The organism is Rhizobium sp. R635 (assembly GCF_002211285.1).
Classification (GTDB): domain Bacteria; phylum Pseudomonadota; class Alphaproteobacteria; order Rhizobiales; family Rhizobiaceae; genus Rhizobium.
This window is the reverse complement of the sequence record NZ_LOKX01000004.1, coordinates 1-54,950: the sequence shown is the minus strand read 5'-3', so window position 1 is coordinate 54,950 and position 54,950 is coordinate 1. Positions and strand designations below refer to the sequence as shown.

Genomic DNA, 54,950 nt, shown 5'->3' with positions numbered 1-54,950 from the left:
CATGCCGGCGCAGCCGAGCACGATCGCCTCGGCGCCGTCTTTCGCAAGCGCCCGCTCGATCTCGGCCCGAAGCTTGCCGATCGCGCCCGAGGCCGCATCTTCGAGCTCCAGCACCGGAATGTCGGAGGCGCGCACCTTGGCGCGCTCGCCCATGCCGTAGCGGCGCACCAGATTGTCGATCAGCACCCGTGACCGCTCCAGCGTGGTCACCACGGTGAAGCGCTGCGCCAGAAAGCCCGCGGTGACGACAGCGGATTCGCAAAGCCCGAGGATCGGCACATCGGCGAAGCTGCGCGCCGCTTCGAGCCCGGTATCGTCGAAGCAGGCGATGACGGCTGCGTCATAGCCCTCGCCCTGCCGCTCCCTGAGCTCGGAAAGCAGGCCGGGGATCGCCAGCGCGCCATCGTAATGCCCCTCGATGGAGACAGGCCCCATGCGCGAAGTGGCGGCGATGATCTCCGTGCCTGATGCGGCCACTGCGCGCGCGGCGATCGCGGCCTTCTCGGTCATGGAGGCCGTGGTGTTCGGATTGACGATGAGGATGCGCATGTCAGCCTGTCTTTGCCTGTCTCCGGCTGAGCATGGTCATGATGCCGAGCGCGATGAGAATGATGGTGAAGGAAAACAGTGTCGTCACGGTGCCGAGGGCATAGAGCACCGGCGTCGTGACGTTGGTGGTCATGCCGTAGATTTCGAGCGGCAGCGTATTGTAAGTGCCTGAGGTCATCAACGTGCGGGCGAATTCGTCATAGGAGAGCGTGAAGCCGAACAGGCCGACGCCGATCAGGCTCGGCGCGATCATCGGCAGCACGACATGGCGGAACGTCTGCCAGGACGTGGCGCCGAGATCGCGCGCCGCTTCTTCATAGGCCGGCGAAAAACGGTTGAAGACGGCAAACATGATCAGCACCCCGAAAGGCAGCGTCCAGGTCAGATGCGCCCCGAAGGCCGAGGAATACCAGGCGGGCTTCAACCCTCCCTCCTGGAAGACGACGCCGATGCCGAGCGAGACGATGATCGACGGCACGACAAGGCTTGCGACGGTGGCGTAGAACAGCACCGTCGAGCCACGGAAACGGCGGCGGAAGGCAAGGCCGGCAAGCAGCGACACGACGACGGTCACCACCATCACCATCAGCCCGAGGGTGAAGGAGCGACGGAACGAGGCGCCGAAATCGCCGACCGCCTGCTTCTCGAACAGGTTGAAGAACCAGTGCGTGGAAACGCCGTTCATCGGAAAGGTCAGGCCGCCGTCCGGTCCCTGGAAGGAGAGGATCAGGATCGCCGAGAGCGGGCCGTAGAGGAAGAGCACGAAGACGATGAAGAAGATCACCAGCAGATAGAATTCGAGGCCGCGTTTTTCGTGGTTCATCTCAAAGCTCCTTGCGGATGTCGACGACGCGCAGGATGGCGGCGACCATCAGCAGAACCACCGCAAGCAGCACCACGGCATTGGCGGCGGCCGCCGGATATTGCAGCAGCGACATCTGGTTCTTCATCATCAGCGCCACCGAGGCGCTCTGGCCGCCGGACATCACCTGCACGGTGGAGAAATCGGCCATCACGAGTGTGACGACGAAGATCGTGCCGATCGCCATGCCGGGTTTGGCGAGCGGAATGACGACGTTCCACAGCACCTGCCAGCCGGAAGCGCCGGCATCGCGCGCCGCCTCGAACAGCGAGCGGTCGATGCGCATCAGCGTGTTGAAGATCGGCGTCACCATGAACAGCGTATAGAGATGCACCATGGCGAGCACGACGGCGAAATCGGAATAGAGCAGCCATTCGATCGGCTGCGGGATCACGCCCATCTCGATTAGCGTCGAATTGACGAGGCCGTTGCGCCCGAGCACCGGGATCCACGAGATCATACGGATGATGTTCGACGTCATGAACGGCACGGTGCAGACGAGAAAGAGGATCATCTGCGTCGAGGTCTTGCGGATATGGAAAGCCAGGAAATAGGCGACCCAGAAACCGATGACGAGCGTGAGCCCCCAGACGATGGCGGTGAATTTCAGCGTGTTGAGATAGGTCTTCCACGTCACCCACGAACCGAGCGTATCGGTGTAGTTCATGGTGAGGAAATCGGGATAGAGGCCGGCGAAGTCGTAATCCCAGAAGCTGACGACTGATATCATCGCGATCGGCAGCAGGAAGAAGAAACCCAGGATGGCGATCAGCGGCGTCGCCTGGAGGTAGGAGATGGCGGATGGGGAAAGCCTCAGTCCACGCCTGCCGCGCACGCCCTGGCCGTCCTCCTCTGTTTCCGCCGCAATGGTCGCCATATCCGGTTCTCCGTTCTGATTACATCAAACGGAACGAAGGTGCCTGCCGCCCCCTCATCCGCCTGCCGGCACCTTTGCCTGGGTCGAGCCACTGGTCTCGACCCGTCCTTCGGACCCCCGCTGGGGAGAAGAGATTCGCGGCAGCGCCTCGGCCACCGCGACCTTGCTTTCAGATAGGGAAGGCTCAAAAGACCCTTCCCAACCCTCCCCACAAGGGGGAGGGAGTTTTGTGCCGCATCGCCTCCGGACTCCCTCCCCCTTGTGGGGAGGGTTGGGGAGGGGAAAGCGGCAAGCGCTTACGCCGCGATGAACTCGTTCCAGCGGCGGACCATGTAGCGGTCCTCGTCCATGACTGAGTTCCAGCAGGCGACCGCGCCCATGCGGGCTTCGAAGGAGCCGCCGTCGCGCACGGCGCCGGCCTTTTCCATGACCTTGCCTTCCGGAGAGAGGATATCGCCCTGCGCCGGCTTGCCCTCGATCCAGTAGCCCCATTCGTCTGCGGTCATGAAACCCTTGGCGGTCTCCATGCAGGCGGAATAGTAGCCCTGGCGGTTGAGGTAGCCGCCGACCCAGCCTGACGTGTACCAGTTGATGTATTCATAGGCCGCATCGAGCTGAGCGCCCTTGAGGTGCGAGGCAAGGCCGAGGCCGCCGCCCCATGCGCGGTAGCCTTCCTTGAGCGGCTGGTACTTGCAGGCGATGCCCTTGGAGCGGACGGCGGCAACGGCGGGCGACCACATCGACTGGATGACGACTTCGCCCGACGCCATCAGGTTGACCGACTCATCGAAGCTCTTCCAGAAGGCGCGGAACTGGCCGTCGCCCTTGGCCTTGATCAGGAATTCGATCGTCTTGTCGATCTCTTCCTTGGTCATGTTGCCCTTGTCGGCATATTTGATGTTGCCCATGGCTTCCATGATCATCGCCGCATCCATGATGCCGATCGACGGGATGTTGAGGATCGAGGTCTTGCCCTTGAACTTCGGGTCCATGATGTCGGCCCAGCTCGTAATGTCGCGGCCGACGAGATCCGGGCGGATGCCGAGCGTATCGGCATTGTAGATCGTGGGAACCATCGTCATCCACTGCGTCGGTTCCTTGGCGAATTTCTTGGCGTCCTGCGCCTCGACGAAGCCGACCGTGTGCGGCGCGGTGCCCTGGGCGATGACGCTCTCCGGCTTCATCTTGCCGTCGATGAACAGCGGCACGATCTTGTCGTAATATTTCAGCTTCTTGACGTCCATCGGCTGCAATACGCCTGTCGGAAACACCTTCTTGGCGATCCAGTATTCGATGTCGGCGATATCATAGCTGTCGGGCTGGGTGACGGCGCGCTGGGCGGCCGCGTCGGAATCGGTCGCCGTCATCTCCAGCGTGATGCCGAGATCGGCTTTGCACTTCTCGGCGATGGCGTTGATGTTGGAAACGCCGGTGCCGAACTGGCGAAGCGTGATGTTCGTCTGCGCCCAGATGGTGGGAAAGCCGGTGATGGCGCCGGAGCCGGCAATGGCGCCGACGGCGGCGGCACCCGTCTTCAGGAGCGCGCGGCGGGAAAGACCCTTCTCCGCCTTGGTCGATGTTATCTCAGTCATGTCAGTTCCCCTTTTCTTGATGTGGAAGTTCATGGTCTTGGTGGTTCATGCGGAGGCGCGGCCGAGAAGCACCGCATCCTCGAGCGCCCAGCTGAGCGAGACGGCGTCGCCGACGGCGACCGGCCGGGCGAAATAATCGCCGTCATCATCAATGACGGTGAAGTCGTCGCTGCCGGCGCCGAAAACGGTGATCTTCACGGAGGAGCCGCGATATTCGACGTTGGAGACGATGCCGTTGAAGCCAAGCGTCCATTCGGTCGCCACCTGCAGGCGCACGCGATCGGTGCGGATGCCGATATCGACGGGCTCGCCGACCTCCCTGCCCGTCCCGCGCACGGAAAAGCTCTGGCCTTCGGGCACGGTCATGACGATCACGCCGTTCTCGCTTGATGTCACCCGGCCGGAGAGCACGTTATGGTCGCCCATGAAGCGCGCGACGAAGGCGGTTGCCGGCTTCTCGAAAACCTCGCGCGGGGCGGCCGCCTGCTCGATCCGGCCGTCATTCATGATGACCATGACGTCGGCGAGCGCCATCGCCTCTTCCTGGCTGTGGGTGACGTGGACGAAGGTGATGCCGAGCGACTTCTGAAGCTTCTTCAATTCGGCGCGCATGCGGATCTTCAGGAACGGGTCGAGCGCCGACAGCGGCTCGTCGAGCAGCAGTGCCTCGGGATCGGTGATCAAGGCGCGCGCCAGCGCCACGCGCTGCTGCTGACCGCCGGAAAGCTGGGCCGGGCGCCTGTTGGCATAGGCATCCATCTGCATCAGCTTCAGCATTTCAAGCGCCTTGGCCCGCCGCTCCGCCTTGTCGACGCCTTTCATCTTCAGGCTGAAGGCGACGTTGTCGATCAGGTCGAGATGCGGGAACAGCGCATAGGACTGGAACATCATCGCCGTGCCGCGCTTGGCCGGCGGATAGTCTGTAACGACCACGTTGCCGAGGCGGATATCGCCCGAGGAGATGCTCTCATGGCCGGCGATCATGCGCAGCGTCGAGGTCTTGCCGCAGCCGGAGGGACCGAGGAAGCAGCAATAGGAGCCGGCCGGAATCTTCAAGCTGATCCCATGGACCGCCGTCGTCGCCCCGTAGACCTTCGAAACGGATACTATATCGATCTCTGCCGCTTTCGACATCATGCCTTCCCCTGTTCGGCAGGAAAGATGCATCTGCCGTGCCAAACAGTGTTAGACACCTCAAGCCATTATGAATAAAGGATTTTCTCGGGTATGAGCCTGTAAGCGCAAAACAGGAGCAGAACATCGTCTGCACATGATTTAGGCTATCGTCCTCAATTTATGCAAAAGATCGTATACAATTTCATCGCCGCTTCGAGCACAAATTCCGTTTAACTTTTGCCGCGAAGCCGGATATGGTTTGCCCGTCATCAGGGAATGAAATTCATGAAATCCGCCGCCAAGGCCGTGCAGGCCGAAGAACCCGCCGAAACCGGCGCGCAACAGATCCGTGACGCCATTCGCGAGGCGATCGTCGAGCGCAGGCTTTCTCCCGGCACCAAGCTTTCGGAAAGCGATGTCGGCAATCTCTTCAAGGTCAGCCGCACGCTCGCCCGCGCCGCCCTGCAGGCGCTCTCCTACGAAGGCCTCGTCAGCGTCGAGAAGAACCGCGGCGCCTTCGTCGCCTACCCCTCGCCCGAAGAAGCCCGCCAGATCTTTGCCGCCCGCCGTCTGGTCGAGCCCGGCATCTTGCGCGAGGCGGCGGCGCGGATCACGCCGGCCGATATCAGGCAGCTGAAACAGCTCCTGCTGGAGGAAGGCCGCCTGATGAGCGAACGCGGCCAGACGGCGCGCCGCGCCGAGATCAAGGCGTCGGGCGATTTCCATCTGATGCTGGCGGAAATCTCGGGCAATGCGATCATGCAGCGCTTCATGGAGGAGCTCGTCGCCCGCTCGTCGCTGGTGATCGCGCTCTACGGCCAGTCGACCGCGTCGAGCTGCGGCCATTCCGAACATGGCGACATCATTTCAGCGATCGAAAGCAACGACCTCGACCGCGCCTGTCAGTTGATGCTGCACCACATCGCCCATATCGAGACCGATCTCGATCTGCGCGAGCGCAAGAGCCTCGGCCTCAAGGAAGCCTTCGAACTCTAACCAAGCCGGCCTACCAAGGCGTCTGCTTCGGCAGCGTCTCGAAGGCCTCGAAAATCTCCTCCGCCGTGCGCGGCTCGCTGGAGCGCAGCTTCACGGTGCCGTCGCGGCCGATCAGGATCAGCCCGAAGTCACCGGAGGGCGGTCCCTGCAGCCGCTCGCGAATGTCGTCGGCGTCGAGTTCCCAGCCATCGTCGAACAGCGCGAAAGCGCCGCCGCCGGCAATGATGAACACCTCGATATCCTCTTCGATGAGGCGCATATGCGCCTTGCGCAGCCACTCGTCCTGAATGACGGCGCGGTCGTCCTGGGCATCGGCAAAGATGAGCAGCACCCGCTTGCTGTCGCGAAACGGCTCCAGCGATTGCGGAAGCTCAGGCTCGCGCCGCGGCGTGCCGATGATTTCGTGAACAATGGATTTCAGCATGATATTCATTCCTCGCCCGGCACTGACGGCGGGCCTGCCGAAATAACGGCTGGGAATGGGTGAGGTTCCGCAGAAGGCGGAAAAGGATCGCAGCTTCGCGCCGCGATCCCTTCCTGTGTCAGTCGCGGTTCTGTTCTTCGGCTGCGTGAGCCGAAACGGCAACGAGATCCGCCGTACCGTTGGCAAGGAGGCGCTTGCGCACCAGCACGCGCATGACACGTGCAGCCGTCGAGAAGGTCATCTGATCGAGCGGGCCTTCGCCCTCCCACGGCTTGGTCAGCCGTTCGGTGACGGCGCCGACGATATTCATCGGCACGATGTCGGTGCATTCGCGCATGGCTTCGAAAACGAAGCTGATTGGGATGACCCGTCCCTCGTAGGTCACGATCGGCTCGGTCAATTCGCTGTCCCATTCCTCGAAGGCATAGAGCGCTTCGCGAAACAACTGCTGGAGGTTGAACGGCGCGTGGCCGTCATGAAGTGGCGGCAGGGCATTCATCATGTCTGTCTCCTCTTGATGGGTTGAAGCCAAAGTCCTCCGGTATCGGTCGCGCCAACGCGGGGAATGGAGCGTTTTGCTGCCCCCTGCGAACCGAATAACACTATTGATTCTATAGAGTAACACGCAGGGGTAAAGCCCATTTCTGGGCCGCGGCGGAAGCCAATTTCATAACGGTCTGATATTATTACATGTTTTAGTCGAAAATTTCTGAAAAACTACCGGCCTTAAAAAACTATGCCACAGCCGGATAGACGCTTCGGAATGGCACGATAAGGGCGAAAAACCCTGAAAATTCACGGAACTTTTGGCGCTGAAATTTGTTTTGTTCTCACAACAGCCAAACTAACCGGGGTTACCACCAATGACGCAAATCCGTGAACCGGAGCGCCGAAGCAGAATCCTGCGCGGCCGTCCCTACAGCCTTGATGAATTCGCTTCCAAATACGGCCTGCAAAACGACCAGGCCGAAAGCCTGTTCACCCGCTTCGGCCCCTCCTCGATCGAGCTCGATCTGCTGATGGCCGCCAAGCGCCGTGCACCGGCTCGCCATGACATTGCCGAATAACCCCGTTGACGAATGGAATGGATAAATGAGCAGCAGACGCCACGAATGGATCAGCAAGAGAGCCTACGCGATCTGGGAAGAACAGGGCCGCCCCGATGGTCGCGATGATGAACACTGGCGTCAGGCGGTTGCCGAACGCGAAGCGCTGGAACGCACCCAGGCTTCCATCGACGGCCGCGAGGTGCTGGTGAAGTTCCGTCCCAAGCCGCCGCGGCCGGAACTGCCGCGCCAGGACTGGATCAACCCTTCGACCAAGGTCGGCTGAACCCATCCGCGCCGGCTCAGTTCAGGCTGAGCCGGAAGCGGGCCTGAAACCCTCCCCGCCGCCCAGCGCAATGTTCTGTGCCTGGTGCCACAGGCTCATCTTTCGAAACATCAAGTCCTTCGCCCCTTCGGGTTTGAAGGAAAGGAAGCTCGCCTCCGGCATCCGGTTGGCCGGCTTGTCGCGCAATGGCAATCAGCTGAACCGCCATGACCGGATAGCATCCGATCCATCAGGTGCCGCAATGGCACAATGTAAGCCTTTGCACAAATTTGAGTGCTTCAGGCGGGAACACTTCGTCAAGCATGACGGCACAATTCCGTGGAGTAATAGAGCGCTTTTCAACAGCCGGAACCCGGCGTTGCCGCTCGACTTTCGCGTCGCAAAATCGCAAATGAAAAAGATGGAAACGTTTTCACATAGCGGCAGGAGATTCGCGTCACCGCCATGGCGCCGGCTTCGATATCCGGCCGATCCTGCTTGTATCGGGGAAAGCCTGATGCCCGCCGGCACGGGCAGGCCCTGTCAAAAAGCGCTGGTTTCCTCGCAAAGCGCCCGGTGGACCGCGGTCCAGAACAGCGCCAGCGGGGTATCGCCGTTGCGTTCGGCAACGAGGGCGCGGATCAGCGCTTCGGAGCCTGCCATGTCCTGCCAGCTGGATTTCAGGCCCTTGGCGGCCTGTTGGCATTCGGCAATTTCGAACGGTCTCTTGCTGTCCATATGAGGCCTCCACATGCAAGGCGCTAACAGACAGGCCCCGGATTGTCATTCCCCGCATATGTGGGGATGCCTTGTATTTGTGACAGTGCTCACGGTAGGATTGAGGGAATTGGGGCAGTTGAAATGATCGAGAATACTTACAGCGACAAGTTCGAGTCCGCCTTCGAACAGATAAAGGCCGCGGCCAATGTGGATGCGGCCATCCGCATTCTGCAGGCGGAATATGCTCTCGATTTCGTCACCTACCATCTTGCCCAGACGATCGCGAGCAAGATCGATTCCCCCTTCGTGCGCACCACCTATCCGGATGCCTGGGTCTCCCGCTACCTCCTCAACAGCTATGTGAAGGTCGATCCGATCGTCAAGCAGGGCTTCGAGCGTCAGCTGCCCTTCGACTGGAGCGAAGTCGAGCCGACGCCGGAGGCCTACGCCATGCTGGTCGACGCCCAGAAGCACGGCATCGGCGGCAACGGCTACTCCATCCCCGTCGCCGACAAGGCGCAGCGCCGCGCCCTCCTGTCGTTGAACGCCCGCATCCCGGTCGAGGAATGGAACGAGCTGGTCCGCCGCTACCGTAATGAATGGATCGAAATCGCCCACCTGATCCACCGCAAGGCCGTCTACGAGCTGCATGGCGAGAACGATCCGGTGCCGGCCCTGTCGCCGCGCGAGATCGAGTGCCTGCACTGGACGGCCCTCGGCAAGGATTACAAGGATATCTCGGTCATCCTGGGCATATCAGAGCATACCACGCGCGATTACCTGAAGACCGCCCGCTTCAAACTCGGCTGCGCCACGATTTCGGCCGCCGCCTCGCGGGCCGTGCAGCTGCGCATCATCAATCCCTAGGATCAAAGATCTAGCAAAATCAAAACCGAAGCGCCGCGGTCCTTGTCGCGCCCGGCTGCATGTGTCCTGATCCGATTCATCATACTTTTGGGCTAATCCCCCCATCTGAGGGGGCTCATCTGAGGGAATTTCCGATCCTCGCATCCTGAACCATTCTGCTCTCCACGGACTTGCAAACGCTGGAGGGCAAAATGTTCGTTATCATTCAGGCACATGAGTATCAGAAGTATGCCGCCGTACTCGACCAGATGTTTCGCCTGCGCAAGGAGGTCTTCGCCGATACGCTCGGTTGGGACGTTCCCGTGATCGGCCCCTACGAACGCGACAGCTACGATTCCCTCTCCCCCGCCTATCTCGTCTGGTGCAACGACAGCCGCACCCGCCTCTATGGCGGCATGCGCCTGATGCCGACGACCGGCCCGACCCTGCTCTACGACGTCTTCCGCGAGACGTTCCCGGCCGCTGCCGATCTCATCGCCCCCGGCATCTGGGAAGGCACGCGCATGTGCATCGACGAGGAGGCGATCGCCAGGGACTTCCCGAAAATCGATGCCGCCCGCGCCTTCTCGATGATGCTGCTCGCACTGTGCGAATGCGCACTCGATCACGGCATCCACACGATGATTTCCAACTACGAACCCTACCTCAAGCGCGTCTACAAGCGCGCCGGGGCCGAAGTGGAAGAACTCGGCCGCGCCGATGGATACGGCAAGTATCCCGTCTGCTGCGGCGCCTTCGAAGTCTCGGACCGCGTGCTGCGCAAGATGCGCGCCGCCCTCGGCCTGACCCTCCCCCTTTATGTCAGACACGTTCCGGCCCGCTCGGTCGTAACCCAATTCCTGGAGATGGCAGCATGAACCGCATCATTGAAACCGCAACGCAGAAAGATATCGGCGCGCTGGAGCGCCACGTCCTCGCCTCGCGAGACATCGCCACCCAGATGGGAGATTCCTTCCTCTCCTATCTCCTCTCGATGGCCCTCTTCACGATCTACGAGAAGAAGGCCCGTTATGAAAACGAGGCGCTGAAGAGCGGCTCGGCTGAAGATGCGGTCCTCCCCCGCCGCGCCTGAAGACGAGCATGCCTCCCGGCCGCCCCGCGCGCAGCCCGAAACCGGCAACAGGTTTCCATGGGCTGCGCGCCGCGGTCACGCCATCAGGGAATCGATCGTCGTGATCAGCGTATCGTGCATATAGGGCTTCGGCAGGAAGGCCGTATTGGCCGGCAACGCCATCGGATCGAGCCGCACCATGCCAGACGTGATGATGATGCCGATGTTCGGCCGCATCGCTCTCACGCGCTTGGCAAGCTGGAGGCCGTCCATGGAGCCCGCCATATTGACGTCGGTGAAGAGAATATCGACATCCTGCCTCCCCTTCAGCACCACCATCGCCTCGTCGGCATTCGCCGCCTCCAACGCCACATGGCCGACATCCTCCAGCACATCGAGGATATTGAACCGGATTATCGGCTCATCCTCGACGATGAGCACCACGGCACTGTTCGAAGCCATCGGCGACCGCCCCCTTCATCGACTACATCTCGATAATTGTAGCCCGCGCGAGAAGCTTCCAGTGCCCCGCCCACGAAATATGCATCGTCCACAGATGCTTGCGCTCTCCGCTTGTGGCTCCCTGCAATTTGCGTTAGAGCGAAACCCATGCTGCGGGAACCATTGCCCCGGCATCACGGTGTCTATCGCTGACGCCAAGGGCCTGTAGCTCAATGGTTAGAGCCGGCGGCTCATAACCGCTTGGTTGGGGGTTCGAGTCCCTCCGGGCCCACCATTTCATTCTGTCCCCACACGTCTCAACGCTTCGTAGACGCTTTGGCCTATACAGAAAGGAAAGTAGCCAGTCTTTTTGTTTCTCCCGAGACCGCCTAGTTTTGCCTTTGTTCAATAATCCACGCTGTCCACTTTACGGAAGTATGTTTCCACTTCTGCAATGCTACCGCGTCTGGTTATGGGGATGATGCCCGACTCAAGCAGACCCCACGCTGATGCGGTCTGATACAGGAGATCATGGGCGATGCGACATATCACGCCACTTTTGGGCGCGAAATTCATGAAAGATCCAACCATCACCCCTTCCCCGTCATCCGGCCGGGGAACGAGGGCTGGAGACTCGAATTCGCCCTTTCGCTGGATGCCATCTTAACAAAACATGAATGGGACTTGCGAAATCTTGTCGCAGTTCCTACATCGTCACCGGTTTATCCAGGATAAGCCAAAACAAGGCGGCCCGGCAGGTGGTTGGACACCTCCGGGCCTGACAACCACCTCGCGGCGGCTTGTTTGTGATCACGAGGCAGTAATTGGGTACTACCCGATCCTTTGTCAAGCGATTTCTTACATCTCCGTCGCCGATCGAAATAGGAATGATCGGAAATGGCAAAGCTTATCAATAAGGTGGTGGCGAAGGTCACCAAGGTGGCGAAGGCTGTAAAAAATACCTTCGACGCTTTCGCGAACTTCAAAACCGAGACCACAGAAGTCGCTCTCCCAGTAGACTTTGAGCAGGACACCGTCTGGGCCACCCAAGCTCAAATGGCTAAAATGTTTGACGTTACGAAACAGAACATCAGCCTGCATCTCCAAAACCTTTTTACATCGGGTGAATTGGACGAGTCCGTAGTTGCCAAAGAATCTTTGACAACCGGTTTGGACGGCGCGTCCGACCACATAATCTATAACCTCGACGCCATCCTTGCGGTGGGTTTCCAAGTGAACTCGAAAAAAGCGATTGCATTTCGAAAATGGGCATCCGAGGTGCTGAAGGGGTATATCCAAGACGGATACGCCCTCAACGGTAAGAAACTCGCCAGCGACCCAGCGGCGCTGATGAAACTGGCTCAAGAAGTTCGGGCGATCCGCACTTCGGAAAAGAGCCTCTATGCACAGGTAAAGGAAACCTTTGTCCAATGTGCGATTGACTACGACAAGGACGATCCAGCAGCGCGAACATTCTTCTCAACCAGTCAGAATGTCTTCCATTTCGCGGCGTCTGAACAGACTGCTGCGCAGATTATTCTCGAACGCGCAGATGCGAGCAAACCGAATATGGGAATGACGGCGATGGGCAACCGGACCCCCACCTCTCAAGACATCACAGTAGCAAAGAACTATTGCACTGAGACCGAATTGAAGAAGATGCAGATCGTCGGAGAGTCATGGCTGCTTTACGCCGAGGGTATGGCCCTACAGGGGAAGCAAGTCTCAATGGATCGCCTTCTTAACAAATTGACCGACTTAGTAGCGATCAACGAGTTCCCTGTTTTTCCTGGCTACAAACAGGGCGGGCCGTCTCGCGCTGATGCCGATAAACACGCGAAGGAGCAATACGAGCTTTTCAGGCAAAACGAGAAAAAACAATTGAAGAAGTCGGCATAAAATTTCGCGGGGCTTCGGCCCCGCTTAAGCCGCCCCACGAAATCCACCATAAGCGGCGCGAATGCAGGCTCTACTACTTAGACGACTTCTCGCCGGTAACATATTTCTTTCCGAGCCCAGTTATCCCTGCACCGAGCCCGCCCGAAAAAAGAAACGACTGCAGCGAATTTAGTTGATCATCTGTCAGCCACAAATCCGGCTTCACCTTATGAGCGACCAGAACAAGAAACATTATCAGTGCGGCCAAAGCGATGATCCAGAGTGCGCACACAACCACCCGCGAAACGTGAGTGTCCATGCCGTCCTCGCGGACCAGCCGATTGATTTTGTTTAGTTGCTCTCGACTGGAGAGATCGAGCCCAGATGCGAGGCCCATGGCCTCGCCTAACGATTTGGCATCCTCTGGTATCTCGGGAGGTCCCGAGCCAGGGAATTCGATCTTATCAACCATTCGTCCTGCTCATCTCCTGGAAGCGCTGGTTGTAATGCGTAGAGATGAGATCATTCGGAATAATTCCGTTCCTGCCCCTAGATTCCCAAGTAATTGACCAAGGAGTATTGGGCATATGAGTAAGACCCGAGAGTTGCGTCCCAGACAAGTGCTTATAGCGCTCGTAGACCGCGTGAATAAGCTCTCGAGCGCGACCAGAGAGAACCTGAGGGTCTGCATCACCCGGGATCGGAGTGGCTATCGGTGAAGCTCGATATCCGCGCACGGCGTAATAGAGCGTAGGGCTAACCGGCCCATATTGCCATGCTTGAACAGGTTCATTAATCAGGGGTTCCTGCAGAAAGACGAATGCCCAGCCGTGAGCAATGTAGACGAGCTTAATTAACTGGAGGGGTGTAAGTGCACGACCTCCATCTCGCTGCGCCTCTTCAATCATGGCATTTGCAACTTTGATCGGGCTATAGGCCACAAAAATCCTCCAAACCGATCCGTCGTTTCAACCGATGGACGGGACGAGTAACGGAATACCGAATCCCATCGGATTCCGCGGATAGTGCGTTATTTCAACGAAATCTACAATGGGAGGGTTGACAAGTCGAACAGGCGACCTGCAATCGCCTTCGCCGAACGTTGCGACGATCCAGTCAGACAAGATAGCTCATATCACGCAATTTAAGAATCAACCGCTCCCAAGCCGGATTGAGCGGCTGACGCTCATCGGGAACCAGCGGCTCTTTACACTTCATGTCGAAGGTAAGAGATTTTAAGTATCGGTACGGACTGTAATAGACCTTTCTTGAACGCAAAAGCCCCGCCATCTCAGCGAGGCTTTCTCGCCACCAATCTAACGCCCAGTCCTTAGAACTTCACACCAATACCAAACTTGACTTCGTGCTGATCGAGATCGACATCAACACCCAGAACGTCTTTCTCGCCGAAGTCATTGAACCGATATTCGCCGCGGGCGAAGATGTTGTTGGTAATGGCGAAGTCGACGCCGGCTCCGACGGTGTAGCCGTTGAAGGTCTCCGTTTCCTTGTCCAGTCCCGGCAGGTCGACATATCCGCGCGTGGTGGCCCAGCCGGCTGCGCCGTAAAGCAGCGCTCTGTCGAAGGCGTAGCCGACACGGCCGCGAACGGCGCCGGCCCAATCGGTCCCGGCGTCCCCGCCCAGCACTTCCTCTTCGTTCCAGTTGTATTCGAGATTGCCCTCGATGCCGACGACGATGCTGTCGAACTGGAAGTTGTAGCCCGCGAATCCACCGAAAACGCCGCCGTTGAAGTCTTGAGAATCGCTGGCGCCGCCGGCACTGAAGTCACCGTTGAGCCACGCGGCGCCGCCATCGATACCGAAATACGGGCCAGACCAGGTGAAAACAGGTGCAGCCGCAACAGGTGCCGCCGGTACGTCCTGCACGGCATCGGCGGCAAATGCGGTCGATGCAACCAGTGCTACGAGAGTGGTGGCGATAGCTAGCTTCATTTTCGTTTACCCCATGGCATGAGAATACAACCAAAGGATACAGCCCATCTCAACAGATAGCTGTAACGCCAAAGACACACACGCAGGAATGTACGGTAGCGGACATATTCTCCGAGGTGATTGCGCGCGTTTAGTAGCTGCAAGAGCGGCCATCGCTCGGTCTGAACCCGCCCCCGCAAGCGGGATTAAGCGGCTGACGCTCGTAATAACCGCCGCCATAGTAACCGCCGTCAATCGACGACGTGTAATCGGCACTTCCGGATGAGGTGCAGCCCGAAGCGATCGTGGCAAGGCCGATCAGCGTTCCGGTCAAGACAAATGCGAAAAATCGGGTCATCTGAGCTTCTCCTTCGCAGGGGGCTGGCTTTAGCCCAAGCGCACAATCTACCACGACGCGGCGTTCACAGGCGAAGATTCATGGCAGCTGACCGCCCCCAACACGCCCTTCTAACGTCAATGTGATCGCCATGCACGGCTGCGCATAGCAGTTATGCCGAAATGCCCATTGTTATGGCAGCCTGCGCAAAATATATGCCGCCGGCTAACAAAAAAAAGAATGAGTGAATCGCCATGAGTGCCATACATAAACTTTTCAACCGCCGGCTCCTGACGCGCTTCGTCAGCGGTCTCGGTGCCGTTCCCCAGCGCATCCGCGAAGCCCGCGAAGAGCGCACGCCTGCCATCCATCCCTCCTTCATGGATGATTTCGGCGCTTAAATTCAAGCACCGCGTCCGCTAGCCACAGGGTAAGGCATGGCCTTGCCCTGGCTGGTGTGCATCTTCAGTTCACGACCGGCGATGCCGATTCGCCCCAGCTGGAAATGGGCTGGTCGGCCTTGGTCGCCACCTTGATATCGTAGAGATGAGCGAAGCCTGCGGCTGCCGCATGTCGTTGCAGCGGGTGATGATGCCGTCGTGTCCGGAAGCCCTGTTTCTTAACCCGCCGTCTTTGCTAACAGGTTTGCGGGATTTGGGAAGCGGTACCGCCGGACCAGCGGTTTATGTGGCGAGCGTTAGAGCGATAAGCCTCTTGCGATTAGAATTGGTCGTTACCTTGCCCAACCTCTACTTTCCGATGGAAATAAAAAATAGCTCGATCCACGCAGAAAAAAATCCCATTTTAAATTTAGAGTAGGCCGTCAACTCCAATAGAAGCAATATACTCAAAGCTGCGATCGCAACAACTGGCCATAAGAACGCCAAATTTGCGACCGTTGCGGGATCTATATGCGCCATATTCACATAAACTATTTGCAAAGCGAAATAGAGCGCAAGGATCGGCGCAAACAACACCCATAAAACGACAAAGAAATATACTTCACGTGGTAGCTTTTTCACCCGCTGCCGCTCCGTTGACTAGCTCCCAAAGCTTACGTCAGCTGATACAAGGCCACCAGCCACATGACGAACATCTCAGCACAATTGTTACCAAAGCATTCGTCTAGACGGCGACCGCACCCACATTTTTCTCTCTGCAGCCTCGCCCATCTCTTTCCGCCGCAATAGCTTCACAATCAACCGACAGAAAGTTCATCCGGGAAACGACAACTAGGGAATGAAAACATGGCGCCGACTCTTACCAAGACTCTTGTAATGACTGCCCTTCTGGCCCTGCCGCTTGGCAGCGCGGCCCCCGCATTCGCGCAGGAGGCAAAGCCGCGCGAGCCCATGATCTCGGTGACGGGCGACGGCGAATCGGCGCTCGCTCCCGATATGGCCGTCGTCAACCTTGCCGTCGTCAAGCAGGCCAAGACCGCCCGCGAAGCGCTCGACGAGAACAACAAGGCGATGAACGACGTGCTGAAGGCGCTGAAGGATGGCGGCATCGCCGAGCGCGACCTGCAGACCTCGGGCTTCTCCATCCAGCCGCAATACAACTATCCGCAGCCGGTGGACGGCCAGCCGCAGCAGCCGCAGTTGATCGGCTACCAGACCATCAATTCCGTCACCGTCCGGCTGCGTGATCTTTCCAGGCTCGGCGCGGTGATCGACCAGTCCGTCAGCCTCGGCATCAACCAGGGCGGCGATATCCAGTTCACCAACGACAAGCCGGAAACCGCGCTGGAGGAGGCGCGCAAGAATGCCGTCGCCAATGCGGTCAAGAAGGCGAAGACGCTGAGCGAAGCCGCCGGCGTCAAGCTCGGCCGCATCATCGAGATCAACGAGAACGAACCTCGCCCGCTGCCGCAGCCGGTCTATCGCGCCACGATGATGAAGGAAGCCTCCGACGCCGCCGTTCCCGTCCAGGGCGGCGAGAACAACTACACCGTCAGCGTCACGGTGACCTTTGCGATCGAGCAATAAATATGAAAGCGCCGCGCGTCTGGAAAGAGTCGCGGCGTCCGGACTGCAGAGCCACCGTTCGTCATGCTCGGGCTTGTCCCGAGCATCTGCTTTCGGTCGATAGGGCAGCAGATCCTCGGCACAAGGCCGAGGATGACGCCAGAGACTTGGCAAGGCTTGTCATCAAACTAAGCGCCGCGCGTCTGGGAAGACGCGCGGCGCAGGATAAAAGACTTTCCGAAGGAACCCCGCCCCGACAAGACAAGGCGGCAATCCTTTAACGATCAGCGGCGCAGCGGAGGGCAGCCGCGGACGTTGGCGAAGCTCATCTCGTCGGGGCCGCGACGTGTCCAGCCCTGCACGATGACGCGGCGCGGGGTGATGTCGACGACGCGCGCGCGGCGGAAGCCGTAGTCACGGGCCATGTCTTCGGCAAGGCGCGGATCGCAGGCGCGCATCGGGCGGCGGCCGTAGCCCTGCGGCGGCGGGACACGACGGTAATCCGGCGGCGGGGGACCGCGATCCGGCTCGCCGATAATGATATTGAGCTGGGCGGCGGCCGGGGCCACCGTGCCGGCAAGAGTGCCGACGGTCAGCATAGCGGCAAGACCCGCCTTTGCCAGAAAATGCATCATCAAAAACCTCTCCTTTGAAGTCGGTGCGGTCAAGCCGCCCTCCCCACGATCCCATCACGCCGAAGCGTCGTCTGGGAATCACCTATACGAATCTGACAAGAGACGGCGGAAAGTGGCGCCGTCAAGGCAAAACGGCCGGAAGCGGCGTATCGAGCCTCCGGCCGCAACCCTTACAGCGCCGAGTGTCTTTTAAGACGCACAGAACACTGCAACACTTTCAGCCTTCGTGTCGTGCTAGAGCGGTTCAGCTTTTCACGGAAGCGCAGAACCGCTCTAGCCTTTTGGATTTACGCAATTCCCGGCAAAAGCGCTTCGCGCTTTGCCTGAGAAAACCGCTTCGCACTTTTCCTGGAATTGCTCTAGTTAGCGCCGGATCAGCGGGCAGCCGCGGACATTGGCGAAGACCATCCGGTCCCAGCCGCGACGGTCACGCCCGGCAACGACGACGACGCGCGGCGACATGCGGGTGATATGAGCTCTGTGCAGACCGAAGTCGCGCGCCTTGCGCACCGCATGCATCGGAGAGCACCCGCGGATCGGGCGATGGTATTGCGCCTCGACGATGAAGTTCGTCTGCGGCCCTGCGGCCGCCGCCGTGGAAGCCGTTGCCGGAATGGCGCAGAGGGCGAGCACTGCGGCAAAGCAAGCCTTGGTGAGGAAATGCGTCATGAGGTGTCTCCGTCGATTGATAAGACCTAAGCTCTCCCTTCAGGGATTGTCTCGACAGTAACCGCGGTAAACTGAACGGTGTTCGAACCGCCCATTCAGTTTGCATTCACAAGAGGATGATGCCGAAAAGGCGAGTATCAAGGGCTGAGATGCAGCACGATTTCGCGCCGGTGCGGCCGGTCGCGATGTTCGAAAAGGTAGATGCCCTGCCAAGTGCCGAGCGTCAGGCGCCCGCTTGAAACCGGAATGCCGATCGAAACCTGCGTCAGCGCCGATTTGATATGCGCCGGCATGTCGTCCGGCCCTTCGTCCCTATGGATGACCCAGCCCATCGAAGCATCGGAGGCCGGCGGCACGAGGCGGCCGAAGAAGGAGAGAAGGTCGGTTTTCACATCGGGATCGGCATTCTCCTGGATCAGGAGCGAACAGGAGGTATGGCGCACGAAGACGGTCAGAAGCCCCTCCGCCTGCCCCGAGGAACTGACGAAGGCCGCCGCCTGACCGGTGAATTCGTAAAGGCCCTGCCCACGCGTGGACAGGGTAAGGATCGTCTGGGGCAAGGCGCTCTCCCATCTCGCAAGCATACCGCCAGCGAGGTGGCGCGCCGTGAGCGACAAGTCAAGACTTGCCCAGGCAAGCCAGCTTGCCCTAAAAGGAGGACAGGATGAAGCGTCGGTTGGCGGCGAGCACCGGCCGGGCATTCCTCGGATAGAGCGCCGTGAAAGCCTTAATGTCCTTCTCGTCGACCTCGATCGGCTGCTTCAGCACCATCCAGTCGACGATCTCGCTGCAGGGCGGCGTCGTCAGCGACCCCTCATAAGACCAGTAGGCGCGCTCCTTCGGCAGGAAGCCGTTCGGGTCGACATCCTCCACGGCGGCTTCGCCGCCTGCCGTTTTCGGAAAGGCGGCCGCCAGCCGCGAAAAACCTGCATTGGCCGCCCCCGGCGTCACGAACACGCCGAGCACCCCAAGCGCGCCCGTCTCCTTGTGCTTGTGGACGAAATGCGCCTCCATCGGGAAGCTCCTGCCGTCGACATGATGCTCGCTCGGGGCATGAAAATGATATTGCAGCAGCTCGTAGCGGCTGCCGTCGCGCGAAAGCCCACTGCCTCCAGGCATATTGATCTGGATCGTGTGGCCGTTATTGATCATCTTGCCGCCCGGCTTCCAGTCGATCGCCAGCGGCGGAAGCTCCGCCTTGACAGCGCCGGCCAGGTCGAGCGGCGATTGCTGCGAACCGGCCGAACAGGCGGCATTCTCCGGCGCCATCGCGCCCCAGTGGTCGGGGCCGGACTGGCCCTCATAGCTCCAATGCGCACTCTCCGCCGCAAAGCCTGCCTTGGCGCAGGCCGGGCAGGCGCCGAGCACAATCATTCCCTTGATGAAATCACGTCGCTGCATATCCGTTTCCCTCATCGGCTGGCGGCCGCTGCGGCCTGACCAAACCTACGGCGGGACTATATCACAGGCGGAAACGGACTGAACGCACTGGTGCGACGAAAGCCCTGCAGCGCCCTTCGCGTGTCTAAAAAGACACGTCGATCAGAGCTTGAGCAGCGTATCGAAGCCGCCATAGATCATGCGCTTGCCATCGAACGGCATCTGCCATTGGTCGCCCTTGAGCCGGGGATCGTTCATCACCTTGGCATTGATATCGTCACGCTCCTGCCGGGACCGGTAGGTGATCCAGGAAAACACCACCACCTCGTCCTCCGTGGCCTGCACGGCGCGCGGGAAGGATGTCAGCTCGCCATAGGGCACGTCGTCGCCGATGCATTCGACATATTCGAGTGCGCCATATTCCTTCCAGATCGAGCCCGCGAACGTCGAGAACTCCTTATAGGCCTCGACATTCTCCTTCGGCACCGCGACGATGAAACCATCGACATAGGACATTGCATTTCTCCTCCGCTGTCCTCGTGAGCGGAGAGATAGGAGGCCGGGCGGACAGGTCCAGACAAAGTCGGTTTCCCGCCCGATCAGTGCCCATTCACCAGCTTGAGGATGAGCTGCTGGATATTGCCGCCGTCACCCATTTCCACCTTGTCGAAGTCGCGGCCGCGCTGACGCTGCTTCGCGGAAATCTCGCCGAGGCGCCGGGTCAGTTCGACCCGGATCTTCTTGCAATCGGGGTCGTCGGCGACGGTGAGGCCGATGCTCATCGCCTCGATTTCCCGAACCATGTCCTTGATGGTGTCGCCATGCACCCGCTCATGCGCCGCAACGCCTGAAACGAAGGCTTCCCAGCTGCCCTTGACGGCCGCCGGCAGATCGCCGGCCGGTTTCGGCAGCGTATAGGTGATGATGAGCTTCGGCCGGTTGGTCGTGATCACGCAGGCATTGCCCTGCGTTTCGTATTTCCGGGTCCAGGTCAGCTTGAAGGTCGTATGCGCGATGACCCGGCCGGTGACACCGGCCTTCGGCCCCCGCTCCCCGATCGATTCGTAGAGCTCCGCTCCGGTCTTGCCTGATATCGAATAGGGCCGCACTTCTTCGACCGCCTGCCATTCGGCCGATGCAACAGGCGCTGACGCGAAAAACGCCGCCAGCACATAGGATAGAAAACGTCTCGTCACGCACGCCCCCGGATGATGTTTCGCGCGAAACTAGAGCAATTCCGGGAAAAGTGCGAAGCGGTTTGTCAATTGGTACGGGCTGACATCACCGGATTATGCAAAAAGTGGTTCCCCCTTTCTTCGGCCGGATCAGAAGGTGCCCGCCTCGGGCGAAGCCATTTCCTCGATTCCATCGACCCGGTCGGGATAGAAGGCGAGATGGTCCTTGATGCTGCTGACGGCGGCATGCGGCGCCTCGTAGGTCCAGACGGCGTTCTTGGAGCGCTCGCCGCCGAGCGCAATGCTGTAATAGGAGGCATCCCCCTTGTAAGGGCAATGCGTGCTGTGATCGGTGCGCTGAAGCAGCGACATGTCCACATCCCCGCGCGGGATATACTGCACCGGCGGATAGGAGGCCTCGCGCAGCGTCAGCGCATTGTGGGTATCGGCAATCGTCCTGCCGCCGACGGTGACGACGACGCGGGAGAGATTGTGCTCGACGGTGATCGGATGGTCCGGCCCTGGAATCTTGATCGACTTGTCCAACATGGGTTCGTCTCCAGAAGATATCGGTCCCCCTGAGATAGGGCGGCCATGCCGCCGGCCCAAGGCCTGAATGCCGCGTTGCCTCAACGTTCGAATTCGAAACGCGGTGAAGCCGAGGTCAGCATCGCCGTCTTCGGCATGACCGGCCAGTGACGCGCAAGCGCATCCGCGACCGTCGCGACCAACCTTTCGATATCCTCGCCGGCGGAAGCATGCAGCGCCTCGGCGACGATCAGCGCTGAGCCCGTCGTCTCCCGCACCGCCGAAAGCCCGCTCTGCCGGTTCGTCCAGCGCCGTGCATGCGCTCTCCCCTCTCCATCCGCGAAGATCACCTCGTCCGGCTCGGGATGCTCGGTCTCGCCGCCGAAGGTCAGATAGGTCTCACGCCCCGTTGGCCGCCGCACCTCGAGATCGCCCGCAATCTTCTCCGTGTCGAAGACGGCGATGGGAATCGCGAAGGCGAGCGAAATCGCATTGCAGAGATCGACGAGCGGATGGAGGCGCGGCAGCGCATGCTCCTGGCGGAAGCGGCGTAGCAGCGCTTCGGAAGCGCAGCGATATTGCGTTGGCTTCAACCCCATGCGGGAAAAGCCGCGCCGCCATGCCTGGATCTCCGGGAATTCGCCTTCCTGCGCTTTGGCGAGCCGCGCCTCGGCGATGGCGTTGAAGCTTGCGACCGCCTCTTCGACGTCCGTCCCCGTATCAAAGCCTTCGGCATGGAGCACGCCGGCGCGAAGCTCCGGAAAGGCCTGCCATATCGCCTCCGAATGGCTGAACTGCATGGTCTATCTCCCCTCGATGAATTTCTGCTCGGTGCGGCTGCTAGCAAAGGCAAGCCCGAACACGGCCGCAAGCACGCAGGCGATGCCGGCGATCTGATTGAGCCCGACCGGCTCGCCGAGAATGGTGAAGGCGAGCATGACGGCGGAGACCGGAGCAAGCGCTGTGAACAGCGAGGCCTCGGTGCCGCTTACCCTTTCGGCGCCCGCATACCAGAGCAGGAAGCCGCCGACCGTCGGCACCAGCGCATAATAGACGACAGCGGCGATGGCGCCCGGCGAAAACCCATGCGCGAGAGGCGCCTCGAAAACGGCCGGAATGAGCGAGACGACGAAGCCGATGCCGGTCATCAGCGTCGATTGCACCAGCGGCGGAATGTCGGCCGTCAGCCGCTTGTTCAACAGGATGAACAGCCCCTCGCAGACGACCGCCAGGAAGATCAGCGCATTGCCGGCAAGCGACCCGCCGGCAGCCTCCGGCGTGAAGGCGATCGAAAATACGCCTGCACTCGCCAGACCCACGGCAAAAAGCAGCGCGCGCCGCGGCCGCTCGCGCAGCAGCAGAATGGAGATCGCCGCCGAGACCACCGGCAGCGTACCGATGATGACGCCGGCATCCGCCGCCGAGGTCAGGCTGAGGCCGGAGATCAGCAGCGTGGTATAACCGACGCTGCCGGCGCCGGCCTGAACGAAAAGAATGAGACGGTCATGTCGGGAGAGCTTCGGCAGCCGAACTCCGCTCGCCCGCATCAGCAGAAAAATGACGGGAAGAGCGAGAGCGAAGCGCAATGCGGTGGCAGTGAACGGCGGCAGGCCGGCCGCAATCAGCTTGCTCGCGATGACGGTGCTTCCGACCGTGAGCATGGCGAGCGCCAGATAGAAATATCCTTGAACCTGTTTCGACATTCAGCGCCTCCTGTTGGCGCGCCGAGAAAACAGCAGGGATGATCAGGGGTCTTGAACGAAATTGCAGGCGCCGTTCAAAGAAAGGCGCTGGCGTAAGAGCGTGGCGACAGGCCATACTTGCGCACGAAGACCCGCGTCATGTGGCTCTGGTCGGCAAAGCCGCTGGCAAAGGCGGCCTCGGCAAGCGGCACACCCTGAACGATCAGCCGCCGCGCAATATGGATGCGGGCCTGCACGAGATAGGCATGCGGCGTCAATCCCGTCGCCCTGGCAAAACCACGCAGCACCTGGAACCGGCTGAGCCCGCTTTCCCGGGCAAGATCGGCGAGCGAGACGGCGGCCAACGGATCGCTGTCGATCAGATCCCGGGCCGCGCGGATGGACGCCGGCACCGCCGGCCGCTCCTCCTCTTCGGCGCGCTCGCGCATGACGTCGGCGACGAGTTGCAGAAGCAGTTCCTCATGCAGCAGTCCCGGACTTGCCGTGGCCTCGGTCAGGGCGCGAAACAGCGTTTCGAAGCGGGCGGCAATCTCTGTATTGCGGATGACGGGATGCGGGATCTCCGATCGTCCCGCACCGCTCTCGCTGATCTCACGCGACAGACCGGTGACGATGGCAGGATCGAAATAGAGGATGCGCCAGGATCGCCCCTCACCGATCGGCGCGCCGTCATGCACCTCGTTCGGATTGACGGTGATGATTTCGCCGGCCTCGGCCTCCACCATGCCACGCCCGCTCAGCGATTTCTGCGCGCCCGCAGAAATGAGGCCGATGCCGAATTGCTCATGCGTGTGCCTGGCAAAGCTGTGCTGTGTTTCCGCCTCCACCGCTTCGATGCCCGCAAGCGCCGAGCGCAGCATTCTGAACTGATTTTTCGGCATTTCTGGTCCGCCGCTCCGCTGCGGCCACTTTGCCAGCCGGACGCATGGCACGCAACCACCGGAGCCGTTCAGAAGAACTCGTCGAGCAGCCGGTAATAATCGAGCCGCGCCCGATCCGGCGCCGGCAGGCCGTAGCGATCGAGAAAAGGCTGAACCAGCGCCTCGCCGAAATTATGGGCGATGCTGCGGCAGGCAAGTGCGATATCCTGATGGCGGTCGGCGAGACCGAGACGGCTGCAATCGATATAGCCCGAGAACCGGCCGTCGGAAGCGATGAAATTCGGCAGACAGGCATCGCCATGCGCAACGACGAGATCCTCGCCATCCGGCCTCATGCTCTCGAGCGCGGCAAAAAGCTCGGCAGCGCTTTTCCCAAGCCGGGCCGCATCGAAATCCTCCTCGTCGACGATCCCTGCATCCATATGCGCCTTCGCCACCGGCAGGCGCTTTTCCAGGCGGTGATCGAACGGACAGGAAGCGATCGGCAGGCGATGAAGATCGAGCAGCGCCTCCGCCAGCAGTTCGACGCGGGCGAGCGGCGTCAGCGCCGCGGCGCTGGCAAGGTCGCTCCCCGGCAGCGCGCTCAGCAGCAGCCAGTTGCGCTCGCCGTCGCTTTCCCGTGCAATCACATCAGGACATGCGAGACCTGAGGCCTTGAGCCAGCCGAGCCGGGCGGCCTCATCGGCAAGCTCGCCGAACGGATCCGCCGCCTCGACCTTCAGATAAAGCGCCGGCAGGCCTTCGCCCTCCAGCCGGAAAACGCTCGCCGCCGACTTGCCGAGCGCATCCCGCTCCATGCGGTAACCGGACAGGCGCGCACCAAGCGGCCCGGGCGGCAATCTGTCGGAGAATGTCAATGAATCGTTTCGGCGGGCGCTGCCTCGAGAAGGACCTCGAAAGCCTCTTCAAGCGCCGCCACCAGAATATCGGTCAGCTCGTCGGATTTGTTTTCCAGGAACCGCATGCTCACGACTTCGTCCTGACGCTCCAAAAACTGCTCGATTTCGTTCGACATATCATTGTCCCTTCTTCACCGTACCATCACGGCCATGAGGAAACGATAGGGACGCTTCCTTGCGCGTGGCTGGCTGCCAAGCGAGAACGATCGCGGCGTACTTTAGTCATCGATATCATATTTCGAATATTGGCTGGGGGGAATCCGCCCGCCGACCTGATGGGCAAAGGACACCACCTTGGTAGCTCCCTCATCCACCTCGCAACGGAAACGAACTTGGAACCAGCCTTTGGCTGTGCTGAAGGCTGCATCCTTCACATCTAGAATGGTACCGGCTCGCAAGCCGAAACTCGGCAAGTCGCGCGGGAAATAAGGCGGCGAACCGTGAACAAGCTGGCCCTGAAGCTCGGTGGTACAAAGCGTCGCCACTCGTTCTTTGCGTGAAAGACCAGCCATCGCAGTTTGCGCAAATAAACCGCCATCCGCCGTCGGTGAAAATAGCGTTTTCGACTCGGGTAGATCGTTGTTGTCGGGCAGCGTTTTCGGCTCGTCGGCAGTCTTCTGCTCAGGCGGCTTGGCCTGCTCGATCGTCGTATTGGCTTCACCAGGCGCTTGCGTCGGTGGCCCGTCACGCTCCGGCGAAGCGTCCATCACAGCCACCTCGGGAAGCTTCACGTCATCCGCTACCGGTTTTGATGGAGGCGACTCGGTTTTCGGCTTTTCCGCAACAGCCTTTGCCGGCATCTGCGCCGCTGCACTATCGCGCTGCGGCGGAGTTGTTGCCGGTTTTCTTTCACCCTCGGAAGAATTTCCCGCCAGAAATTTGTCGGAGCCGCTATTCTTGTCCCCGAACTGCGCGACGGGGTTAAGGGTCGGCCTCGGCTTGGCTTGCTCGGAAGCCTTCTTTGCCGGCGGTGGCGGTGGCGGCGGTGGGGGCGGCGGCGGAGGAGCTTGCTTCTTGGCCTGTTCCGGCGGCTTCGGCTCCGGCGGTTTTTCCTCGGGTTTCTTCTCTTCCGGCTTCTTTTCCTCCGGCTTCTTCTCCTCCGGCGGCGGCACGAGCTCCACCTTCACGCTCTCGTCTTCCGGAGGCTTCGGCTCGATCTTCGGCAGGCCGAAAATCAGCAGCGCGAGAAGCGGAACGTGCAGAAGTACGGACGCACCAATGCCCCAGCGGATTTCGGGCCGCCGTTTTGCCGTTTCGTGATTCGCCTCTGCCAAGTCCACTTCGTCTGTCACAGCAGCGATGTGGCCTCTAAAGCCGGCAGCATCAAGCCGTTAACGGAAAAAACCTCGCGATCACGCCGAAGTCAGCCGACGGCGCGCACTATCTCTATCCCAAGGCTTGGGCAACGGATCACCGACGAGCGGGGCCGAAACCGCGACCTTGATAGGAATGGGTGCCGAACTTCCGCATGTGTTAACTGAGTGAGCCGATGAGGTCCCGATAGGCGGCCTCCGGGAAGGCCTTGAGCGTCTGGGTTCGGACATTGCCGCCCATCGCCAGTGACAGGGTAAAATGCGCCATCACGGCGTCATCGGGCGCTTCGCAGACGGCGACCATGTCGTGCCCGCCCATCGTCAGAAAGAATTGATTGATTGAGCCGCCGACGCCGGCGAGCAGTTTTTTCGCCGCGTCCAGCCTTTTTGCCGAGTCGCGAACGTTGCGAATGCCTTGATCCGTCCAATTGATCAAAAGAATGTATGTGGTCATTTCGCACCTCCCCGGGCATGATGCCGAAAAGTGTAAGCGGTTTTCGGACAACATCATGCCCAATTTTTCGAGGTAGGTTCGGATTCAGATTTGAGGCCGATCCGGCCTAAAATCATCCGGACCTAGCGGAGGATCAGTCCACGCAGGGACGCGTCGACTCTCGCTCGCATTGCGATCGATCTCTTCCCCCGTGGCCGGATTATAATCCTGTCGCCACGGAGGGACAAGAAAACCGCCGGGATCATTGGTACTAATCACAAAAGCAAAAGCCGGGCACGAGGCCCGGCTTTTCAATCAGAATAAAGCTGTCGACGCCTTAGCTGTCGAGGAACGAGCGCAGCTTTCTCGAGCGGCTCGGATGCTTGAGCTTGCGCAGCGCCTTCGCTTCGATCTGGCGGATACGTTCGCGCGTGACCGAGAACTGCTGGCCGACTTCTTCGAGCGTATGGTCGGTGTTCATGCCGATGCCGAAGCGCATGCGCAGCACGCGCTCTTCGCGCGGCGTCAGCGAGGCGAGAACGCGGGTCGTCGTCTCGCGCAGGTTCGCCTGGATGGCGGCGTCGATCGGCAGCAGCGCGTTCTTGTCCTCGATGAAATCGCCGAGATGCGAATCTTCTTCGTCGCCCACCGGAGTTTCGAGCGAGATCGGCTCCTTGGCGATCTTCAGCACCTTGCGCACCTTTTCGAGCGGCATGGCAAGCTTTTCAGCCAGTTCTTCCGGCGTCGGCTCGCGGCCGATCTCGTGCAGCATCTGGCGCGATGTACGGACGATCTTGTTGATCGTCTCGATCATGTGCACCGGAATGCGGATCGTGCGGGCCTGGTCGGCGATCGAGCGGGTGATCGCCTGACGGATCCACCACGTCGCATAGGTCGAGAACTTGTAGCCGCGGCGGTATTCGAACTTGTCGACCGCCTTCATCAAGCCGATATTGCCTTCCTGAATGAGGTCGAGGAACTGCAGGCCGCGGTTCGTGTACTTCTTGGCGATGGAGATGACGAGGCGAAGGTTCGCTTCGACCATTTCCTTCTTGGCGATACGCGCTTCGCGCTCGCCCTTCTGCACCATATGCACGATGCGGCGGAATTCCGAGATCGAAATGCCGGTTTCCGTCGCGAGATTCTGGATCTCCTGGCGGATGTCGCGGATCGTCGTGTTCTCGGCCTTGGCGAATTCCTTCCAGCCGCGGGCGGCCAGATTGCCGATTGACTTCATCCAGTTCGGGTCGAGCTCGGCGCCCTGATACTGCTCCAGGAACGAGTCGCGCTTGACGCCGTAGGATTCGGCCAGACGCAGCAGGCGGCCTTCGTTCTGCACGAGGCGCTTGTTGATGTCGTAGAGCTGCTCGACCAGCGCATCGATGCGGTTCTGGTTGAGCGACAGCGACTTCACGGCCTTGATCAGTTCGTCCTTGAGCTCCTTGTAGCGGCGCTCCTGGGCGGAAGACAGCGTGCCGGTGGCCGCCAGGCGCTGCTCGACCTGCTGGTCCTGCAGCTTGCGCAGCTTCTTGTAGGTCTCGGCGATGATGTCGAGCGTTTCCATGACCTGCGGGCGAAGCTCGGCTTCCATCGCGGCGAGAGAGAGGTTGGATTCGTCCTCGTCCTCTTCTTCCTCTTCCGGAGGCATGCCTTCGCCGCCGACATCGGTAATGTCGTCGTCACCGGAGCGCGCGCGCCGGGTCTTTTCCTTCTCCTCGGCAGCCTTGCGGTCGGCCTCGATCTTCTCGGGGCTCTGGAACTGCGGCGCAGCCTTGGCTTCCGGACCGGAATAGGTCGTTTCGAGATCGATGATCTCGCGCAGCAGCGTCGTGCCTTCGTTGAGTTCGTCACGCCAGATGATCAGCGCCTGGAAGGTCAGCGGGCTCTCGCAGAGGCCGGCGATCATCGTCTCGCGGCCGGCTTCGATCCGCTTGGCGATCGCGATTTCGCCCTCGCGGGAAAGAAGCTCCACCGAGCCCATCTCGCGCAGATACATGCGCACCGGATCGTCGGTGCGGTCGGTCGGTTCTTTCTTCTTGGCGGTCGCAAGCGCGGTGCCGCTCGAAGGCGCGAGTTCGCCACCTTCGCTGTCGTCATCGCCGCCGGCGTCGTCGTCATCGCCGCCGCCGGAAGCTCCTGCCTCTTCGGCTTCCTCGTCCTCGATGACGTTGATGCCCATGTCCGACAGCATCGACATCGTGTCTTCGATCTGCTCTGATGTCACTTCCTCGGACGGCAGGACCGCATTGAGCTCGTCCATCGTCACGTAGCCGCGCTTCTTGGCGGCCTTGATCATCTTCTTGACCGCGTCGTCGGAAAGATCGAGAAGAGGGCCGTCGCTTGCGCCGTCGCGTTCGACTTCCGCGTCTTCGTTCTCTTTGACCTTGGTTGCCATTTATATCGTCGCCTTCCTGACGCTATCCAATCTCGCTACGGTGAATGGGCCGTCTCAGGGCCTGACGCGCCGCTCGCGTCGCCCTTGAATCACCTGAGCCCACCTAACGGGATGACATTTAAAGTCTGATTAACCACGATCGCCGGTACCGGACAGCAAAGCTTTCTTGCCTTTGGATTTCCGGCCATGGTTGCGCGATCCGCCTTGACCCTGTTCACCGTTTCAACAAGTCGAACGGTGATTCCCACATTTTTTGTTCTCGTCAAGCTTTTCCAGAAAAAAAGCCCACGAAAACTCGGAAAAAGCCTTATCCACAGGCTTTGAACCGCGGCTGCGATTGCGAAGCTTATTTAAGAAGCGGCGAACAAAAGACAAGGGCGGCCGGAATTTTGCCCGCCGCCCCAGTTGTTCCGGCCATTTCCTGCAATTGTGCCGATGGTATATTCGCCTCTCTCCGGGCAAATATTGGCTAACGTGCCTGGCCGTCGTAAGGCGTTACCTTCAGCGCGCCGAGATCGATCGCCGGAATGCAGCGCAGGTTGATCGAAGCCATCGCCGCACCGTTCGGCGCCACGCCCTCGCCGAAGGGGGCGATGCCGCAATTGGCGCAGAAATGATGCTTGATGACATGCCGGTTGAAAGTATAGGTCGAAAGATCGTCTTCCGGTGTCTTCAGCACCAGCTTCTCGCGCGGCACGAAGGCGAGAAGCCCTCCCCGCCTGCGGCAGAGCGAACAGTTGCAGTCCAGCGCCTCGGTGAATTCGCCTTCGACCTCGAAAGCGACGTTGCCGCAATGGCAGCTTCCCTCGTAAAGCATTTCGTTCTCCCTCATATCCAGTCCATCACGACCTTGCCTGAATTGCCCGACCGCATCGCCTCGAAGCCGTCGCGGAATTCGTCGATCTTGATGCGATGGGTGATGACGGGCGAAAGGTCAAGCCCGCCCTGGACGAAGGCGATCATCTTGTACCAGGTCTCGAACATCTCGCGGCCGTAAATGCCCTTGAGATTGAGCATCTTGAAGATCACCTTGTTCCAATCGATCTCGAAACCGGCGGGCGCGATGCCGAGAATGGCGATCTTGCCGCCATTGTTCATCTTGTCGATCATGTCGCGGAAGGCGGGAGCGGCGCCCGACATTTCGAGCCCGACATCGAAACCCTCCGTCATGCCGATCGCCTTCATCACATCGGCGAGATTTTCCTTCGACGCGTCGACAACGTGATCGATGCCGAGCTTTCGCGCCAGCGCCAGCCGGTGCGGATTGATATCGGTGATGACGACCTTGCGGGCGCCCGAACGCTTGGCGACGAGCGCCCCCATGATGCCGATCGGCCCGGCGCCGGTGACGAGCACGTCCTCGCCGACGAGATCGAAGGAGAGTGCTGTGTGCACGGCATTGCCGAAGGGATCGAAGATCGCGGCGATCTCGTCTGATATATCGCCCGGGATCGGCACGACATTGCTTTCGGGAATGCAGACGAATTCGCCGAAGGAACCCGGCCGGTTGACCCCGACGCCGAGCGTGTTGCGGCAGAGATGCCCCCTGCCCGCCCGGCAGTTGCGGCACTTGCCGCAGACGATATGTCCCTCGCCCGAGACCCGCTCGCCGACATGATAACGTGTGACCGCCGAACCGATTTCGGCGATCTCGCCGCAGAATTCATGGCCGACGACCATCGGCACCGGAATGGTCTTCTGCGCCCACTGATCCCAGTTCCAGATATGCACGTCGGTGCCGCAGATCGCCGATTTCTTCACCCGGATCAGCACATCGTTCGGCCCCACCTCCGGCACCGGCACGTTCTCCATCCAGAGCCCGACCTCCGCCTTCGACTTCACCAGCGCCTTCATCATGTTCGACATCGACAATATCCCGCCCTTGTTCTGCCGCCGACTTTGCGACTCCCTCTTCTCCCCAGCGGGGAGAAGGTGCCCGTAGGGCGGATGAGGGGGCCGCACGGCACACCATATAATGCTTGGTTTGTTTCTCGCTTATCGCTCGAAACTTCGCTTCGCTCGCCCCCTCATCTGTCCTGACGGACACCGAACCGGGGCCGAGCCGCAGGTCTCGCCCCGTCCTTCGGACCCCCGCTGGGGAGAAGCGGGAGCAGCCTCGCTCAAATCACACCCAGTTCCCGCCCAGCTTCCGCAAAAGCCGCAATCGCCCGCTCCACATCCGCCTTCGAATGCGCCGCAGACATCTGCGTGCGGATTCGAGCCTGGCCCTTCGGCACGACAGGGAAGGAGAAGCCGATCACATAAATCCCCTTCGTCAGCATCAGGCCCGCCATGTCCTGCGCCAGCTTGGCATCGCCCAGCATGACGGGAATGATCGGATGGCCCTTACCGGCAAGCGTGAAGCCGAGCTTCGTCATCTCGCGGCGGAAGAGATCGGCATTGTCGGAAAGGCGCTGGCGCAGGGCATCGCCGTTTTCGATGAGATCGAACACTTTCAGCGAAGCCGCAGCGATAATAGGCGCCAGCGTGTTCGAGAACAGATAAGGCCGCGAGCGCTGCCGCAGCCATTCGACGATCTCGGCTTTCGCCGAGGTATAACCGCCGGAGGCACCGCCGAGCGCCTTGCCGAGCGTGCCGGTGATGATGTCGATCCGGCCTTCGACGCCGCAATATTCCGGCGAGCCGCGGCCATTCCTGCCGACGAAACCAACCGCGTGGCTGTCGTCGACCATGACCATGGCGCCATATTTCTCGGCAAGATCGCACACGCCGCCGAGATTGGCGATGATGCCGTCCATCGAAAAGACGCCGTCGGTGGCGATCAGCTTGAAGCGGCTGCCTTCGGCCTTTTTCAGCTCCTCTTCGAGCGCCGCCATATCGTTATTGGCATAGCGGAAGCGCTTGGCCTTCGAGAGACGCACGCCATCGATGATCGAGGCATGGTTCAGCGCGTCCGAGATGATCGCATCCTCTTCGCCGAGCAGCGTCTCGAACAAGCCGCCATTGGCGTCGAAGCAGGAGGAGTAGAGGATCGTGTCTTCCATGCCGAGGAAGGAGGAGATGCGGGCTTCGAGCTGCTTGTGTTCCTCCTGCGTGCCGCAGATGAAGCGCACCGAAGCCATGCCGTAGCCGTAGCGGTCGAGCGCCTTCTTGCCGGCCTCCGCCAGTTCCTCGTTGTCGGCAAGGCCAAGATAGTTGTTGGCGCAGAAATTCAGCACTCGCTCGCCGGAAACAATGGCGATTTCGCCAGCTTGCTTCGAGGTGATGACGCGTTCGGACTTGTAGAGGCCGGCGTCCTTGAGAGAGGCGAGTTCAGATTGCAGGTAGGAGAGAAATGCTTTTGTCATTGTAAGCGCCCTTTTCTCCAAAACATTCTCCGATGGGCGCTGCAATTAGCACAAAGCAAGTGCAGATGTCGCCGATCCGGTACGAAATATTTTCATAAAGGAAGGCCGGCAGCGAGAGAAATTGAAATGAATATTCAAACGTGATATCTGTATATGCAGAAGGAATATCAACATGGCGCTTTATATCAGAGACCCTGAAGTAGACGAGCTTGCGAGCGAGCTGCAGCGCCTGACCAAGGCTGCGACAAAAACCGAGGCCGTGCGAACCGCACTCCATCATGAGCTTACGCGCGCGCGGCAAAGCCGGCCGCTGCATGAACGCCTCACGCGCGCAAAATCGCTGGCGGATGCGATGGGAGCAAACGACCCGTCATTCGACATGAAGAAATTCAGCGACGACATGTGGGGCAGCTGATGTTTATCGACGCATCGGCGATCGTCGCCATTCTTGCGCGAGAGCCCGGCCATGAGGAACTTGAGAAGGCTCTGGCGGCATCGGGCGATCCCATCATGCACATCTCGCCCCTTGTCCGCTTCGAGGCTATCCAGGCGCTCGCACGGCAGAAGACGCCCGCAGGCAGGAAAACGACACCCGAACTTCTAAGGGCATCGGCCGAAGCGGTCGACGCATTCGCCGAAGATCTGATTCTCGAAGAGATTTCGATCTCGCATGAGATCGGCGAAGATGCACTGTCTGCAAGCATGAACTATGGAAAAGTCATTGGTCATCGGGCAGACCTGAATTTCGGCGATTGCTTTGCTTATGCTTGCGCCAAAGCGCTGAAAACGCGCCTTCTCTACAAAGGCAACGATTTTCTTCACACAGACCTTGCCTAACCAACTGCTCCGCGAGGCCGGACTATTGGCCGTGCGAGAGAATGATATCGAGGAACGCGTCACCGTAGCGCTCGAGCTTCGACTGGCCGACGCCTGATATGCCGAGCAATTCCTTGCGGCTGCGCGGCCGTTCCGTTGCAAAGGCAATGAGCGTCGTATCTGGAAAGACGACATAGGGCGGCACGCCGAGCGACTTGGCGATCGACATGCGCTCGGCCCTGAGCGCCTCGAAAAGGCTGCCATCGGCGCCGGACAGTGCCGATTTGCGCTCGCTGCGCTCCGCCTTTTTCGTGCGCCGTTCCGAGGCCGGCCGGTCCTTGCGGAAGAAGACCTGCCGCTCGTGCTTGAAGACGGCGCGCGACTCCGGTTCCAGCTTCAGCGCGCCATAGGCTTCATGATCGATGCGGATCAGCCCCATGGCGAGCAATTGGCGATAGACGGATTGCCATGTGCGCGCCGGAATGTCCTTGCCGGCGCCGAAGACCGGCATATTCACATGGCCGAAACGCTCGGTCTTTTCGTTGACGTTGCCGACCAGCACGTCGATGACGTGACCGGCACCGAAGCGTTCGCCGGTGCGGTAGACGGCGGCGAGCGCCTTGATCGCGGCTTCCGTGCCTTCCCAGGTCTCGACCGGCTTCAGGCAGGTGTCGCAATTGCCGCATTGGCCGGCATGCGCCTCGCCGAAATGGGCAAGGATCGCCTGCCGGCGGCAGGAGGCGGTTTCGCAGATCGCCAGCAGGGCATTGAGCTTGGCGCGCTCGACCCGCTTGATCTCGTCGGCGGCATTGCCCTCGTCGATCATCCGGCGGCGCTGGATGACATCGGCCATGCCATAGGCCATCCAGACCTCGGACGGCAGGCCGTCGCGCCCCGCACGTCCCGTCTCCTGGTAATAGGCCTCCACCGAGCCCGGCAGATCGAGATGGGCGACATAACGCACGTTCGGCTTGTCGATGCCCATGCCGAAGGCGACGGTGGCGACCAGGCAGAGATTCTCTTCTTTCAGGAAAGCATCCTGATTGGCGTCACGAACAGCCCGGTCCATGCCGGCATGATAGGCAAGCGCGCGCACACCCTGCCCGTTCAGCCAGTCGGCCGTATCCTCGACCTTGGCGCGCGACAGGCAATAGACGATGCCGCTGTCGCCCTTGTGGCCGGAGAGGAACCGCAGGAGCTGCTGGCGCGGCTGGTCGCGCTCGACGATTTCATAGGCGATATTCGGCCGGTCGAAGCTGGTGGTGAATATCTCGGCATTCTCGAGCCCCAGCCGCTCGACGATATCGTCGCGCGTATGCGGATCGGCCGTTGCCGTCAGCGCCACGCGGGGAACGCCTGGATATTGCTCGCCGAGCCGGCCGAGCTCGCGATATTCCGGCCGGAAATCATGGCCCCATTGCGAGACGCAATGGGCCTCGTCGATTGCAAACAGCGCGATCTTCTCGTTGGCGATCAGGTCGCGGAAACCATCGGTCAGGATGCGCTCGGGCGTTACGTAGAGAAGGTCGAGCCGGCCTGATGAAAGCGCGCGGCGAACCTCGACGAACTCCTCGCGCGACAGCGACGAATTGAGCGCGGCGGCGCGGATGCCGAGCTGCTTCATCGCCTCCACCTGATCGCGCATCAGCGCAATCAGCGGCGAGACGACGATGCCGACGCCGTCACGGCAGAGCGCCGGGATCTGGAAGCACAGCGATTTGCCCGCGCCCGTCGGAAAGAGCACCACCGCGTCGCCGCCGGAAACCACGTGCTCGACGACCTGCTGCTGCTTGCCGCGGAAGGAGGAATAGCCATAGATCTGCTTCAGCACGTCGAGCGGCGCGCGGCCAGCCGAAAACAGCGCGTCGGAAGCGGAAAAGCCCGGTTCATTGCGTTCGCTGAGCGGCATCAGTGGTTCGCCGCCCCTTTGACGCGGCCGGAAAGCACGCCGAAGCCGTCGATGATCGCCTCCTGGTTTTCGAGGCGCACTCCTTCGAAATGCACTTCCTGCTGTGCCCGCATCAGCTGGGCTATGGCCTCGCCGTCTCCGGCTTCGGTCGCGAGCGCAATCTCGCGCTCCAGTTCGATCTTCTGCCGGCGCAGCGCCTTCGCGCGTTTGTGGAAGGCGAGCGCCTGGCGGTATCCCTCACGCGCATCCTCCATCGCCGCCTCCTCGGTCGCCGTCCACAGCCGGGCATTGCGCACCTGCTGGTCGAGGCTCTTGATGAGCGGGCCGAAACCCTCGAATTCCAGCCGTTCGGTCAGATATTCCCGCGTCAGATGCGGACCGGCGACGGCCGCGGCTGCCCCCAGCATCGCCGACCAGAGCCGCTGCAGCGGCTTGCTGTCATATTCGATCGCGGCAATTTCGTCGTAATCGTCGATCATCAGCGAGGGATGGTTGACGATCGTCAGCGCCAGCACGCTCTCGCGCAGCGCCGTATTGTCCTGATGGCCGCGCACCAGGCCGGAGCGGGCGAGCCGGTCGGAAATGACGTTCGGACTTTTCGGCCCCGCCTTGCCGGCATTGTCACGGCCTGGCCGGCCGTTGAAGCCGCGCCGCTCGCCATTGCCGCGGTTCTGGAACTGCGGCTGGAAGAAGGCGTTCAGCCGGTCGCGAATGTCCTGCTGGTAGTGGCGGCGCACATTCTCGTCGGCGATGACGGCGACGAGCTGCTTCAGCCGCGCCTCCAGTTCGGCGCGCGCTTCGGGCGTGTCGAATTTGCCGGTGTTGATCTCCCGGTTCCAGAGCATCTCGGAGAGCGGCTTTGCCTGGCTCATCACCTTGTCGAAAGGCGCGCGCCCGTCATCGCGCACGAGATCGTCGGGGTCCTTGCCGTCGGGCAGCAGCGCGAAACGCACGGAGCGGCCGGGCTTCAGATGCGGCAGCGCCAGTTCGGCGGCGCGATTGGCCGCACGGATGCCGGCGCCGTCGCCATCGAAGCAGAGCACCGGCTGCGGCACCATTTTCCACAGCAATTCGAGCTGGTTTTCGGTGAGCGCCGTGCCAAGCGGCGCAACGGCATTCTCGACGCCCGCCTGATGGAGCGCGATCACGTCCATATAGCCTTCGACGGCAATGATGGTGCCGGACGCGTTGTCGTCCTGGTGATCACCGCGGCCCGGCCCCTGGATTGCGCGGCGCGCACGGGCGAAATTGTAGAGCACGTTGCCCTTGTGGAAGAGCTCCGTCTCGTTGGAGTTCAGATATTTCGCCGGCGCATCCGCCGACATGGCGCGGCCGCCGAAAGCGATGACCTTTTCCCGCGACGACAGGATCGGGAACATGATGCGGTCGCGGAAGCGATCGTAGGACACCGGCACATTTTCATGCACGACGAGACCACAGGCCTCGATCTGCTCCTTGGTGGCGCCCTTGCCGGCGAGGAACTCCTTGAGCGCGTTGCGGCTGTCGGGCGCATAGCCAAGCCGGAAGGTCTCGATGGTGCGCCCCGTCAGCCCGCGGTCGCGCAGATAGGCGCGCGCCTTGGCGCCATTCGCCGTCTGCAACTGATCCTGGAAAAACTGCGTCGCCATTTCCATGACGTCGATCAGCGAGCCGCGCTCCTTTTCGCGCTTCTCCATCGCGGCATCGGCAAGCGGCATCGGCACGCCGGCCATGTCGGCAATCTGCTGCACGGCCTCGGGAAAACTCAGGCCCTCCAGTTCCGTCAGGAACCGGAAATGATCGCCGGTGACGCCGCAGCCGAAGCAATGGTAGCGGCCTTTCCGGTCCTCGCAGTGGAAGCTCGGCGATTTTTCGCCGTGGAACGGGCAGCAGGCCCAGTAATCCCCGCGCGAAACGTTGGTCTTGCGCTTGTCCCAGCTCACGCGGCGCGCAATCACGTTCGAAATCGGAACGCGGTCGCGGATCTCATCGAGAAAGGTGTTGGAAAAGCGCATTTATACCTCTTGGCCAAGCTCCATATAAGCTGCTTTGCCGCGCCATGCCACGAAACTTGTCGGGAAAACCCGCTATTCACAGGCAAGTGCACCCATCGCCGACAGTGTCGGTTATCCGATCAACAACGCGTTATCGCCCCTGCGACAAGGGGTGCGACACTGTTATCGTCAGAGGTCGCGATTTCGGTTGCCGCCACTCTTCCATCGGGAGCTTCCGCCTTCGGAAGCGCTGAATTAAAACGTTTTAAAACAGCAGCTTATCAATTCCCTCGATCGAGCGGCGTCATTGTCCGCGCAAGCGCCGAAACGTCGCTTCGACGCCTCCGAAACCGCCGTTTCCGGCAATCATTATTTTTTTGTAATTTGAATAAACAGCCGCCCGGCCATAGGTTCATCTCAACAAAGCGATCCCCGAGCGAAGCACCATCCCTACCCCCGGCGCCGCTTCGCAAGGGTGCCTTTGCAAATACCCTCCGGCTTGGGCCTCGGCCCTGCGTGCCGGCGGAAGCAAAGAGCAAGAAGGCAGGAGCGCCCCCAGCTCCTGCCTTCTTAATTTTTGGCTTCTCCTGATACAATTTCCCTTTGAAATTAACCGATTATTGACAAAGCCGTTGACAGGCGGCGGCAGCATGAAAGATGTATGCGCCGATATCCTGGACCCTCCCAATGGCCTTCACCGCTGAAAATCTTGCAGCAGACGATCGCTTTTCCGCTGCGATCCTGCATTGCGCCAATCGGTTGCTCGCGATCTATCGCGAAAGCCCGCGCATCGCCTCGATTTTCGCCGCGCAGCAGCGCTGGCTGATGGCCCATGCCGGCTTCGCGCTCCATTACGGCTATCCCGGCGATGGGAAGCGAGGCCTTTATTCCGGCCGCTTCATCGATTTCGCGGTGAGGAACGACATCGCCAGCCGCAACACCGCCGCCGCCTTCATGCAGGAAATGCTGGCCTATCGCTTCCTGCAGGCCGTTCCCGGTCCTGACAAGCGCACGCGCTACCTGGAACCCACCGAGATCGCCGAGCAGCATTTTACCCGGTGGCTCCTGGCGCACATGATGATCCTCGACAGCCTCGACGGCGGTGAACGCGCTGCGAAGGTCGCCGCCGATCCTTCGGCGATGATGGCAGCCATCCAGCCGCTGATTGCAAGGGCGATCATCGACAGCCAGGCGGTGCGCAGCCCGGGCCCGACCTTCAACCTCTTCAACTGGGCGAATTCCGGCGGACTGGTGATGGATTACCTGATCTCGCGGCTTCCGGAATTTCCCCGGGCGGCCGAACGCGTCGTGGTCGGCCCGCTGTCGCTGCGGGAACTGCGCGAGCAGTTCATGATCTCCAACACCCACCTGAAGCGACTTCTGACGCAGGCGTCGAATATGGGAAGCGTCGGCTGGACCGAGCCCTCCCGCAAGGGCGACTTCTGGCTGTCCGGCCCCTTCATCCTGGAATATTGGAATTATCAGGCGGCGAAATTCGCCATTATCGACGCCGCCGCCGAGGCGGTGCTCGGGCCTGCGGTCCACGAAGAACCGCAGGCGAGACGTTTTAGTTCAGCAGTTCTTTGACGGTCGCCGACGCCTTGGCGAAATCCATCTGGCCGGCATAACGCTCCTTGAGCGCCGCCATCACCTTGCCCATGTCCTTGACGCCCGAGGAGCCGGTCTCCGCAATGATCGCCGATATGTTGGCGCGCACTTCGCCGTCGGAAAGCTGCTTCGGCATGAAATCCTGGATGATGGCGATTTCGGCACGCTCCTTAGCGGCAAGCTCCGGGCGCGAATTCTCCTCGTAGATCTTGGCCGATTCGTCGCGCTGCTTCACCATCTTGGCGAGGATCTGCAGGATCTCGTCCTCGCTCGCCTCTCCCTTGCCGGTGCCGCGATTGGCGATATCGCGGTCCTTGATCGCGGCCTGGATGAGCCGGACGGTCGAAAGCCGCTCCGAATCCTTGGCCTTCATCGCCTCTTTCAGCTGGGTGGCGAGTTGATCGCGCAGCATGGTCTTCACTCCTTTTTTGATGCCGCTTCATAAACCACGCCGATGCGGGGGATCAAATAAATTGCGCGATCGGCGCGATAAACCGCAGGAAAACAGCCACGATCTCGGCTACAAAGAGTTGACCGTAAGCGATTGCGTGGCTATCTACCGCCACCTGCACCAAAATTCGTGATCAGGCCTGAAGCGCGCGGCATTGCCGCGTCCACACGCCTGCGAGATCAAATGGCGACGAGCGCGGCAACGCGACCGACCGCCGGAAACGGGATGAAGATGACCGCGACAGCACCCTGGACAATCGAAAAGCCGACCGCCCTGCTCGTTCTTGCCGACGGCACCGTGATCGAAGGCAAGGGCATCGGCGCCACCGGCAAGGTCCAGGCCGAAGTGGTTTTCAACACGGCGCTGACCGGCTACGAAGAGATCATGACCGACCCTTCCTATCTCGGCCAGATCGTCACCTTCACCTTTCCCCATATCGGCAACATCGGCACCAACGATGAAGACATCGAGGACCTGACGCCCGCCGCCCGCCACGGCGCCGTCGGCGTCATCTTCAAGGCCGACATCACCGAACCCTCGAACTACCGCGCCGCCAAACACCTCGACCAATGGCTGAAGGCACGCGGCATCATTGGCCTCTGCGGCATCGACACACGCGCGCTGACCGCCTGGATCCGCGAGAACGGCGCTCCGAACGCGGTGATCGCCCACGACCCGAACGGCGTCTTCGACATCGAGACGCTGAAGGCCGAAGCCAAGGCCTGGAGCGGCCTCGAAGGCCTCGACCTCGCCAAGATCGCCTCCTCCGGCCAGTCCTCGCAATGGACTGAGACGCCCTGGGTCTGGAACGAAGGCTACGGCGAGCTCGGCGCAGCGGATGCGAAATACCACGTCGTCTGCCTCGACTACGGCGTCAAGCGCAACATCCTGCGCCTGTTTGCCGGGCTCGACTGCAAGGTCACGGTCGTACCCGCCGCAACGAGCGCCGAAGACGTGCTCGCCATGCAGCCGGACGGCATCTTCCTGTCGAACGGCCCGGGCGATCCGGCGGCAACCGGCGAATATGCCGTGCCGGTGATCCAGACGCTCATCAAGACCGACATCCCGGTCTTCGGCATCTGCCTCGGCCATCAGATGCTGGGCCTCGCCCTCGGCGCCAAGACCGAGAAGATGCATCAGGGCCATCACGGCGCCAACCACCCCGTCAAGGACCACACGACCGGTAAAGTCGAGATCGTCTCGATGAACCACGGCTTCGCGGTCGACTCGAAGTCGCTCCCCGACGGCGTTGAAGAGACTCATATTTCGCTGTTCGACGGCACCAATTGCGGCCTGCGCGTCCTCGGCAAACAGGTCTTCTCCGTCCAGCACCACCCGGAAGCCTCCCCCGGCCCGCAGGACAGCCACTACCTCTTCCGCCGCTTCATCAACATGGTGCGCGAGAAGAAGGGCGAACCGGCGCTCGCAGAGCGGTGATTTCAGGAGCTGCCCAGTTCAGATGAAGGCTCGCCGATAGGCGAGCCTTTAACATATTGACAAACCTCACTCTTCGTCATCCCAGGCCTTATGCCGCGGATCTACTGCCCTATCGAACGGAGGCAGATGCTCGGGACAAGCCCGAGCATGACGAAAGAGAAGCTGGCGCGCTTTGTCAGCACTCCTAAGACTCGCCTGGGCGAACCTTTTTCTTTCCCTCCATATTGACCTCAACTTAACTTGAGGAATTACAGACCTACCTGCAGATACAATGATGCAGGAGAGAACATGAGCGGAGCTTTCTATCGAATCGACAAATTCATCGTGCCGGCGGCGGCGCGGGAGGAATTTCTCGTCAAAGTGATGATGACCCATAAGCTGCTGGAGACGCAGGACGGGTTCATCGATCATAGAGTGCTGGAGCAGGTCGCCGGCCCAGGCGAATTCAATTTCGTCACGATTGCCGAATGGGAAAATACCGAGGTTGTCGAGCGCGCGCGCGCGGCCGTTGCCGCCGCTCACAAGGCGGCGAATTTCGATCCGCAGGAAATGTTTTCCCGTCTCGGCATTCGCGCCGATATCGCCAGCTACAAGCCTGTCGCGGCTTGAGGGTAAGGGACCGCCGGCTCAAGCGCCGACGGTCGCCCCTTCCCGGCGCAGGAGAATATAGAACCGCGCGCAGAGCATGATGGCGGCGGCCGCAAGCCCGACGAGGAAGCCGAACCAGATGCCGATGCCGCCGAAGCCGAGCGGGAAGGCGAAGGCCCAAGCGAGGAAGAAGCCGATCGGCCAATAGGCGATCAGCGCCATGATCATCGGCACGCGCGCGTCCTTCAGGCCGCGCAGCAATCCGTTGGCGACCACCTGCAGCCCGTCGACGAGCTGAAAGAGACCGGCAACGACGATCAGTGGCCCGGCATAAGCGAGCACTTCAGGCGCTTCCGGCGAGCTGACATCGAGGAACCAGCTGCCGAGGAACTGCGGCAGGGTGGCAAAGAGCACCGAGCCGACCGCCGAGATGGCGCAGGCGAGGATGAGCACCATGATCGAGCCGCGCACCAGCCCGTCATAATCGCCCTGCCCGTGCGCGACGCCGACGCGCACAGTCGCCGCCTGGCTGAGGCCGAGCGGGATCATGAAGGCGATCGAAGCCCATTGCAGGGCGATGCCGTGGGCGGCGAGCTCGATGGTGCCGATATAGCCCATCAGCAGCGACGCCACCGTAAACAGGCTGACCTCGGCAAGCACGGTGACGCTGATCGGGAAACCGAGCCGGACGACCTCCAGCAGCGCATGCCAGTCAGGCTTCCAGAACCGCACGAAGATCTCGTAGCGCCGCGTTTCTTCCCGCCCCTGGACGAAGGCGAAAATGAAGAGGAAACCGGCCGTCTGCACCACGACCGAAACGATCGCCGCACCTTCGAGCCCCATCGCCGGAAAGCCGAAATGGCCGAGCACGAGGATGTAGGCGAAGATCGCATTCATCACCAGCGTGACGATGGTGACGTTGAGAATGATGCCCGCCTTGCCGATGGCGCTGACAAGCGCCCGCATGACGTTGAAAAGCAGGGCCGGCAGCACGCCGAACTGGCCGATGACGATATAGCCATGGGCGAGCTTGGCCACTTCAGGCTTCTGCTGCGCGAAGAGAAGGATCTGTTCTGCATTGAAAAAGGCCGGTTGCGCGATGATCCAGAATCCGATCACCACCCACAGACCCATGCGCAGCGAGCGGCGCACGGAGACGACGTCGCCCCGGCCATAGGCCTGCGCCACCATCGGAATGACGGCGATGGCAAAACCCGAGCCGAAGATCAGGATCGTGAACAGGAACTGGGCCGACAGCACCATGGCCGCCAGCTGCTCGGCGCCGAGGCGGCCGACGATCATCACATCGGTGGTATTGATGCCGAGCTGGGCGAGCTGCGCGCCGATCAGAGGAATGCCGAGCGCCAGCGTGGCACGGAAATGTGCGCTCCAACGATTATCGGTAGTCGGCGCAAGCCTGCGCGCGTCGATCGGCGTGTCCATGACACCAGTCCTGTGGTTGAAATATCCGTCGCCGCGCAGTTTTCCGGCGAAATATCATTCGGACTTAGATCAAAGCCCCGCGAAGAACTACCCCAAAACAGGCAGATGATGAAAAATTCATCATCGCATCACCATTTCTGATCGATCAACCCGCCGCTTCCAGCACCTCGGCCGGCTGACGGACCCGGACGCGGGTGAGGAACACGCCGGCCGCCAGCAGGATGAACAGGGCAGCCATCAGATAGGGCGCCCCGGCAAAGGTGACGGGCGCTTCGGGACGGGTGAAATAACCGAACATCTGCGTGAAGATCAGCGGTCCCAGAATGGTCGTGATGCTGCTGAGGCTGGTCAGAGCGCCCTGCAGCTCGCCCTGCGCGGAGGGCGGCACCTTGCCGGCGGCGATGCTGCGCAGCGGCGGATCGGCAACATTTTCCATCACGGTCGCGACGATGACGACATAGACCACCCAGCCTTCCCAGGCGAAGGCATAGCCGGTCAGCCCCGCAGCCGAAAAACAGAGGCCGAGCAGCGCCGTCTTCCATTCGCCGAGCAGCGGCACGACACGCGGCAGGACCAATCCCATGACGAGTGCGGCGCCAATGCCGTAAATGCCGAGCGACAGGCCGATCTGGCCCTCGCTCCAGCCATAGCGGTAGGTCGAGACGAAGGACCAGACCGAGGGATAGACGGCATGCGCCAGGAAGAACAGGAACATGACGAGGCTGACCCAGCCGATGCCAGGATAGTGGCGCATCTGGCGCAGTGCGCCGAGCGGATTGGCGCGTTTCCATTCGAAGCGGCGGCGGTTCTTCGCCTCCAGCGTTTCCGGCAGCAGGAAGCAGGCGGCGATGAAATTGAGCAGCGACAGCGCAGCCGCGCCGAGGAAGGGCACACGCGGGCCGAATTCGCCGAGAAACCCGCCGATGACCGGGCCGATGATGAAGCCGACGCCGAAGGCGATGCCGATCAGCCCGAAATTCTTCGCCCGGTTTTCCTCCGTGCTGATGTCGGCGATATAGGCCGAGCATGTGGCGAAGCTGCCGCCGCTGATGCCCGCAAGGACACGGCCGACGAACAGCATCCAGAAGCTGGTGGCGATGCCGCAGATGAAATTGTCGATCGCGAAGGTCAGCACCGAAAGCAGAAGGATCGGCCGGCGGCCGAAACGATCCGACAGGTTTCCGAGCAGCGGCGCAAACAGGAACTGCATGCCGGCATAAACGAGCATCAGCCAGCCGCCGTCGACCGCCGCGTCGCTGACGCTGTCGCCGGTCAACTGCTCCAGATAGGCCGGCAGCACCGGCATGATGATGGCGATGCCGATAATGTCGAGGAAAAGGATGACGAAGACCAGGAACAGGCCGCGGCGAACGAATTTGGGATCAAGCATGAAGCATCTCAACAGCGGTGGTTTCTGAAAAGACGATCTCGTCGCCGGTAATGTGACATAGCCTAGAAAAGAGACCGAAACAATCCGTGAACATCTCAAAAGCCTTTGATGAGTTGTGCGGGAAATTCAGAAGGGCCTCAATCGATGGGCGCACTCCCTTGCAATGGCCGCGAAGGCATCCAGATCAATCGAGGGAATCGCTCATTGTGCATTCGAACGCGCCATCCCGAAGGAAGCGGTTGCGGGCGAGCGTTATCCCGATCAGATGGATAGTGAGAAGTAATTGGGAACATCCTGCCGTGCAGCCCCCTCATCCGCCTGCCGGCACCTTCTCCCCGCTGGGGCGAAGGGGATGCGCCGCAGCGTTTCGACTCCCTCTTCTCCCCTCGGGGAGAAGGTGCCCGTAGGGCGGATGAGGGGGCTGCACGGCAGGACCTTGCCCCCTCAAACCGGCCCCGAGAACGTATCACACGCCGTCAGCTGCCCGCTGTCAAAACCGCGCTTGAACCACCTGGCGCGCTGCGCCGAGGTGCCGTGGTTGAAACTTTCGGGCACGACGTAACCCTGTGAGCGCTTCTGCAGCGTGTCGTCGCCGATCTGCTGTGCCGCGTTCAGCGCTTCCTCGAGGTCGCCGGCTTCCAGGATACCCTTCTGCTGGGTATATTTGCCCCAGATGCCGGCAAAGCAATCGGCCTGCAGCTCGACGCGCACCGACATCTTGTTGGCTTCTTCCTCGCTCATGCGCTGGCGGGCCTGGTTGAACTTCGGCAGGATGCCGAGCAGGTTCTGCACGTGATGGCCGACTTCGTGGGCAACCACATAGGCTTCGGCGAAATCGCCCGATGCGCCGAAGCGGTCGGAGAGCTCCTGGAAGAACGTCGTATCGAGATAGACCTTGTGGTCACCCGGGCAATAGAACGGACCGGTCGCGGCAGAGGCAAAGCCGCAAGCCGATTGTGTCTGGCCGGAGAAGAGCACGAGGCGCGGCTCCTCGTAATTGCGGCCCTGCGCCTGGAAGATGCCGTTCCAGGTATCCTCGGTCTCGGCAAGAACGGTGCGCACGAAGGCGGTCATCTCGTCATTGGCGGGCGTGCGTGTTCCTGCGGACTGGCTCTGCTCGTAGCCTGGGCCGCTCGACATGCCGCCGCCATCGAGCACCTGCATCAGATCGATGCCCATCGCCTTGAAGATGAGATAGATGACGACGAGGAAGATGATGGTGCCGATGCTTAAGCCGCCGCCGGCGCGACGAACACCGCCGCCGGACGGGAAACTGAACCCGCCGCCTCGGCCGAAGGGGCTGCCGCCCGAATTGCCACGGCGATCCTCGACATTATCGGACTGACGCCGGCCTCTCCATTCCATCTTCGTTCTCCCCGGCAATGCCCGTGCTTATACTCTTGGAATTTATATATCCGTCGGCGCGGAGAATTCCAGCGGCTTCATCCGCCTCGAAACAGTCGGCGGACCAGCCATCATGGCTCCAGCGTCCCGCCGGAAACCTTGGGAGCGGGATATTGTTCCCTCAAATGCACGCGCCGCCGCTTCAGGTAAAGAAGGCGCGCTAAGCGCTTGACTGGACTCCCGCTTTCGCTCTTCCTGAACCAGGAGGGAAAGCAGGAGGAAGAGCAATGAAGGCCGTGCGTCTGGAAACGACAGGAAAATTGCAGCTCTGCGAGGTCGAAAGGCCGGCGCCAGGCCCGGGCGAGCTGCTGGTGCGCATCGAAGCCTGCGGCATCTGCGGCACCGACCGCCATATCTATCACGGTGAATTTCCTTCCAAGTCGCCGGTGACGCTCGGCCATGAATTCGCAGGCATCGTCGAAGCGGTCGGGGATGGCGCAACCGATTTTCGGCCCGGCATGCGCGTGACCGGCGATCCCAACATTTCCTGCGGCGGCTGCGAGGAATGCCGGCGCGGCCGCGTCAATCTCTGCCGGAAGCTGCAGGCGATCGGCATTCACCGCGACGGCGGTTTTGCCGATTATGTCTGTATGCCGCAAAGCCAGGCCTTCGCGCTGCCTGGTGATCTCGATCCGCTCCACGGCGCCTTCTGCGAGCCCCTCGCCTGCTGCATTCACGGCGTCGATCTCGGTGGTCTGCAGGCCGGCTCATCGGCGGTCGTGCTCGGCGGCGGCGTCATCGGCCTGCTCACGGTGCAGCTGGCACGGCTTGCCGGCGCGACCCGCGTCGTGCTGGTGACGCGCAGCGGCGAAAAACGCCGGCTGGCCGAAAGCCTCGGGGCGACCGCGACGGTCGATCCCGGCGATGGCGATGTCGTCACCCGCATCGCCGCCGAAGACGGGCTGTTACCCGGTGGCGCCGATGTCGTCTTCGAATGCGCAGGTGTCCCCGAGACCATGCAGCAGGCGCCCCGGCTTGCCCGGCGCGGCGGCACCGCCGTCATCCTCGGCGTCATGCCGCAGGGCGCGACGATCGCGATCGAGCCCTTCGACCTGCTTTTTCGCGAAGTCAGGCTGATCGGCTCCTTCGTCAACCCCTTCACCCACGGCCGCGCCGCCGATCTCATCGCCTCCGGCAGGATCAAGGTCGAGCCGCTGATATCGAGGCGCATCGGCCTTGCGGAGGCCCCGGACGCGATCACAAATCCGGCGCGTAGCGGCGAAATCCGGGTGCTTGTCGTGCCCGACGGGAAATAGGCTTTCGCATCATGTCGGGATTCCTGTCGATTCCGTGATTTATGGGGTTCCGTTTGCAAAAACATTTGCCTATAAGCCGCTTCTAGCCTGAAAAGACCTCAATGCGCGACCCGACCTGGTGATCTCCCACCCTGGCCGGCTTTTTGCGCAGCCAGACAATGGATATCGCCCATGCCGAAGCGCCAAGACATCAAATCGATCCTCATCATCGGCGCGGGACCGATCGTCATTGGCCAGGCTTGCGAATTCGACTATTCCGGCACCCAGGCCTGCAAGGCGCTGAAGGAGGAAGGCTACCGCGTCATCCTCGTCAACTCCAACCCGGCGACGATCATGACCGATCCGGGCCTGGCCGACGCCACTTACGTCGAGCCGATCACCCCCGAGGTCGTAGCCAAGATCATCGCCAAGGAGCGCCCCGACGCGCTGCTGCCGACCATGGGCGGCCAGACGGCTTTGAATACCGCCCTCTCTCTGAAGCGCATGGGTGTGCTCGACCGCTACAATGTCGAGATGATCGGCGCCAAGCCCGCCGCCATCGACATGGCCGAGGATCGCGCGCTGTTCCGTGAAGCCATGGCCCGCATCGGCCTGGAAACGCCGCGCTCGATGCTGGCGAACGCCACCGACATCAAGGATCTCGACCGCAAGACCCATGAGGCCGAGCGCACCAAGCTGCGCGAAAGCCTTTCCGGCACGGATCTCGACAAGGCGCTGGACGAACTGGAAAACCAGTGGAACCTCGGCGAGAGCGACCGCAAGCAGCGCTATATGAACCACGCCATGGCGATCGCCGCCCAGGCGCTCGATCATGTCGGCCTGCCCGCCATCATCCGCCCGTCCTTCACGCTCGGCGGCACCGGCGGCGGCATCGCCTACAACCGCTCGGAATTCTTCGAGATCGTCGGCGGCGGCCTCGATGCTTCGCCGACGACCGAAGTGCTGATCGAAGAATCGGTGCTCGGCTGGAAGGAGTATGAGATGGAGGTCGTTCGCGACAAGGCGGACAACTGCATCATCATCTGCTCGATCGAAAACATCGATCCGATGGGCGTCCACACCGGCGATTCCATCACCGTCGCCCCGGCGCTGACGCTGACGGACAAGGAATACCAGATCATGCGCAACGCCTCGATCGCGGTGCTGCGCGAGATCGGCGTCGAGACCGGCGGCTCGAACGTGCAGTTCGCCGTCAATCCGAAGGACGGCCGCCTCGTCGTCATCGAAATGAACCCGCGCGTCTCGCGCTCTTCGGCACTCGCCTCCAAGGCCACCGGCTTCCCGATCGCCAAGGTCGCCGCCAAGCTCGCCATCGGCTATACGCTGGACGAACTCGAAAACGACATTACCGGCGGCGCGACGCCCGCTTCCTTCGAGCCGTCGATCGACTACGTCGTCACCAAGATCCCGCGCTTCGCCTTCGAGAAATTCCCGGGCGCCTCGCCTGTTCTGACCACGGCCATGAAATCGGTCGGCGAAGTCATGGCGATCGGCCGCACCTTCGCCGAATCGCTGCAGAAGGCGCTGCGCGGCCTCGAGACCGGCCTGACCGGCCTCGACGAGATCGAAATCCCCGACTTCGAAGAAGGCGAATCCAGCCAGAACGCCATCCGCGCCGCCATCGGCACGCCGACGCCGGACCGCCTGCGTATGGTCGCCCAGGCGCTGCGCCAGGGCCTCAGCATCGAAGAGGTGCATGAAGGCTGCAAGATCGATCCCTGGTTCATCGCCGAACTCAAGAACATCGTCGACATGGAAGCCCGCATCCGCGAGCACGGCCTGCCCAATGATGCTGCGAACCTCCGCATGCTCAAGGCCATGGGCTTCTCCGACGCGCGTCTGGCGACGCTGACCGGCAAGCGCCCGAAGGAAGTCGCCGAACTGCGCAACGGCCTGAACGTCCGCCCGGTCTTCAAGCGCATCGACACCTGTGCGGCCGAATTCGCTTCGCCGACCGCCTATATGTATTCGACCTACGAGACGCCCTTCGTCGGCGCCGCGCGCTCGGAGGCCCAGGTCTCCGACCGCAAGAAGGTCGTCATCCTCGGCGGCGGCCCGAACCGCATCGGCCAGGGCATCGAGTTCGACTATTGCTGCTGCCATGCCGCCTTCGCGCTGAAGGATGCAGGCTACGAAGCGATCATGATCAACTGCAACCCGGAAACCGTTTCGACCGACTACGATACATCAGACCGCCTCTATTTCGAGCCGCTGACGGCCGAAGACGTGATCGAGATCCTGCGCGCCGAACAGGAAAAGGGCGAAGTCGTCGGCGTCATCGTCCAGTTCGGCGGCCAGACGCCGTTGAAGCTTGCCGAAGCGCTCGAAAAGAACGGCATCCCGATCCTTGGCACCGCGCCCGATATGATCGACCTTGCCGAAGACCGCGACCGCTTCCAGAAGCTTCTGATGAAGCTCGACTTGAACCAGCCGAACAACGGCATCGCCTATTCGGTCGAGCAGGCCCGCCTGGTCGCCGCCGAAATCGGCTTCCCGCTGGTCGTGCGCCCCTCCTACGTGCTCGGCGGCCGCGCCATGCAGATCCTGCATTCGGAAGGCCAGCTGCAGACCTACCTGCTCGATACGGTTCCGGAACTGGTGCCTGAGGATATCAAGCAGCGTTATCCGAACGACAAGACCGGCCAGATCAACACCCTGCTCGGCAAGAACCCGCTACTCTTCGACAGCTACCTGACCCACGCCATCGAAGTCGACGTCGACTGCCTCTCCGACGGCACCGACGTCTATGTCGCCGGCATCATGGAGCATATCGAGGAAGCCGGCATCCATTCGGGCGACTCCGCCTGCTCGCTGCCGCCGCGCTCGCTGCCCGTCGAACTGCTCGACGAGCTGGAGCGCCAGGCAAAAGCCATGGCCAAGGCGCTCAATGTCGGCGGTCTGATGAACGTCCAGTTCGCCATCAAGGACGGCACCGTCTACGTGCTCGAAGTCAATCCGCGCGCCTCGCGCACCGTCCCCTTCGTCGCAAAGACCATCGGCGCGCCGATCGCCAAGATCGCCGCCCGCGTCATGGCCGGCGAGAAGCTCGATGCGACCTTCGCCGCCTACGGACAGAAGCCCGATCCGCGCAAGCTCACCCACATCGCCGTCAAGGAAGCCGTCTTCCCCTTCGCCCGCTTCCCCGGCGTCGACACGCTGCTCGGCCCGGAAATGCGCTCGACCGGCGAAGTCATCGGCCTCGACACCGATTTTGCCCTGGCCTTCGCCAAATCGCAGCTCGGCGCCGGCGTCGAGCTGCCGCGGGACGGAACGGTCTTCGTCTCCGTGCGCGACGAGGACAAGGCACGCGTGCTGCCGGCGATCCGCATCCTCGTCGAACAGGGCTTCAAGGTTCTGGCAACAGGCGGCACCGCCCGCTTCCTCGGCGAAAACGGCATCACCGCCACCAAGATCAACAAGGTTCTGGAGGGCCGTCCGCACATCGAGGACGCGATCCGCAACCGCCAGGTCCAGCTCGTCATCAACACCACCGATGGCAACAAGGCGATCTCCGACTCCAAGTCGCTGCGCCGCGCAACGCTGATGCAGAAGGTGCCCTACTACACGACGATGGCCGGCGCCGAAGCCGCCGCCCAGGCGATCAAGGCGCTGAAGGCCGGCAATCTCGAAGTACGGCCGCTGCAGAGCTACTTCGCGTGAAATCGGACAGCGCCATCGCCCGGTGGGTGATGGCGCGAACTCCGCCGGAATCTCTTTATCCGGCTGATGCGATAAGCCGCTGAATCGTCATCATATCCTCGCGAAACCGCGCCAGTTCCTCCGCCTTCAGCCGCTCGTCGGGAATGCGCAAGAGATAGGACGGATGCACGGTTACGAAGAGGGTGCGCCCTCCTTCCATCGCCATCGCTTTTCCCCTGACATCCTGCAGGCGCTCCTTCACATCGGTCAGCGCCGCAAGCGCCGTCGCTCCCATCGCGACGATCAGCTTCGGCTTGACGAGCGCCATCTCCCGATCGAGCCACCAGCGGCAATGCTTCACCTCGCCCATATTGGGCTTCTGGTGGATGCGCCGCTTGCCGCGCGGTTCGTATTTGAAATGCTTGACGGCATTGGTGATGTAGAGCCTCGACCGGTCGATGCCCGCCTCTGATATCGCCTGATCGAGAAGCCTGCCGGCAGGTCCGACGAAGGGACGCCCTGAAATATCCTCCTGGTCGCCCGGCTGCTCGCCGACGAACATCGCCTCCGCATCGCACGGCCCCTCCCCGAATACCGTCTGGGTCGCATTGGCGTGAAGCGGACAGCGCGTGCAGACAACAGCCTCCGCGCGCAGTGCTTCGAGTGTGCCCGCCGGAGCCTCCGGTTCTGCGGGAAGATTGCGCGCGGCCTGCTGCAAGCGGTCGTGAAAGGGCAACGATTGCGTCGCTTCCCGCGCCGCCATCTCCCGCACTTTGCTCTCGGCCGATGCGATCAAGCCGGGAATGAGATCGGCTTCCGGCAGGTTCTTCCAGTATTTATTCGGCATCTCCGCCTGCATCGCCTTCACCTTCAATCGCGCCGGGTTGAAGATGTTGGCGTAGTAGGTGCGCCAGAGTTCGTCCGTGGCATCGCTGAGATTGGGCTTTTCGCAGGGCTCGCCGGTGATCGTCAGCCGCTCGCCGTCCCAGGCCGCTGAGCCCTTGGGCGTGGCAATCAGCCAGTCCATGTCGTTGAAGCGCCGCTGGAAGAAGGGAGCCGTGCGCCTGACGATATGATGATCCGGCTCGAACCAGGCGAGGAACTTTCGACGCGCCGCCGCTACCGCGCCGACTTCCTTGAAACGGACGAAGGCCGTCATCTTGTGCGCGTCGCGCCGAACGTTCTTCGCCATCAGCCTGGCCCGCACGACATCCTCGTCGGAAGAGACTTCAAGCAGTTGCCGGTCCAGTTGCAGCCGCCAGAGCAGGCGGTAAAGCAGGGAAAACCGCGCCGGATCGGAATGGCAGAGAACCGTCTCCGCAAGCTCGATGAAGGCCGGCGGCACCGTCATCGGCTTGCGTGATGCCGCAGGCTCCGGCGGCATGGCGTCACGTTGAAACGAAAGATCGGCCTCAGCACTTTTTTCGCGCCAATCGATCTCCTCGGGCAAGATGCCTGCGGCCGCCAGGGCGCGCGCGGCATCGCGCCATTCGCCAAGCTCTCCCCGTCCCGCAAGCACGACCCGGCGCATCAGAGCAACGACAATTGTTCAGGCTGCGGCTCGAACATGGCGCGCAGGTCCGGGCGGTCGATCAGCCGGCGCGGCGACCAGCCTTCCGCCGAGATAAAGGCTTGGACCTTCTTGATCGAAACACCGAGCCGCGAGAGATCGTCGAGCCGGAGGCGGCGAAAACGGCGCGAGGAAACGATCGCCTTCACCGTCTTGGTGCCGAGACCGGGTACGCGCAATAACCGCTCGCGCTCGGCTTTGTTGATGTCGACGGGAAATTCAGCCCGGTTGGCAAGCGCCCAGGCAAGTTTCGGATCGAGATTGAGATCGAGCATGCCGCCCGCCTGGTTTGCGGTAATCTCGTCGACGCCGAAACCGTAGAAGCGATAGAGCCAGTCGGCCTGATAAAGCCGATGCTCGCGCATCAACGGTGGCTTGATGAGCGGCAGGTTCTTCGAAGCGTCGGGGATCGGGCTGAAGGCCGAATAATAGACACGCCTCAGGCCATAGCTGCTGTAGAGCCGGCCGCTGCTGGCAAGGATGGTCGCGTCGCTCGCCCCGTCCGCCCCGACGATCATCTGCGTGCTCTGGCCGGCAGGGACGAAACGCTGGCGCTTCTTCGTCTTCAGCGTCGGTTCGCCGGCCGCTTCGATCTTCAGCCTGAGATCCCCCATCGATCGCCGGATATTGGCCGGCTTCTTTTCCGGCGCAAAGCGGGTGATGCCGCTGTCGGTCGGCAGTTCGATATTGAGCGACAGCCTGTCGGCATGAAGCCCCGCCTCCTCGATCAGATGCGGCGACGCCTCGGGGATCGCTTTGAGATGGATATAGCCGCGAAAATTATGGGTCACGCGCAGTTCGCGGACGATGCGGACCATCTCCTCCATCGTGTAATCGGAAGAGCGAATAATGCCGGAGGAAAGGAACAGGCCTTCGATATAATTGCGGCGGTAGAATTCGAGCGTCAGCCAGACGACCTCCTCAGCCGTGAAGCGTGCCCGCTCGACATTGCTGGACGAGCGATTGACGCAATAAGCGCAGTCGTAGATGCAGAAATTGGTGAGCAGGATCTTCAGCAGCGAAATGCACCGCCCATCCGGAGCATAGGCATGGCAGATGCCGGACCCTTCGGTCGAACCCAGTCCTCCGCTTGCGCTCGAATCGCGTTTCACAGTGCCGCTGGAGGCGCAGGAAGCGTCATATTTCGCGGCGTCGGAAAGAATGGCCAAGCGTTCGGCAAGCGACTTCTTCATTCTTATGTTCACTATATGTTCCAATAAACGCAGTCAACCGAAACGATCCCGCCTCCGCCCATTTTTGGGGGTGCATCGCCCGATAGCGCCGCGGGTTGGATCTCGCCCATGCGAATTTTCTGGAAATCGGCCTTGCCGATCTGCTATAAGCACTTAACTAGGATTGTGGCACGGTTCCGAAGCTCCCCTTCGGGACCTGTTTTCTTTTGTGTGGGCGCCTGATTGCGCGGACGCAAGGAGTGAAGGACAGAAAAATGGTTGAAAAGGTACCGATGACGCAGGGTGGTTTCGTCAAGCTGCAGGAAGAGCTGCGCTGGCGTCAGCAGGAGGAGCGCCCCCGAATCATCGAGGCGATCGCCGAAGCCCGTGCTCATGGCGACCTTTCCGAAAATGCCGAATACCATGCCGCCAAGGAAGCCCAGAGCCATAACGAGGGCCGCATCAGCGAACTGGAAGACCTGACGGCGCGCGCCGAGGTCATCGACCTCACCAAGATGTCGGGCGACAAGATCAAGTTCGGCGCCAAGGTGAAGCTCGTCGACGAGGACACCGAGGAAGAAAAGACCTACCAGATCGTCGGCGACCAGGAAGCCGACGTCAAGGCCGGCCGCATCTCCATATCCTCCCCGATCGCCCGCGCGCTGATCGGCAAGGAAGTCGGCGATTCCATCGAGGTCAACGCACCCGGCGGTTCCAAGGCCTACGAGATCCTCCAGGTTTCCTGGGGCTGATCGCCCGCCAGACACGAGATCCATCCCTTGCCGGACATTCGTGACGTCGAGATCATCGCGCCCAATTTCAAGCGACGGCTCTCCGGCGTCACGTCGACCATCGTCCAGCTGATCCCGTGCCAGCTCCGGCTCGGCATCCGGATCGCCACCCTCGGCCCCGGCCTGCCGGAGGGCCTTCCGAAACTGAAGTGGCCGCAACTCGTCGGCCTCTGGCGCCCGCCGGTGCGCCGGCGCCACCGCGTCTGGCACGCCCGCCGCAACAATGAGATGGCCGTCGGCATCCTGCTTCGCCATGTCCTGCGCATGCCGCTGAAGCTGCTCTTCACCTCGGCCGCGCAACGCCGCCATACCGCCTATACGAAATGGCTGATCCGCCGCATGGACGCGGTGATCGCAACCAGCGACCGTTCCGGCTCCTTCCTCGAGGTGCCCCACACCGTCATCCAGCACGGCGTCGACCTCTCCCTGTTCCACCCGCCGGAAACGGCGGAGGACGGCATCGCTGCGGCCGGCCTGCCCGGCCGCTATCTCGTAGGCTGCTTCGGCCGCGTCCGCCATCAAAAGGGCACCGATCTCTTCGTCCAGGCGATGATCGAACTCTTGCCGCAGCACCCGGAATGGACGGCCGTCGTCTCCGGCCGGGTGACGGCGGATAACGTGGGCTTTGGCGAAAAGCTCAAGGCCGATGTCGCCGCCGCCGGCCTCAGCGACCGCATTCTCTTCCTTGGCGAAGTGCCTGATATCAAGGTCTGGTATCGCCGGCTGACGCTTTACGTCGCCCCTTCCCGCAACGAAGGCTTCGGTCTGACACCGCTCGAAGCCATGGCCTCGCGGACCGCCGTGGTGGCGTCGGATGCGGGCGCCTATGCCGAGCTCATTGCCGAGGGCGAGTCCGGCTCGGTGGTGGCTGCCGGCGATGGCGAGGCGCTGACGCGGGCAATCGCCCCCTATATCGCAGATCCCGCGCTGGCGATCGCCCATGGCGAGAATGCACTGTGCCACGTCAGGGCGAATTTCGCGCTGGAGAAGGAAGCAACCGCGATCGGCGCCGTTTACGATCGCCTCCTCGGCGACAATCGCGGCTGAGCGAGAAAGAGAAACGGCTATTGGATAAGGGGCCGCCGGGGCCGCTGAAAAAGTCCACCAACCCCTCCTCCGTCATGCTCGGGCTTGCCCCACTGCTGTCCGGTTTAAATTTGGTGGACAAGGCGCACGGTGTTGATTCTACTCGTATTCGGATGTTTGGCGACAATCCCGGACACGAAAGAGGGGCAACACCGTGCGGCATGAGAATAGCGTCTT

The 54,950-nt window shown here is 61.3% G+C and carries 59 protein-coding genes and 1 tRNA gene (1 of these 60 running past the window's edge); 20 read left to right on the top strand and 40 right to left on the bottom strand.

Annotated features, from left to right (window positions below; genetic code table 11):
- From ATY78_RS05190 to ATY78_RS05170, 5 genes are all read right to left on the bottom strand, one after another.
- A protein-coding gene (locus ATY78_RS05190) for an aspartate/glutamate racemase family protein (protein WP_088681276.1) crosses the window boundary here: on the bottom strand, window positions 1-549 show its 5' portion. Its footprint begins 195 nt before the window's first position; the window shows 549 of its 744 coding nt (coding positions 1-549); its start codon is at window positions 547-549; its stop codon lies beyond the left edge, outside the window.
- A 1-nt stretch (window position 550) separates the two neighbouring features.
- The gene (locus tag ATY78_RS05185) at window positions 551-1,372 is read right to left on the bottom strand and encodes an ABC transporter permease (RefSeq protein ID WP_088681275.1); all 822 of its coding nucleotides are present in this window, start codon (window positions 1,370-1,372) and stop codon (window positions 551-553) included.
- Between the two features lies 1 nt (window position 1,373).
- A complete protein-coding gene (locus ATY78_RS05180; RefSeq protein WP_088681274.1) occupies window positions 1,374-2,288 on the bottom strand; it encodes an ABC transporter permease in 915 nt (304 codons plus the stop codon).
- Window positions 2,289-2,584: 296 nt separating this feature from the next.
- Window positions 2,585-3,880 (bottom strand): PotD/PotF family extracellular solute-binding protein, encoded by a 1,296-nt coding sequence (locus ATY78_RS05175; protein WP_088681273.1) that lies wholly within the window; start codon window positions 3,878-3,880, stop codon window positions 2,585-2,587.
- A gap of 45 nt (window positions 3,881-3,925) precedes the next feature.
- Complete coding sequence (locus ATY78_RS05170; protein ID WP_088681272.1) at window positions 3,926-5,014, bottom strand: ABC transporter ATP-binding protein; 1,089 nt, start codon at window positions 5,012-5,014, stop codon at window positions 3,926-3,928.
- A 267-nt stretch (window positions 5,015-5,281) separates the two neighbouring features.
- Here ATY78_RS05170 and ATY78_RS05165 point away from each other — a divergent pair, with 267 nt between their 5' ends.
- On the top strand, window positions 5,282-5,992 hold the full coding sequence (locus ATY78_RS05165) for a GntR family transcriptional regulator (protein ID WP_088681407.1): 711 nt from the start codon (window positions 5,282-5,284) through the stop codon (window positions 5,990-5,992).
- Between the two features lie 10 nt (window positions 5,993-6,002).
- Here ATY78_RS05165 and ATY78_RS05160 read toward each other — a convergent pair whose 3' ends face one another.
- Both ATY78_RS05160 and ATY78_RS05155 read right to left on the bottom strand, forming a co-directional pair.
- Complete coding sequence (locus ATY78_RS05160; protein WP_088681408.1) at window positions 6,003-6,416, bottom strand: DUF4174 domain-containing protein; 414 nt, start codon at window positions 6,414-6,416, stop codon at window positions 6,003-6,005.
- A 118-nt stretch (window positions 6,417-6,534) separates the two neighbouring features.
- Window positions 6,535-6,918: a hypothetical protein gene (locus tag ATY78_RS05155; RefSeq protein ID WP_088681271.1), complete on the bottom strand. Its 384-nt coding sequence runs from the start codon at window positions 6,916-6,918 to the stop codon at window positions 6,535-6,537.
- Between the two features lie 361 nt (window positions 6,919-7,279).
- Between ATY78_RS05155 and ATY78_RS05150 the strand changes: the two genes are divergently transcribed.
- Both ATY78_RS05150 and ATY78_RS05145 read left to right on the top strand, forming a co-directional pair.
- The gene (locus ATY78_RS05150) at window positions 7,280-7,483 is read left to right on the top strand and encodes a hypothetical protein (protein WP_088681270.1); all 204 of its coding nucleotides are present in this window, start codon (window positions 7,280-7,282) and stop codon (window positions 7,481-7,483) included.
- Between the two features lie 25 nt (window positions 7,484-7,508).
- On the top strand, window positions 7,509-7,748 hold the full coding sequence (locus tag ATY78_RS05145; protein WP_088681269.1) for a DUF2934 domain-containing protein: 240 nt from the start codon (window positions 7,509-7,511) through the stop codon (window positions 7,746-7,748).
- Window positions 7,749-8,270: 522 nt separating this feature from the next.
- Here ATY78_RS05145 and ATY78_RS05140 read toward each other — a convergent pair.
- Window positions 8,271-8,465, bottom strand: a complete 195-nt coding sequence (locus ATY78_RS05140; protein WP_088681268.1) for a hypothetical protein — start codon at window positions 8,463-8,465, stop codon at window positions 8,271-8,273.
- Window positions 8,466-8,588: 123 nt separating this feature from the next.
- On the opposite strand from ATY78_RS05140, the gene ATY78_RS05135 reads away from it, so the two are divergent.
- From ATY78_RS05135 to ATY78_RS05125, 3 genes are all read left to right on the top strand, one after another.
- Window positions 8,589-9,314, top strand: a complete 726-nt coding sequence (locus ATY78_RS05135; protein ID WP_088681267.1) for a LuxR family transcriptional regulator — start codon at window positions 8,589-8,591, stop codon at window positions 9,312-9,314.
- Between the two features lie 191 nt (window positions 9,315-9,505).
- The gene (locus ATY78_RS05130) at window positions 9,506-10,171 is read left to right on the top strand and encodes an acyl-homoserine-lactone synthase (RefSeq protein WP_088681266.1); all 666 of its coding nucleotides are present in this window, start codon (window positions 9,506-9,508) and stop codon (window positions 10,169-10,171) included.
- Window positions 10,168-10,386, top strand: coding sequence for a hypothetical protein (locus tag ATY78_RS05125; RefSeq protein WP_088681265.1), 219 nt, complete (start codon window positions 10,168-10,170; stop codon window positions 10,384-10,386). The genes ATY78_RS05130 and ATY78_RS05125 overlap by 4 nt, the downstream gene beginning before the upstream one ends.
- Window positions 10,387-10,461: 75 nt before the next feature.
- Here the strand turns inward: ATY78_RS05125 and ATY78_RS05120 are convergent, their stop codons facing one another.
- Window positions 10,462-10,827 carry a response regulator gene (locus ATY78_RS05120; RefSeq protein ID WP_088681264.1) on the bottom strand — a complete coding sequence of 122 codons (366 nt, stop codon included), beginning with the start codon at window positions 10,825-10,827 and terminating at the stop codon, window positions 10,462-10,464.
- A gap of 198 nt (window positions 10,828-11,025) precedes the next feature.
- On the opposite strand from ATY78_RS05120, the gene ATY78_RS05115 reads away from it, so the two are divergent.
- Both ATY78_RS05115 and rhuM read left to right on the top strand, forming a co-directional pair.
- Window positions 11,026-11,101, top strand: a tRNA-Ile gene (locus ATY78_RS05115).
- A gap of 602 nt (window positions 11,102-11,703) precedes the next feature.
- Window positions 11,704-12,705, top strand: coding sequence for a RhuM family protein (gene rhuM / locus ATY78_RS05105; RefSeq protein ID WP_088681262.1), 1,002 nt, complete (start codon window positions 11,704-11,706; stop codon window positions 12,703-12,705).
- Between the two features lie 73 nt (window positions 12,706-12,778).
- Here rhuM and ATY78_RS05100 read toward each other — a convergent pair whose 3' ends face one another.
- The 4 genes from ATY78_RS05100 to ATY78_RS05085 all read right to left on the bottom strand — a co-directional run bounded on the left by ATY78_RS05100 (window position 12,779) and on the right by ATY78_RS05085 (window position 14,975).
- Entirely contained in the window at window positions 12,779-13,156 is a 378-nt protein-coding gene (locus ATY78_RS05100; protein WP_088681261.1) for a hypothetical protein, read from the bottom strand.
- The gene (locus ATY78_RS05095; protein ID WP_088681260.1) at window positions 13,149-13,625 is read right to left on the bottom strand and encodes a type II toxin-antitoxin system antitoxin SocA domain-containing protein; all 477 of its coding nucleotides are present in this window, start codon (window positions 13,623-13,625) and stop codon (window positions 13,149-13,151) included. The genes ATY78_RS05100 and ATY78_RS05095 overlap by 8 nt, the downstream gene beginning before the upstream one ends.
- Window positions 13,626-14,014: 389 nt before the next feature.
- The gene (locus tag ATY78_RS05090) at window positions 14,015-14,638 is read right to left on the bottom strand and encodes an outer membrane protein (RefSeq protein WP_088681259.1); all 624 of its coding nucleotides are present in this window, start codon (window positions 14,636-14,638) and stop codon (window positions 14,015-14,017) included.
- A 130-nt stretch (window positions 14,639-14,768) separates the two neighbouring features.
- Window positions 14,769-14,975, bottom strand: a complete 207-nt coding sequence (locus ATY78_RS05085) for a hypothetical protein (protein WP_088681258.1) — start codon at window positions 14,973-14,975, stop codon at window positions 14,769-14,771.
- Between the two features lie 233 nt (window positions 14,976-15,208).
- Between ATY78_RS05085 and ATY78_RS28460 the strand changes: the two genes are divergently transcribed.
- On the top strand, window positions 15,209-15,355 hold the full coding sequence (locus ATY78_RS28460; RefSeq protein ID WP_190237395.1) for a hypothetical protein: 147 nt from the start codon (window positions 15,209-15,211) through the stop codon (window positions 15,353-15,355).
- A 348-nt stretch (window positions 15,356-15,703) separates the two neighbouring features.
- On the opposite strand, the gene ATY78_RS05080 is transcribed toward ATY78_RS28460, so the two are convergent.
- Window positions 15,704-15,976 carry a hypothetical protein gene (locus tag ATY78_RS05080; RefSeq protein ID WP_088681257.1) on the bottom strand — a complete coding sequence of 91 codons (273 nt, stop codon included), beginning with the start codon at window positions 15,974-15,976 and terminating at the stop codon, window positions 15,704-15,706.
- 225 nt (window positions 15,977-16,201) lie between these two features.
- On the opposite strand from ATY78_RS05080, the gene ATY78_RS05075 reads away from it, so the two are divergent.
- Complete coding sequence (locus tag ATY78_RS05075) at window positions 16,202-16,942, top strand: SIMPL domain-containing protein (RefSeq protein WP_088681256.1); 741 nt, start codon at window positions 16,202-16,204, stop codon at window positions 16,940-16,942.
- A 263-nt stretch (window positions 16,943-17,205) separates the two neighbouring features.
- Here the strand turns inward: ATY78_RS05075 and ATY78_RS05070 are convergent, their stop codons facing one another.
- From ATY78_RS05070 to ATY78_RS04990, 18 genes are all read right to left on the bottom strand, one after another.
- Entirely contained in the window at window positions 17,206-17,556 is a 351-nt protein-coding gene (locus ATY78_RS05070; protein ID WP_088681255.1) for a hypothetical protein, read from the bottom strand.
- A 363-nt stretch (window positions 17,557-17,919) separates the two neighbouring features.
- Window positions 17,920-18,225, bottom strand: coding sequence for a hypothetical protein (locus ATY78_RS05065; RefSeq protein ID WP_088681254.1), 306 nt, complete (start codon window positions 18,223-18,225; stop codon window positions 17,920-17,922).
- 137 nt (window positions 18,226-18,362) lie between these two features.
- Window positions 18,363-18,785 (bottom strand): secondary thiamine-phosphate synthase enzyme YjbQ, encoded by a 423-nt coding sequence (locus tag ATY78_RS05060; RefSeq protein ID WP_088681253.1) that lies wholly within the window; start codon window positions 18,783-18,785, stop codon window positions 18,363-18,365.
- An 88-nt stretch (window positions 18,786-18,873) separates the two neighbouring features.
- Window positions 18,874-19,626 carry a carbonic anhydrase gene (locus tag ATY78_RS05055; protein WP_088681252.1) on the bottom strand — a complete coding sequence of 251 codons (753 nt, stop codon included), beginning with the start codon at window positions 19,624-19,626 and terminating at the stop codon, window positions 18,874-18,876.
- A gap of 141 nt (window positions 19,627-19,767) precedes the next feature.
- Window positions 19,768-20,121, bottom strand: a complete 354-nt coding sequence (locus tag ATY78_RS05050) for a DUF1428 family protein (protein WP_088681251.1) — start codon at window positions 20,119-20,121, stop codon at window positions 19,768-19,770.
- Window positions 20,122-20,204: 83 nt separating this feature from the next.
- A complete protein-coding gene (locus ATY78_RS05045) occupies window positions 20,205-20,801 on the bottom strand; it encodes a DUF922 domain-containing protein (RefSeq protein WP_088681250.1) in 597 nt (198 codons plus the stop codon).
- 129 nt (window positions 20,802-20,930) lie between these two features.
- Window positions 20,931-21,329 carry a DUF427 domain-containing protein gene (locus tag ATY78_RS05040; protein ID WP_088681249.1) on the bottom strand — a complete coding sequence of 133 codons (399 nt, stop codon included), beginning with the start codon at window positions 21,327-21,329 and terminating at the stop codon, window positions 20,931-20,933.
- 80 nt (window positions 21,330-21,409) lie between these two features.
- Window positions 21,410-22,108, bottom strand: a complete 699-nt coding sequence (locus ATY78_RS05035; RefSeq protein ID WP_088681248.1) for a phenylalanine--tRNA ligase beta subunit-related protein — start codon at window positions 22,106-22,108, stop codon at window positions 21,410-21,412.
- A gap of 3 nt (window positions 22,109-22,111) precedes the next feature.
- Complete coding sequence (locus ATY78_RS05030; protein ID WP_088681247.1) at window positions 22,112-23,011, bottom strand: DMT family transporter; 900 nt, start codon at window positions 23,009-23,011, stop codon at window positions 22,112-22,114.
- 74 nt (window positions 23,012-23,085) lie between these two features.
- Window positions 23,086-23,892: an AraC family transcriptional regulator gene (locus tag ATY78_RS05025; protein ID WP_088681246.1), complete on the bottom strand. Its 807-nt coding sequence runs from the start codon at window positions 23,890-23,892 to the stop codon at window positions 23,086-23,088.
- A 68-nt stretch (window positions 23,893-23,960) separates the two neighbouring features.
- Window positions 23,961-24,749, bottom strand: a complete 789-nt coding sequence (locus ATY78_RS05020; protein ID WP_088681245.1) for an APH(3')-II family aminoglycoside O-phosphotransferase — start codon at window positions 24,747-24,749, stop codon at window positions 23,961-23,963.
- Window positions 24,746-24,907 (bottom strand): hypothetical protein, encoded by a 162-nt coding sequence (locus ATY78_RS28455; protein WP_190237394.1) that lies wholly within the window; start codon window positions 24,905-24,907, stop codon window positions 24,746-24,748. The genes ATY78_RS05020 and ATY78_RS28455 overlap by 4 nt, the downstream gene beginning before the upstream one ends.
- Window positions 24,908-25,009: 102 nt before the next feature.
- A complete protein-coding gene (locus ATY78_RS05015) occupies window positions 25,010-26,065 on the bottom strand; it encodes a DUF930 domain-containing protein (protein WP_088681244.1) in 1,056 nt (351 codons plus the stop codon).
- 199 nt (window positions 26,066-26,264) lie between these two features.
- The gene (locus tag ATY78_RS05010) at window positions 26,265-26,558 is read right to left on the bottom strand and encodes a GYD domain-containing protein (protein ID WP_088681243.1); all 294 of its coding nucleotides are present in this window, start codon (window positions 26,556-26,558) and stop codon (window positions 26,265-26,267) included.
- Window positions 26,559-26,874: 316 nt separating this feature from the next.
- On the bottom strand, window positions 26,875-28,932 hold the full coding sequence (gene rpoD / locus ATY78_RS05005) for an RNA polymerase sigma factor RpoD (RefSeq protein WP_088681242.1): 2,058 nt from the start codon (window positions 28,930-28,932) through the stop codon (window positions 26,875-26,877).
- A 469-nt stretch (window positions 28,933-29,401) separates the two neighbouring features.
- Window positions 29,402-29,749: a GFA family protein gene (locus ATY78_RS05000; RefSeq protein WP_088681241.1), complete on the bottom strand. Its 348-nt coding sequence runs from the start codon at window positions 29,747-29,749 to the stop codon at window positions 29,402-29,404.
- An 11-nt stretch (window positions 29,750-29,760) separates the two neighbouring features.
- Window positions 29,761-30,798: an L-threonine 3-dehydrogenase gene (gene tdh / locus ATY78_RS04995; protein ID WP_088681240.1), complete on the bottom strand. Its 1,038-nt coding sequence runs from the start codon at window positions 30,796-30,798 to the stop codon at window positions 29,761-29,763.
- 254 nt (window positions 30,799-31,052) lie between these two features.
- Window positions 31,053-32,240 carry a glycine C-acetyltransferase gene (locus ATY78_RS04990; RefSeq protein WP_088681239.1) on the bottom strand — a complete coding sequence of 396 codons (1,188 nt, stop codon included), beginning with the start codon at window positions 32,238-32,240 and terminating at the stop codon, window positions 31,053-31,055.
- Between the two features lie 172 nt (window positions 32,241-32,412).
- On the opposite strand from ATY78_RS04990, the gene ATY78_RS04985 reads away from it, so the two are divergent.
- Window positions 32,413-32,655: a type II toxin-antitoxin system VapB family antitoxin gene (locus ATY78_RS04985; protein WP_088681238.1), complete on the top strand. Its 243-nt coding sequence runs from the start codon at window positions 32,413-32,415 to the stop codon at window positions 32,653-32,655.
- Complete coding sequence (locus ATY78_RS04980; RefSeq protein ID WP_088681237.1) at window positions 32,655-33,077, top strand: type II toxin-antitoxin system VapC family toxin; 423 nt, start codon at window positions 32,655-32,657, stop codon at window positions 33,075-33,077. The genes ATY78_RS04985 and ATY78_RS04980 overlap by 1 nt, the downstream gene beginning before the upstream one ends.
- A 22-nt stretch (window positions 33,078-33,099) precedes the next feature.
- Here ATY78_RS04980 and recQ read toward each other — a convergent pair whose 3' ends face one another.
- Together recQ and dnaG are read right to left on the bottom strand one after the other, a co-directional pair.
- A complete protein-coding gene (recQ, locus tag ATY78_RS04975) occupies window positions 33,100-34,965 on the bottom strand; it encodes a DNA helicase RecQ (protein WP_088681236.1) in 1,866 nt (621 codons plus the stop codon).
- On the bottom strand, window positions 34,965-36,959 hold the full coding sequence (gene dnaG / locus ATY78_RS04970) for a DNA primase (protein WP_088681235.1): 1,995 nt from the start codon (window positions 36,957-36,959) through the stop codon (window positions 34,965-34,967). Before dnaG ends, recQ begins: the two co-directional genes overlap by 1 nt.
- Before the next feature lie 666 nt (window positions 36,960-37,625).
- Here dnaG and ATY78_RS04960 point away from each other — a divergent pair.
- Window positions 37,626-38,525, top strand: a complete 900-nt coding sequence (locus ATY78_RS04960; RefSeq protein ID WP_088681234.1) for a hypothetical protein — start codon at window positions 37,626-37,628, stop codon at window positions 38,523-38,525.
- Here ATY78_RS04960 and ATY78_RS04955 read toward each other — a convergent pair.
- Window positions 38,506-38,958: a GatB/YqeY domain-containing protein gene (locus tag ATY78_RS04955; protein ID WP_088681406.1), complete on the bottom strand. Its 453-nt coding sequence runs from the start codon at window positions 38,956-38,958 to the stop codon at window positions 38,506-38,508. The two genes, ATY78_RS04960 and ATY78_RS04955, sit on opposite strands and share 20 nt — an antisense overlap.
- Before the next feature lie 270 nt (window positions 38,959-39,228).
- Between ATY78_RS04955 and carA the strand changes: the two genes are divergently transcribed.
- Together carA and ATY78_RS04945 are read left to right on the top strand one after the other, a co-directional pair.
- Entirely contained in the window at window positions 39,229-40,434 is a 1,206-nt protein-coding gene (gene carA / locus ATY78_RS04950) for a glutamine-hydrolyzing carbamoyl-phosphate synthase small subunit (protein ID WP_088681405.1), read from the top strand.
- A 288-nt stretch (window positions 40,435-40,722) separates the two neighbouring features.
- On the top strand, window positions 40,723-41,043 hold the full coding sequence (locus tag ATY78_RS04945; protein WP_088681233.1) for an antibiotic biosynthesis monooxygenase: 321 nt from the start codon (window positions 40,723-40,725) through the stop codon (window positions 41,041-41,043).
- A gap of 18 nt (window positions 41,044-41,061) precedes the next feature.
- Here the strand turns inward: ATY78_RS04945 and ATY78_RS04940 are convergent, their stop codons facing one another.
- From ATY78_RS04940 to ATY78_RS04930, 3 genes are all read right to left on the bottom strand, one after another.
- Complete coding sequence (locus ATY78_RS04940) at window positions 41,062-42,465, bottom strand: MATE family efflux transporter (RefSeq protein ID WP_088681232.1); 1,404 nt, start codon at window positions 42,463-42,465, stop codon at window positions 41,062-41,064.
- A 145-nt stretch (window positions 42,466-42,610) separates the two neighbouring features.
- Window positions 42,611-43,855, bottom strand: coding sequence for a TCR/Tet family MFS transporter (locus tag ATY78_RS04935; protein ID WP_088681231.1), 1,245 nt, complete (start codon window positions 43,853-43,855; stop codon window positions 42,611-42,613).
- Window positions 43,856-44,299: 444 nt separating this feature from the next.
- Entirely contained in the window at window positions 44,300-45,220 is a 921-nt protein-coding gene (locus ATY78_RS04930) for a neutral zinc metallopeptidase (protein WP_088681230.1), read from the bottom strand.
- Window positions 45,221-45,486: 266 nt separating this feature from the next.
- On the opposite strand from ATY78_RS04930, the gene ATY78_RS04925 reads away from it, so the two are divergent.
- Both ATY78_RS04925 and carB read left to right on the top strand, forming a co-directional pair.
- Complete coding sequence (locus tag ATY78_RS04925) at window positions 45,487-46,515, top strand: zinc-dependent alcohol dehydrogenase family protein (RefSeq protein ID WP_088681229.1); 1,029 nt, start codon at window positions 45,487-45,489, stop codon at window positions 46,513-46,515.
- 171 nt (window positions 46,516-46,686) lie between these two features.
- Complete coding sequence (gene carB / locus ATY78_RS04920) at window positions 46,687-50,175, top strand: carbamoyl-phosphate synthase large subunit (RefSeq protein WP_088681228.1); 3,489 nt, start codon at window positions 46,687-46,689, stop codon at window positions 50,173-50,175.
- Between the two features lie 55 nt (window positions 50,176-50,230).
- Here the strand turns inward: carB and ATY78_RS04915 are convergent, their stop codons facing one another.
- Window positions 50,231-51,685: a UdgX family uracil-DNA binding protein gene (locus ATY78_RS04915; protein ID WP_088681227.1), complete on the bottom strand. Its 1,455-nt coding sequence runs from the start codon at window positions 51,683-51,685 to the stop codon at window positions 50,231-50,233.
- Entirely contained in the window at window positions 51,685-52,917 is a 1,233-nt protein-coding gene (locus ATY78_RS04910; protein WP_088681226.1) for a putative DNA modification/repair radical SAM protein, read from the bottom strand. The genes ATY78_RS04915 and ATY78_RS04910 overlap by 1 nt, the downstream gene beginning before the upstream one ends.
- 254 nt (window positions 52,918-53,171) lie before the next feature.
- On the opposite strand from ATY78_RS04910, the gene greA reads away from it, so the two are divergent.
- The 3 genes from greA to ATY78_RS28705 all read left to right on the top strand — a co-directional run.
- Window positions 53,172-53,648, top strand: a complete 477-nt coding sequence (gene greA / locus ATY78_RS04905; protein WP_017965278.1) for a transcription elongation factor GreA — start codon at window positions 53,172-53,174, stop codon at window positions 53,646-53,648.
- Window positions 53,649-53,675: 27 nt separating this feature from the next.
- Window positions 53,676-54,734: a glycosyltransferase family 4 protein gene (locus ATY78_RS04900; RefSeq protein ID WP_088681225.1), complete on the top strand. Its 1,059-nt coding sequence runs from the start codon at window positions 53,676-53,678 to the stop codon at window positions 54,732-54,734.
- 20 nt (window positions 54,735-54,754) lie between these two features.
- Window positions 54,755-54,950, top strand: a 196-nt coding sequence (locus tag ATY78_RS28705; protein ID WP_210191791.1) for a hypothetical protein, incomplete at its 3' end; no start/stop codon positions are given.

What these genes read in the sequence shown, in the direction of transcription:
- ATY78_RS05185 (WP_088681275.1), bottom strand. Translation starts at nt 1,372, where the DNA reads ATGAACCACGAAAAACGCGGCCTCGAATTCTATCTGCTGGTGATCTTC.
- ATY78_RS05180 (WP_088681274.1), bottom strand. Translation starts at nt 2,288, where the DNA reads ATGGCGACCATTGCGGCGGAAACAGAGGAGGACGGCCAGGGCGTGCGC.
- ATY78_RS05175 (WP_088681273.1), bottom strand. Translation starts at nt 3,880, where the DNA reads ATGACTGAGATAACATCGACCAAGGCGGAGAAGGGTCTTTCCCGCCGC.
- ATY78_RS05170 (WP_088681272.1), bottom strand. Translation starts at nt 5,014, where the DNA reads ATGTCGAAAGCGGCAGAGATCGATATAGTATCCGTTTCGAAGGTCTAC.
- ATY78_RS05165 (WP_088681407.1), top strand. Translation starts at nt 5,282, where the DNA reads ATGAAATCCGCCGCCAAGGCCGTGCAGGCCGAAGAACCCGCCGAAACC.
- ATY78_RS05160 (WP_088681408.1), bottom strand. Translation starts at nt 6,416, where the DNA reads ATGCTGAAATCCATTGTTCACGAAATCATCGGCACGCCGCGGCGCGAG.
- ATY78_RS05155 (WP_088681271.1), bottom strand. Translation starts at nt 6,918, where the DNA reads ATGATGAATGCCCTGCCGCCACTTCATGACGGCCACGCGCCGTTCAAC.
- ATY78_RS05150 (WP_088681270.1), top strand. Translation starts at nt 7,280, where the DNA reads ATGACGCAAATCCGTGAACCGGAGCGCCGAAGCAGAATCCTGCGCGGC.
- ATY78_RS05145 (WP_088681269.1), top strand. Translation starts at nt 7,509, where the DNA reads ATGAGCAGCAGACGCCACGAATGGATCAGCAAGAGAGCCTACGCGATC.
- ATY78_RS05140 (WP_088681268.1), bottom strand. Translation starts at nt 8,465, where the DNA reads ATGGACAGCAAGAGACCGTTCGAAATTGCCGAATGCCAACAGGCCGCC.
- ATY78_RS05135 (WP_088681267.1), top strand. Translation starts at nt 8,589, where the DNA reads ATGATCGAGAATACTTACAGCGACAAGTTCGAGTCCGCCTTCGAACAG.
- ATY78_RS05130 (WP_088681266.1), top strand. Translation starts at nt 9,506, where the DNA reads ATGTTCGTTATCATTCAGGCACATGAGTATCAGAAGTATGCCGCCGTA.
- ATY78_RS05125 (WP_088681265.1), top strand. Translation starts at nt 10,168, where the DNA reads ATGAACCGCATCATTGAAACCGCAACGCAGAAAGATATCGGCGCGCTG.
- ATY78_RS05120 (WP_088681264.1), bottom strand. Translation starts at nt 10,827, where the DNA reads ATGGCTTCGAACAGTGCCGTGGTGCTCATCGTCGAGGATGAGCCGATA.
- rhuM (WP_088681262.1), top strand. Translation starts at nt 11,704, where the DNA reads ATGGCAAAGCTTATCAATAAGGTGGTGGCGAAGGTCACCAAGGTGGCG.
- ATY78_RS05100 (WP_088681261.1), bottom strand. Translation starts at nt 13,156, where the DNA reads ATGGTTGATAAGATCGAATTCCCTGGCTCGGGACCTCCCGAGATACCA.
- ATY78_RS05090 (WP_088681259.1), bottom strand. Translation starts at nt 14,638, where the DNA reads ATGAAGCTAGCTATCGCCACCACTCTCGTAGCACTGGTTGCATCGACC.
- ATY78_RS05085 (WP_088681258.1), bottom strand. Translation starts at nt 14,975, where the DNA reads ATGACCCGATTTTTCGCATTTGTCTTGACCGGAACGCTGATCGGCCTT.
- ATY78_RS28460 (WP_190237395.1), top strand. Translation starts at nt 15,209, where the DNA reads ATGAGTGCCATACATAAACTTTTCAACCGCCGGCTCCTGACGCGCTTC.
- ATY78_RS05075 (WP_088681256.1), top strand. Translation starts at nt 16,202, where the DNA reads ATGGCGCCGACTCTTACCAAGACTCTTGTAATGACTGCCCTTCTGGCC.
- ATY78_RS05070 (WP_088681255.1), bottom strand. Translation starts at nt 17,556, where the DNA reads ATGATGCATTTTCTGGCAAAGGCGGGTCTTGCCGCTATGCTGACCGTC.
- ATY78_RS05065 (WP_088681254.1), bottom strand. Translation starts at nt 18,225, where the DNA reads ATGACGCATTTCCTCACCAAGGCTTGCTTTGCCGCAGTGCTCGCCCTC.
- ATY78_RS05055 (WP_088681252.1), bottom strand. Translation starts at nt 19,626, where the DNA reads ATGCAGCGACGTGATTTCATCAAGGGAATGATTGTGCTCGGCGCCTGC.
- ATY78_RS05050 (WP_088681251.1), bottom strand. Translation starts at nt 20,121, where the DNA reads ATGTCCTATGTCGATGGTTTCATCGTCGCGGTGCCGAAGGAGAATGTC.
- ATY78_RS05040 (WP_088681249.1), bottom strand. Translation starts at nt 21,329, where the DNA reads ATGTTGGACAAGTCGATCAAGATTCCAGGGCCGGACCATCCGATCACC.
- ATY78_RS05035 (WP_088681248.1), bottom strand. Translation starts at nt 22,108, where the DNA reads ATGCAGTTCAGCCATTCGGAGGCGATATGGCAGGCCTTTCCGGAGCTT.
- ATY78_RS05030 (WP_088681247.1), bottom strand. Translation starts at nt 23,011, where the DNA reads ATGTCGAAACAGGTTCAAGGATATTTCTATCTGGCGCTCGCCATGCTC.
- ATY78_RS05025 (WP_088681246.1), bottom strand. Translation starts at nt 23,892, where the DNA reads ATGCCGAAAAATCAGTTCAGAATGCTGCGCTCGGCGCTTGCGGGCATC.
- ATY78_RS28455 (WP_190237394.1), bottom strand. Translation starts at nt 24,907, where the DNA reads ATGTCGAACGAAATCGAGCAGTTTTTGGAGCGTCAGGACGAAGTCGTG.
- ATY78_RS05010 (WP_088681243.1), bottom strand. Translation starts at nt 26,558, where the DNA reads ATGACCACATACATTCTTTTGATCAATTGGACGGATCAAGGCATTCGC.
- rpoD (WP_088681242.1), bottom strand. Translation starts at nt 28,932, where the DNA reads ATGGCAACCAAGGTCAAAGAGAACGAAGACGCGGAAGTCGAACGCGAC.
- ATY78_RS05000 (WP_088681241.1), bottom strand. Translation starts at nt 29,749, where the DNA reads ATGCTTTACGAGGGAAGCTGCCATTGCGGCAACGTCGCTTTCGAGGTC.
- tdh (WP_088681240.1), bottom strand. Translation starts at nt 30,798, where the DNA reads ATGTCGAACATGATGAAGGCGCTGGTGAAGTCGAAGGCGGAGGTCGGG.
- ATY78_RS04990 (WP_088681239.1), bottom strand. Translation starts at nt 32,240, where the DNA reads ATGACAAAAGCATTTCTCTCCTACCTGCAATCTGAACTCGCCTCTCTC.
- ATY78_RS04985 (WP_088681238.1), top strand. Translation starts at nt 32,413, where the DNA reads ATGGCGCTTTATATCAGAGACCCTGAAGTAGACGAGCTTGCGAGCGAG.
- ATY78_RS04980 (WP_088681237.1), top strand. Translation starts at nt 32,655, where the DNA reads ATGTTTATCGACGCATCGGCGATCGTCGCCATTCTTGCGCGAGAGCCC.
- recQ (WP_088681236.1), bottom strand. Translation starts at nt 34,965, where the DNA reads ATGCCGCTCAGCGAACGCAATGAACCGGGCTTTTCCGCTTCCGACGCG.
- dnaG (WP_088681235.1), bottom strand. Translation starts at nt 36,959, where the DNA reads ATGCGCTTTTCCAACACCTTTCTCGATGAGATCCGCGACCGCGTTCCG.
- ATY78_RS04960 (WP_088681234.1), top strand. Translation starts at nt 37,626, where the DNA reads ATGGCCTTCACCGCTGAAAATCTTGCAGCAGACGATCGCTTTTCCGCT.
- ATY78_RS04955 (WP_088681406.1), bottom strand. Translation starts at nt 38,958, where the DNA reads ATGCTGCGCGATCAACTCGCCACCCAGCTGAAAGAGGCGATGAAGGCC.
- carA (WP_088681405.1), top strand. Translation starts at nt 39,229, where the DNA reads ATGACCGCGACAGCACCCTGGACAATCGAAAAGCCGACCGCCCTGCTC.
- ATY78_RS04945 (WP_088681233.1), top strand. Translation starts at nt 40,723, where the DNA reads ATGAGCGGAGCTTTCTATCGAATCGACAAATTCATCGTGCCGGCGGCG.
- ATY78_RS04940 (WP_088681232.1), bottom strand. Translation starts at nt 42,465, where the DNA reads ATGGACACGCCGATCGACGCGCGCAGGCTTGCGCCGACTACCGATAAT.
- ATY78_RS04935 (WP_088681231.1), bottom strand. Translation starts at nt 43,855, where the DNA reads ATGCTTGATCCCAAATTCGTTCGCCGCGGCCTGTTCCTGGTCTTCGTC.
- ATY78_RS04930 (WP_088681230.1), bottom strand. Translation starts at nt 45,220, where the DNA reads ATGGAATGGAGAGGCCGGCGTCAGTCCGATAATGTCGAGGATCGCCGT.
- ATY78_RS04925 (WP_088681229.1), top strand. Translation starts at nt 45,487, where the DNA reads ATGAAGGCCGTGCGTCTGGAAACGACAGGAAAATTGCAGCTCTGCGAG.
- carB (WP_088681228.1), top strand. Translation starts at nt 46,687, where the DNA reads ATGCCGAAGCGCCAAGACATCAAATCGATCCTCATCATCGGCGCGGGA.
- ATY78_RS04915 (WP_088681227.1), bottom strand. Translation starts at nt 51,685, where the DNA reads ATGCGCCGGGTCGTGCTTGCGGGACGGGGAGAGCTTGGCGAATGGCGC.
- ATY78_RS04910 (WP_088681226.1), bottom strand. Translation starts at nt 52,917, where the DNA reads ATGAAGAAGTCGCTTGCCGAACGCTTGGCCATTCTTTCCGACGCCGCG.
- greA (WP_017965278.1), top strand. Translation starts at nt 53,172, where the DNA reads ATGGTTGAAAAGGTACCGATGACGCAGGGTGGTTTCGTCAAGCTGCAG.